Annotated in this window: 40 protein-coding genes (1 of these 40 only partly in view); 25 read left to right on the forward strand and 15 right to left on the reverse strand. The window is 31.8% G+C overall.

What is annotated here, in order from left to right:
• Positions 1-523 carry the 5' end (the start) of a cation:proton antiporter gene (locus HY951_17925; GenBank protein ID MBI5541939.1) on the reverse strand. Its footprint begins 932 nt before the window's first position, so only the first 523 of its 1,455 coding nucleotides appear in the window; its start codon is at positions 521-523; the stop codon falls past the left edge of the window.
• A gap of 371 nt (positions 524-894) precedes the next feature.
• Here HY951_17925 and wtpA point away from each other — a divergent pair, with 371 nt between their 5' ends.
• The 4 genes from wtpA to HY951_17945 are packed head-to-tail and all read left to right on the forward strand — an operon-like array spanning position 895 to position 4,499.
• Positions 895-1,881 (forward strand): tungstate ABC transporter substrate-binding protein WtpA, encoded by a 987-nt coding sequence (wtpA, locus tag HY951_17930; protein MBI5541940.1) that lies wholly within the window; start codon positions 895-897, stop codon positions 1,879-1,881.
• 13 nt (positions 1,882-1,894) lie between these two features.
• Positions 1,895-2,650 (forward strand): hypothetical protein, encoded by a 756-nt coding sequence (locus HY951_17935; protein MBI5541941.1) that lies wholly within the window; start codon positions 1,895-1,897, stop codon positions 2,648-2,650.
• Positions 2,651-2,659: 9 nt separating this feature from the next.
• A complete protein-coding gene (locus HY951_17940) occupies positions 2,660-3,451 on the forward strand; it encodes an ABC transporter permease (protein ID MBI5541942.1) in 792 nt (263 codons plus the stop codon).
• A complete protein-coding gene (locus HY951_17945; protein ID MBI5541943.1) occupies positions 3,438-4,499 on the forward strand; it encodes an ABC transporter ATP-binding protein in 1,062 nt (353 codons plus the stop codon). Before HY951_17940 ends, HY951_17945 begins: the two co-directional genes overlap by 14 nt.
• 145 nt (positions 4,500-4,644) lie before the next feature.
• On the opposite strand, the gene HY951_17950 is transcribed toward HY951_17945, so the two are convergent.
• The 8 genes from HY951_17950 to HY951_17985 all read right to left on the reverse strand — a co-directional run bounded on the left by HY951_17950 (position 4,645) and on the right by HY951_17985 (position 14,690).
• Complete coding sequence (locus HY951_17950; GenBank protein ID MBI5541944.1) at positions 4,645-5,670, reverse strand: hypothetical protein; 1,026 nt, start codon at positions 5,668-5,670, stop codon at positions 4,645-4,647.
• Positions 5,671-5,713: 43 nt separating this feature from the next.
• On the reverse strand, positions 5,714-8,056 hold the full coding sequence (locus tag HY951_17955) for a TonB-dependent receptor (protein ID MBI5541945.1): 2,343 nt from the start codon (positions 8,054-8,056) through the stop codon (positions 5,714-5,716).
• A 62-nt stretch (positions 8,057-8,118) separates the two neighbouring features.
• The gene (locus HY951_17960) at positions 8,119-9,036 is read right to left on the reverse strand and encodes a hypothetical protein (GenBank protein ID MBI5541946.1); all 918 of its coding nucleotides are present in this window, start codon (positions 9,034-9,036) and stop codon (positions 8,119-8,121) included.
• A 79-nt stretch (positions 9,037-9,115) separates the two neighbouring features.
• Complete coding sequence (locus tag HY951_17965; protein ID MBI5541947.1) at positions 9,116-10,003, reverse strand: T9SS type A sorting domain-containing protein; 888 nt, start codon at positions 10,001-10,003, stop codon at positions 9,116-9,118.
• A 152-nt stretch (positions 10,004-10,155) separates the two neighbouring features.
• A complete protein-coding gene (locus HY951_17970; GenBank protein MBI5541948.1) occupies positions 10,156-12,474 on the reverse strand; it encodes a TonB-dependent receptor in 2,319 nt (772 codons plus the stop codon).
• Positions 12,475-13,416 carry a hypothetical protein gene (locus tag HY951_17975; GenBank protein ID MBI5541949.1) on the reverse strand — a complete coding sequence of 314 codons (942 nt, stop codon included), beginning with the start codon at positions 13,414-13,416 and terminating at the stop codon, positions 12,475-12,477. It lies immediately after the preceding gene.
• 22 nt (positions 13,417-13,438) lie between these two features.
• The gene (locus tag HY951_17980; protein ID MBI5541950.1) at positions 13,439-14,002 is read right to left on the reverse strand and encodes a hypothetical protein; all 564 of its coding nucleotides are present in this window, start codon (positions 14,000-14,002) and stop codon (positions 13,439-13,441) included.
• Positions 13,953-14,690, reverse strand: coding sequence for an ABC transporter substrate-binding protein (locus HY951_17985; GenBank protein MBI5541951.1), 738 nt, complete (start codon positions 14,688-14,690; stop codon positions 13,953-13,955). Before HY951_17985 ends, HY951_17980 begins: the two co-directional genes overlap by 50 nt.
• Positions 14,691-14,866: 176 nt before the next feature.
• Here HY951_17985 and HY951_17990 point away from each other — a divergent pair, with 176 nt between their 5' ends.
• The 9 genes from HY951_17990 (at position 14,867) to HY951_18030 (ending at position 29,201) form a co-directional block, all read left to right on the forward strand.
• A complete protein-coding gene (locus HY951_17990; GenBank protein ID MBI5541952.1) occupies positions 14,867-15,604 on the forward strand; it encodes a polyprenol monophosphomannose synthase in 738 nt (245 codons plus the stop codon).
• A 95-nt stretch (positions 15,605-15,699) separates the two neighbouring features.
• Complete coding sequence (locus HY951_17995; GenBank protein ID MBI5541953.1) at positions 15,700-17,043, forward strand: dihydroorotase; 1,344 nt, start codon at positions 15,700-15,702, stop codon at positions 17,041-17,043.
• A gap of 358 nt (positions 17,044-17,401) precedes the next feature.
• Positions 17,402-22,885 carry a gliding motility-associated C-terminal domain-containing protein gene (locus HY951_18000; protein ID MBI5541954.1) on the forward strand — a complete coding sequence of 1,828 codons (5,484 nt, stop codon included), beginning with the start codon at positions 17,402-17,404 and terminating at the stop codon, positions 22,883-22,885.
• A 150-nt stretch (positions 22,886-23,035) separates the two neighbouring features.
• Positions 23,036-24,004, forward strand: coding sequence for a glucosaminidase domain-containing protein (locus tag HY951_18005; protein ID MBI5541955.1), 969 nt, complete (start codon positions 23,036-23,038; stop codon positions 24,002-24,004).
• A 53-nt stretch (positions 24,005-24,057) separates the two neighbouring features.
• Positions 24,058-25,449: a phosphoglucosamine mutase gene (gene glmM / locus HY951_18010; GenBank protein ID MBI5541956.1), complete on the forward strand. Its 1,392-nt coding sequence runs from the start codon at positions 24,058-24,060 to the stop codon at positions 25,447-25,449.
• Positions 25,450-25,493: 44 nt separating this feature from the next.
• On the forward strand, positions 25,494-26,054 hold the full coding sequence (locus HY951_18015) for a hypothetical protein (GenBank protein MBI5541957.1): 561 nt from the start codon (positions 25,494-25,496) through the stop codon (positions 26,052-26,054).
• 7 nt (positions 26,055-26,061) lie between these two features.
• Positions 26,062-27,417, forward strand: a complete 1,356-nt coding sequence (locus HY951_18020) for a hypothetical protein (protein ID MBI5541958.1) — start codon at positions 26,062-26,064, stop codon at positions 27,415-27,417.
• A gap of 3 nt (positions 27,418-27,420) precedes the next feature.
• A complete protein-coding gene (gene amrS, locus HY951_18025) occupies positions 27,421-28,437 on the forward strand; it encodes an AmmeMemoRadiSam system radical SAM enzyme (protein MBI5541959.1) in 1,017 nt (338 codons plus the stop codon).
• A 77-nt stretch (positions 28,438-28,514) separates the two neighbouring features.
• Complete coding sequence (locus HY951_18030) at positions 28,515-29,201, forward strand: ABC transporter ATP-binding protein (protein ID MBI5541960.1); 687 nt, start codon at positions 28,515-28,517, stop codon at positions 29,199-29,201.
• A gap of 62 nt (positions 29,202-29,263) precedes the next feature.
• Here the strand turns inward: HY951_18030 and HY951_18035 are convergent, their stop codons facing one another.
• Both HY951_18035 and HY951_18040 read right to left on the reverse strand, forming a co-directional pair.
• A complete protein-coding gene (locus tag HY951_18035) occupies positions 29,264-29,896 on the reverse strand; it encodes a LysE family transporter (protein MBI5541961.1) in 633 nt (210 codons plus the stop codon).
• 21 nt (positions 29,897-29,917) lie between these two features.
• Positions 29,918-31,747: a lysophospholipid acyltransferase family protein gene (locus HY951_18040; GenBank protein ID MBI5541962.1), complete on the reverse strand. Its 1,830-nt coding sequence runs from the start codon at positions 31,745-31,747 to the stop codon at positions 29,918-29,920.
• A gap of 113 nt (positions 31,748-31,860) precedes the next feature.
• On the opposite strand from HY951_18040, the gene HY951_18045 reads away from it, so the two are divergent.
• From HY951_18045 to HY951_18060, 4 genes are all read left to right on the forward strand, one after another.
• A complete protein-coding gene (locus tag HY951_18045) occupies positions 31,861-32,661 on the forward strand; it encodes a TIGR02757 family protein (protein MBI5541963.1) in 801 nt (266 codons plus the stop codon).
• 120 nt (positions 32,662-32,781) lie between these two features.
• Positions 32,782-35,412 (forward strand): carboxypeptidase regulatory-like domain-containing protein, encoded by a 2,631-nt coding sequence (locus HY951_18050; protein ID MBI5541964.1) that lies wholly within the window; start codon positions 32,782-32,784, stop codon positions 35,410-35,412.
• A gap of 135 nt (positions 35,413-35,547) precedes the next feature.
• Positions 35,548-37,728 carry a tail fiber domain-containing protein gene (locus HY951_18055; protein ID MBI5541965.1) on the forward strand — a complete coding sequence of 727 codons (2,181 nt, stop codon included), beginning with the start codon at positions 35,548-35,550 and terminating at the stop codon, positions 37,726-37,728.
• Between the two features lie 148 nt (positions 37,729-37,876).
• The gene (locus HY951_18060; protein MBI5541966.1) at positions 37,877-40,927 is read left to right on the forward strand and encodes a tail fiber domain-containing protein; all 3,051 of its coding nucleotides are present in this window, start codon (positions 37,877-37,879) and stop codon (positions 40,925-40,927) included.
• Positions 40,928-40,994: 67 nt separating this feature from the next.
• Here the strand turns inward: HY951_18060 and HY951_18065 are convergent, their stop codons facing one another.
• The gene (locus tag HY951_18065; protein ID MBI5541967.1) at positions 40,995-41,162 is read right to left on the reverse strand and encodes a 4Fe-4S binding protein; all 168 of its coding nucleotides are present in this window, start codon (positions 41,160-41,162) and stop codon (positions 40,995-40,997) included.
• 283 nt (positions 41,163-41,445) lie between these two features.
• On the opposite strand from HY951_18065, the gene HY951_18070 reads away from it, so the two are divergent.
• Together HY951_18070 and HY951_18075 are read left to right on the forward strand one after the other, a co-directional pair.
• On the forward strand, positions 41,446-43,836 hold the full coding sequence (locus tag HY951_18070) for a TonB-dependent receptor (protein ID MBI5541968.1): 2,391 nt from the start codon (positions 41,446-41,448) through the stop codon (positions 43,834-43,836).
• Between the two features lie 63 nt (positions 43,837-43,899).
• A complete protein-coding gene (locus tag HY951_18075; GenBank protein ID MBI5541969.1) occupies positions 43,900-45,876 on the forward strand; it encodes a hypothetical protein in 1,977 nt (658 codons plus the stop codon).
• A gap of 2 nt (positions 45,877-45,878) precedes the next feature.
• Here HY951_18075 and HY951_18080 read toward each other — a convergent pair whose 3' ends face one another.
• Positions 45,879-46,685 (reverse strand): SDR family oxidoreductase, encoded by an 807-nt coding sequence (locus HY951_18080; GenBank protein MBI5541970.1) that lies wholly within the window; start codon positions 46,683-46,685, stop codon positions 45,879-45,881.
• Between the two features lie 89 nt (positions 46,686-46,774).
• Here HY951_18080 and HY951_18085 point away from each other — a divergent pair, with 89 nt between their 5' ends.
• The gene (locus HY951_18085) at positions 46,775-49,237 is read left to right on the forward strand and encodes a tetratricopeptide repeat protein (GenBank protein MBI5541971.1); all 2,463 of its coding nucleotides are present in this window, start codon (positions 46,775-46,777) and stop codon (positions 49,235-49,237) included.
• Positions 49,238-49,601: 364 nt separating this feature from the next.
• Here the strand turns inward: HY951_18085 and HY951_18090 are convergent, their stop codons facing one another.
• Entirely contained in the window at positions 49,602-49,994 is a 393-nt protein-coding gene (locus HY951_18090) for a DUF4537 domain-containing protein (protein MBI5541972.1), read from the reverse strand.
• Positions 49,995-50,166: 172 nt separating this feature from the next.
• Between HY951_18090 and HY951_18095 the strand changes: the two genes are divergently transcribed.
• The 5 genes from HY951_18095 to HY951_18115 all read left to right on the forward strand — a co-directional run bounded on the left by HY951_18095 (position 50,167) and on the right by HY951_18115 (position 56,817).
• A complete protein-coding gene (locus tag HY951_18095) occupies positions 50,167-51,201 on the forward strand; it encodes an OmpA family protein (protein ID MBI5541973.1) in 1,035 nt (344 codons plus the stop codon).
• Between the two features lie 494 nt (positions 51,202-51,695).
• Positions 51,696-53,201, forward strand: coding sequence for a DUF2271 domain-containing protein (locus HY951_18100; GenBank protein MBI5541974.1), 1,506 nt, complete (start codon positions 51,696-51,698; stop codon positions 53,199-53,201).
• Between the two features lie 42 nt (positions 53,202-53,243).
• Positions 53,244-53,714: a T9SS type A sorting domain-containing protein gene (locus HY951_18105; GenBank protein ID MBI5541975.1), complete on the forward strand. Its 471-nt coding sequence runs from the start codon at positions 53,244-53,246 to the stop codon at positions 53,712-53,714.
• 6 nt (positions 53,715-53,720) lie between these two features.
• A complete protein-coding gene (locus tag HY951_18110; protein ID MBI5541976.1) occupies positions 53,721-55,685 on the forward strand; it encodes a hypothetical protein in 1,965 nt (654 codons plus the stop codon).
• A 136-nt stretch (positions 55,686-55,821) separates the two neighbouring features.
• A complete protein-coding gene (locus HY951_18115) occupies positions 55,822-56,817 on the forward strand; it encodes a radical SAM protein (protein ID MBI5541977.1) in 996 nt (331 codons plus the stop codon).
• A 378-nt stretch (positions 56,818-57,195) separates the two neighbouring features.
• Here the strand turns inward: HY951_18115 and HY951_18120 are convergent, their stop codons facing one another.
• Positions 57,196-57,510, reverse strand: coding sequence for a GIY-YIG nuclease family protein (locus tag HY951_18120; protein MBI5541978.1), 315 nt, complete (start codon positions 57,508-57,510; stop codon positions 57,196-57,198).
• Positions 57,511-57,671: the final 161 nt, after the last annotated feature.

Consider the following 57,671-nt stretch of genomic DNA (forward strand, 5'->3'; position numbering starts at 1 on the left):
CATGGCTTATAATAACAGCGTCGTGAGCTTTATTTTTAATTTTACTTAAATCTAATTCCATTCCTATTACAAACATAAAAAACGCCAACCCAATTTGACTTAAAAATTGTAAAGAAATAAACGATTCCTTTGGAAATATTACAGCAGATAAATCAGGAAATAACCATCCTAATATTGAAGGACCAAGAAATATACCCGCTATTATTTCTCCAATTACAGTTTGTTGCCCTAATTTTTTAAAAATAACACCAAAAACTCTTGAAAATAACAATATTACAATTACCTGTAATAATAATATACTTAATGGATATTTAATATTACTCATTAATTGATGAAAAATATTTTCCTGAGAATCAATAACTACTGGCTTTGCCTTATCTGCAAAAGTAATTGTATTAGTAATATTTTCTTTAAGTTCAACTTTTTCTGTTCTTACAATTTGATTTCCCTTATCAATAATTACCCAAATAAGCGAAACAAAGACTCCAATAATTGTAAGATATGTTAATAGTTTTTTTATCATATCATCTTAATTAATTATTCAAAATTAACTAGATTTAATGACAGATAAAAATATTTTATAATAAACACCTAATTTTATAGCAATTGTACTTATTGAGAAATATTAATTAGAATCTCTATATATTTAAATTAACAATTTGCAAACATTTTTTAAATTAAGGAAAAAAGCTTCTCACAAAAAAGTTTATTAACTTGAATTAATAAATGGTTTAATTATTAGTTTTTACAAAATTCGTAATTAGAATTAAATTTTTGTTTATCTCCGGTTAAATTCTTCATAAAAAGCATTAGAAATATCTTATTTAATTACAATTAAAAGTTATATTTTTGTCGATATGTAATATATTGCATAACCAAAATAATACTATACAAATGAAAAAAATAACTAATGTTTTATTGGTGCTTTTGTCGCTTTTATTTATAAGCGCAAATATTAAAAACACAAAACAAGTTAAGTTAAACAATACGTCTTTAACTGGTGATTTAATTATTTTTCATGCCGGTAGCTTATCTGTACCCATGAAAGAAATTACAACAGCTTTTAAAAAGGAAAACCCAGATGTTAATATTATGATGGAAGCTGCCGGAAGTGTTGAATGTGCACGAAAAATTACCGAGTTAAAAAAACCATGTGATATAATGGCTTCAGCTGACTATACTGTAATTGATAAAATGTTAATCCCAAATTTTGCCGATTGGAATATAAAATTTGCATCAAACGAAATGGCAATTGTATATACCGATAAATCAAAAAGAGGTAAAGAAATCACTAAGAATAACTGGTATAAAATTATGCTTGATAAAAATGTTCAGATCGGTCGCGCCGACCCAAATGCCGACCCATGTGGATATAGATCAGTACTAGTGTCCAAATTGGCTGAAAAATACTACAAACAAAGCGGAATGGCAGAACAATTGTTAAAAAAAGATGAAAATAATATAAGACCAAAAGAAACAGATTTACTTGCATTACTAGAAACAGGAAATGTTGATTATATCTTTCTTTATCGCTCGGTTGCAGAACAGCATAAATTAAAATACCTGTTACTTCCTGATGAAATTAATTTAAAAAATTCAACATTTTCTGAATTGTATAGCTCCGTTTCTGTTGAAATAAACGGAAAAACTCCAACTGAAAAGATTACTCAAAAAGGAGAACCTATGGTATATGGTATTACTATCCCAAAAAATGCTCCTAACCAAGCTGTAGCAATGGCATTTTTAAAATTTATGCTCACTAAAACTAAAGGTATGGCGATATTACAGAAACTTGGACAACCATCAGTAATACCATCGCCAACAAAAAGTTTCGACAAAATTCCTTCTGAATTGAAAGCATTTGCTTCAAAACAAAAATAAAAAAACAAAGAATATGAATCTTACAAAGTCTATCACAATTTGCTTTTTAATCTGTTTGTTCCCTTCGTTATTATGGGCACAAAAAAATGATTATTTAAAATGGAATCTAAAAGGTAAAGTAAAATCAATAAAAGAAACAACGTACACAATAAAAAACGATAAAACTTCAAAAGACTCAGTTGAATTCTATTATTTAAATGAATTCAATGAATACGGAAATAAAATTGTTGACACAAAATTTTTACCTAACGGAAAAATAGATAAAAATTATAAATATAAATTTGACAATAATAACAGAAGAATTGAAGAAAATCAGTATGGTCCTGACGAAAAACTTATTCGAACAATAATATACAAATACGATGCTAATGGAAATTTAATTGAGGATAGTAGTGTAAACGGAGAAGGCAAATCTGAAAAAACAATTAAATATACTTATGATGACAAAGGAAAAGTTTCTGAAGATAACAGTTATGGTTCTGATGGAAAATTACTAAAAAGATTTACTTACAAATATGATATTAAAGGCAACAAAGTTGAAAACTGTAAATATAGTGCCGACGGACTACTTGAGAGAAAAAACACTTATACTTACGATATAAATAACAACGTGATTGAAGAGTCTTCATTTAAACCAGATAATTCACTAAACAAGAAATTTACCTACACTTACGAATACGATTCACAAAATAACTGGATAAAAAAGACTATTAATATTGATACCGAAACTGTAAATATTATAGAAAAGCAAATTGAATATTTCAAATAACTATAATTAATGCGCAAAAGAGTAGATACAATCAGTTTGGTCTTTATTTTACTTGCAGGATTACTCTTGTTATTCATAATTGCACCATTGGTTGGAATGTTTATCACAACCACTCCCCTATCATTATTTGACGCTGCTAAAGAAACTGATGTGCAAAAAAGTATCTGGCTAACAATATCCACATCTATTGCTGCTACTTTAATTTTTTCTTTTGTCGCAATACCTCTGGCTTATTTGCTCGCAAGAAAAAACTTCATCTTTAAAAAAATAATACTCGGAATAATCAATATACCTGTAATCATTCCACATTCGGCTGCAGGTATTGCACTGCTTGGAATTATTTCAAGAGATACATTTTTAGGAAAAATTGCAGATTCTTTAGGATTTAGTTTTGTGAACAATCCTGCCGGAATTATTGTTGCAATGGCATTTGTAAGTATTCCATATTTAATAAATGCCGCAATTGATGGCTTTATAAATGTACCTGAAAGACTAGAAAAAGTAGCTTTAACATTAGGTGCTTCAAAAACAAAAGTGTTTTTTTCGATAACACTACCATTAGCATGGAGAAGTATTCTTACTGGTTTAGTCATGATGTGGGGAAGAGGTTTAAGTGAATTTGGTGCAGTAATAATAATAGCATATCATCCTATGATTACACCTGTAATGATTTTTGAAAGGTTCAATTCATATGGATTACAATATGCAAAACCTGTAACAGTTCTTTTTATAAGTATTTGTCTACTGATTTTTATTGCAATGAAACTTATTTCAAGAAAGACAAGAAATGCTGAATCTTAAAAACATAAATAAAAAACTGGGTGCTTTCTCGCTTTCAAATATTGATATAAATATTAGTAAGGGCGATTATTTTGTTTTAATTGGCAAGTCAGGTTCAGGAAAATCAATGCTACTTGAAATAATAACAGGAATTATAACACCCGACAGCGGATCAATTTTACTAAATGGTAAAGACATTATAAACACTCCTATTCAAAAAAGAAATATTGGAATTGTTTACCAAAAACCAACTCTCTTCCCACACATGTCTGTATTCGAAAACATAGCATATCCATTAAAGATTAAAAAACTCAAAAAAGAAGAAATAAATAACATAATACAGAATTTAGCCGAGGATACAGAAATAACAAATATCTTAAAAAGAAATATCAGTAATTTATCTGGTGGAGAAATACAACGAGTAACAATTGCCCGCACATTAGCTACAAATCCGGAAATTCTTTTACTTGACGAACCTTTATCTTTCCTTGATGTTCAATTAAGAAAAGGAATGATAACGCTTTTAAGAAAACTAAACCAAAAAGGTCAAACTATTGTGCACGTTACTCACGATTATGAAGAAGCACTTGCTTTATCGAATAAAATTGCAATAATAGAAAATGGCGCTATTATTCAAACAGGTACACCAAAAGAGGTTTTTAATAATCCAAAATCAGAATTTGTTGCAAATTTTATAGGCATAAGTAATTTTTTTAAAGGCATATTGTTAAAGTCAAATGACAATTCTAAACTTAATATTTTTGAAACATCTGGGTTGCAATTTCATACCACCTCTGATAGAAACATAAATTCTGAGGGTTATATTACAATTCCAAATGAGGCAATTATAGTATCGAACGAGGCAATTAACTCAAATTCAGTAAATAATTTTCATGGAACAATAAAAGATATATATCCCACCAAATCAGGAATTGAAATAGTGATAAATATTGGTATCGAACTAACAGCAAATATTACTCAATATTCCTTCGACAATTTAAATATTGAAATTGGGAAAAAAATATGGGTTAGTGTTAAAGCATCTTCTATTAAGTTTATTCGAGGTTAACTTATGTTCTAAATAATTTGTCATTCTGAACGAAGTGAAGAATCTATATTCTGAAGCAATAGATACTTCGCTTTGCTCAGTATGACATCTTGGACTGTTTTATATTAGAATGATAATTTAATAATTTAAACTATATCCAACTCTGTTAATTAAATATTCTAATCTCCTGAATTGCCTTAACAGCTCTGTCTGAGAAATAATCCTGAGCTGGAAATACTGAAAATATTCCAAACTTTTTATCTGCGCTTTTATCTATAAAAAGAACTTCAGCATAATCATTACGATTAAATAACTCCGAGAATGTGTAAACACAACGGAATCCATCTTTTGCAATAACAGCAACCATCATGGTTTGAATATCTTTTTTATTTATTGAAGCATATTTTGATAGTACATCTTTAAACATTACACCTTTAAAATCTTTAATACCATGTATCCCTTTACCTCTGCCATAAAAAACAGTATGATATAATTGTTGAAAAGGATTAGAAGGATATTTTTTTAGTGAATCAATTTTTAAATCATTTTTATAAATACTAGTAACAGTGCAGAAAGCAGAAGGCATATCCTTGTTTACGGGATAAGATTTTGGAAATGATTTTACAGTAATCTTTGTTGGACTTGATATATTGCGCTCTGTTAGCAAATCAGAACCAACAATTAATCTTGATTCTGTAGGAAGTGGCCATAAATCTTTTGTTTTAGAAGGAACAATACGGGCAACTCTTGTAGCAATAATAATATTATGTCGATTTACAGGATAATATATTTCCCCCCAACTAACAACTACTTTCTCACCTTTATTGTTTTCAATTTCAACCCATACATCAATCATAGAACCAAATTCTGTTTCTAGTTTCTTTTTAACAACTACATTGTTAAGAATATCATAAAGTGAATAACCATCGTAACGATAAGCTCCAATAAAAGTGTCTTTTTTTGCAATTAAAACTGTTTCTTTTACTATTACATTTCTAAGTGGAAGTGTAGACAAATCAATTTTTATATTGTTAGCTACTTCGCCGGTAATCTCAATTCCAGAGAAAGGCAAATTAATTGTTGGTGCATTATCATAAAAATCATTTGTTTTATCATCAATATCCTGTGCAAAGATTTGAAATGATAACATAGTCATTGCTAGACATAACAAGAAGAAAATTTTGTTTTTCATAATTTAAAGATTTAGTTATATATTGTTAATTATATTTTATAAATTAAAAAACAAATCTTATTGAACCAATTATCATCCTACCAGGACTGGTTTGGGCATCATTGGTTACATATATTTTATTAAAAATATTTTCAATACTTATACTTACTGTCATTCTTTTAATAAATTTTTTTTCAAATCGTATATTAAAAGCTGTATAATCTGGATACTTATCGGTTTTTAAATATTCTTCATCAATTACATTTAAATCATTAATCCATATTTTACCAACATACTTAAACAAAATAGAAGTATTTACAATTTTATTTTTCCATGTAAAACCTGCACTTATTTTGTGGTTGGGAATATCTGTTAGATACTTTCCAGCAAGGCTTGAATCAACTTTTGAATTAATAATTTTATGTTCTGTTATCTGTGCATGTGTATAAGCATAATTTGCGAATATTGTTATACTATCTTTTATATCATATTTAAATTCAGTCTCTGCACCATAAATTTCGACCTGACCGATGTTTTGCTTTTTTAAAATTGGAGCTAATTTATAACCCATGTTTACTGTATCACCTGTGCTAACATAATACATGAAATCTTTTCCAACACTGTAAAAAACAGAACAACTTGCAATTAGTTTTTTGAAAAATGCTTTATCACCTCCTACTTCATATGTGGTAATTAATTCAGGTTTTAAATCAGGATTTGCAACGCTAAAACCTCCCTTTCGCTTGCCGGTTCTGGTCATCTCGTCAAGTATAGGAGCTCTGAATCCTTTAGCAATTGAAATATAAGTTCGGTTAGTATTCGTAAATAAATATTGAGCTGAAAACCTTGGACAGATTGCATTCCAGTTTTTTGAAGGGACTGCTTTATCTTCAAAATTTTTATAAAATTCTATTGAGTATGATGGATAATCAATTGTAAACAAACCATTGTAAAAATGGGCAAAGTCATATCTTGCACCAACATTAATATTTAATTTCTCATTTAAAAATTTTAATTCGTCCTGCAAGAAAACTGCATAAGTCTGCATATTTCCAGTGTTTCTAATTACATCGGTTGAAGTAAAATATGTATCTGTTCCATCTACATTTCCTAATTTATAATTAAATCCGGCAGTAATTTCATTTTTATTAAATTTCTTAGTAGAAAGATCAAATCCATATCCAACATCTTTCCTTTTTGAATCGGCACCATACAGTTGGTACTCCCCTTCTTTCATGTATTCGTATTGCCTTATATAATTTTCGTAAAGATTAAAGAAATTAGCATTCCAGTTAATAATGCCTGTGGTACCGGAATATTTTGCAATTCCAGAATACGTGCGGTGTGTTGAAAAAGCTCCTAAATCTTCAAATACTTTAACGCCATTTCCGCGAATATCATCAAATAAATTAAACTGAACTTCAACATTGTGATTGTTGTTAATTAAATAACCTGCTTTTGCAGTGGTATTAATTTCCTTTAAATAAGTAGGAACTAAAATAGTGTCTGCAAAAGTTTTGAATTCTTCTAATTCAGTAATGTATCCATCACTTTTTCTACCAAAGCCACTTAATCCCCAGTAAAATGAATTTTTGGAGCTAGAATCCTTTGTTGTACCAGACAAACCAATACTTGCTAACATTGTATTGAAAGTACCATACTCAGTCATTACATCTCCTTGAATAAACTTTTTTGGCTTTTTTGAAGTGATTTCAATAACTCCTCCCATTGCACCACTTCCATATTTAGCAGGACCTGGACCTTTTATAACTTTAATTGATTGTATATTGTTTTTATTAATTGCATTCCAATTTACAGAGCCTTCATCAGATTTATTTAATGGTATTCCATCAAGCAATACAAGCGTTCGCGATTGATCATTTGCAGGCAATCCTCTTAAAGTTACAACAGCTTTACTCGAAAATATTCCAAAAGTATTATTCATATTTACCCCAGGCATATAATCAATTAATTGCGGAATGTTTTGCACTGGAGCAGATTCAATATTTTTTACAGAAATAGAACTTATTCTGTTTGCTTGCTCAAAAACGTTTACTTCTCTGGTTGCCGTTACATTTATTTCCTGAGTTGTAATACTCGTTTTATTTAGCCTAATGTTAATATTTATATTCTGACCATTTTTTACAGTAATGTTTTTCTGAAAATCGAGATATCCCAAATAACTTATTTTAACTATATAATTACCAATGGGAATATTAGAAAGAGAAAATCTACCGTCCTTTCCAGTGGTTGTACCATAACTGTAACCTTTTAATAATATATTTGCATCAGCTAAAGGAATATTCGTTTCATTCTCTATTACAATACCTGTAATAGTTCCTTTTTGATTTACCTGACTAATACAGAATATTGGACAAAATAGAAATATGAAAATAAATTTTAGCATTTTAGCTAATTAGTATAATTTAAAATACAAGGAAAATATATCTGATTATATAAATTCAAAATTTATTGTTGAATTTTTATGGCAACATCAATAAAACCACTATCAACAGCTTCTGCATTATTAATTTTCATTAACCCTTTTTTTCCACCACTTGTAACAAAAGGTATAATTTTTCCAGTTGTTGCGAATTTAAATTTCTTTTTTCCCCATATTTCATGATAAGAAACAATAAGCAAACTGTCATTTTGTGCTGCATCAAAAACAGGAGATGTCAATGGAGTATATGTACCATTATCAATACTTATATCCCATTTAGTATAGTTTCTTGTTGTCCAGCTAGTGATTACAGGATATAGCGTCTGGGCAGTTGTACTAAAATTATCCATTTCACCTGATGAAGAAAGTACAGGACCATCTGCAACATTATAATAACATAATACATCTATTTTATTTTGATTAGCAGTAGCCGAATCCTGAATATAGACCATTCCAGTTGATGGGTTCATGAAATGACCATACATTGTACTATTTTGATAACCAATTTTTACAGAAGGAAAATAATATATTCCACCATAAGCAGAATTTGGGTCTTTGTATACATCCATCGAGATTTGAGCTGTCATTCTGTTTCTGTCCATTACAGTAAATACCCAAGTGGCTTTGTTTTCTACATTTTGGTAAAAAAGCTTATCAATATCAAGGCTTAAAGCATTCAAACCAGTATCCATAACCGTAACAACAGTCCCATTTTCGAGTATTTTTTTAATAGTAAAATTTGTTATATTATCAGATGTACCTCTGGCCTGTACTCCAAAAAAGAGCCTATGTCCTACGGCGACTGTATCATTGTTTTTAGTATACGTTGTTCCGACTTTAAAATTTATTGCAGGAGGTAAACTTTCTTCATCTTTCTTTTTACATCCACAAATAATATAAATTGATATTACTATGGCTCCTATTATGCTTAATGTAGTCTTCATAACCTATATATTAAAAAAAACATGACCTAATAATAAGGTCATGTCTATGAATATTAAAAATTAAAATATATATTTAACATTATTCAACAATTACTTTTGAGGTTTGAATTTCACCATCCAAATTAGTTAGATGAATGATATATAATCCCTTTTCAAAACCAGACAAATTAATTCTATTATCATATGTTGTTTCAGTTTCAAATACTAATTTTCCGATAGTATTAAAAATTCGAATAAACTTAATATCTGTGGTGTTTTCAATTATAAAATTTCCATTATTCGGATTTGGATAAATTTGAACTAAATTTTCATTTACATTTGATTCAATTCCTGTAAGTAAAGTACCTGTTACAATAATATTATCAATTTTTGCTATTCCTGTTGCAGCAACTGTACCTCCATTTATATCGAAATTTGAAGTCATTATCCAGCGAATAGAAATACTACTTGTTTGATTGTTACAAGCTGCTGGAAGGTCTATGCCATTAATGACACCAGAAGTCCAATTGTTTGCGCAAACAACAGTTCCTCCGGTAACATCAATCCATGGAGAAGTAGCACCAGTGAGTTTATACTGGACTTTAAAATCCCTTGGTCCAGGATTTGATCCACCACTACTTTGTTTTGAATATAGTTTCAAACTTCCATAGTTTGTAGTTTTACATTTCACCATCCAATAAGATGAATCAACACCATTGTTCCATCCTGTTGATGTTGCTGCACTATCAGGTGCTCCTAATGAACCATTGGTGTAATAAGTTGTAATGGAGTGATAAGAAGGCAAACCATAGGTGCCATATTGTGCACTAATATAGCGAGTTGTATTTATTGTTCCAGCGCTAAAATCTACAATAGAATCTGCTGAACCACTTGGAAAAGTCCAACCAACAATGGTATCCTGAGCAAATAAGTTTGTTGCCCATAGTGGCAAACATAAAATTAACACTTTTGTAAAAATTCTTTTCATACTCATTTTTATTTAGTTATACATTGAAAACTTTCGTCATGCATAAATATGCATATCGCAAATATAATAGCATTTATTATTAAAAAAAATGATTTATAATTGATTTATTAATTCTTTAATAAAGAATTAATTCCGAGATTTAAAAATAAACTTTACTTGAATTTAAAAATCATTTCAAGCATAATAAATCTTCCTATTCCAAGAACTCCTTTTTCGTCGAGAAAGCTATCATTTAATAAATTATCAACCGATAGCGACAATTTATATTTTTCTTTAAAAGTTCTACTAATTTTAACATCAAACAATGAATATGAGCTTGCCTGCACTGTATTTTCATCATCTGTCCACTGAGGAGCTTTATAATGATATCCCATTGCAAAATTAAAATATTTATTTTTCCACCAAAGCGAAGCATTTGCCTGATATGGAGCTACCTCCATTAATTCTTTACCTGTTAAATCATTTACTACATATCCTGTAACATTAAACTCTTTTATAATTGAATGATAATATGAGCCATTTGCTTCAAATAAAATGTTCTTTGTTATATCCCAGTTAAAAGCAAGTTCAGCTCCATAAATTTCTGCTTCTCCAATATTCTGACGTTTAAGAATCGGTTTCATTTTTGTTCCAGCAAAAATACTATCACCGGTTCCAACAAAGTACTGAAAATCGGTTCCCAGCGAATAAAATACAGTTGGTTCAATATTAAAATTTTTAGAAATTTGCCACGACCCGCCTAATTCATAACTATTAATTTTCTCGGGATTTAAATATGGATTTGCAAGTTTTAACCCTTTGGATATATTTCCATTACGGCATAAATCATCGAGCATTGGTGGTCGGAAACCTTTTCCTGCAGAAACATACACTCTGATTTTTTCAGAAATTCTATATTGAACAGATAATTTTGGACTAACCGAATTCCATGAATCTTCTGGTAAATCGCCTACAGTAGAAGCCAAAACTGATGTTGTTGCAGTTGGCTCTTCCATTAAAAACTGACCATGATAAAATTTTACAAAATCAGTTCTTATTCCTGCAATAATTTTTAAATGTTCATTAAAAAAACTTGCTTCGTCCTGTAAAAACAAAGCGTAAAAATTCATATTTCCAAGATTAGAAACTATATCTGTTGATGTATAATATATGTCAGACGCATCAACACTTCCCGATTTAACCTCAACCCCTCCTGTAAAATATTGATGTTTTGTTATTGGTCTGGAAATATTCAATTGAATTCCGTTATCATTTCTATGGGAAAAAGTACCATATAAAACATATTGTGTTATTGCAAATGGTGGAAGCTTATCAGTTTTTAAGCTTTCTTTCTGCTGATGAAAATTTTCTCTTTGAAGATAACAATATACATTAACTTTATATTTCCCTAATTGACTGTAGTACGCAAGTTTTGCAAAATGAGTGGAGAATTTACTGTAACCGCCATCACTATCATAAATCTTAATCCCATCTCCTCTTTTGTCGTCAAAATAGCCATATTCAGCTACAATTTTTGAATTAGAATTAAACTGATAACCTAACCTTCCCTGAATAACTCCTTCTCTTAAATAAGTTTTAATATCTGTTGAATCTCTTGTACTGTCGGGGTAAAGAATATATCCGTCACCTTGTCGGTAAAAAGCACTTACACCGCCAAAAAAACCTTTATTTTCCTTTATTTTTGAAAAATTGTAACGTGCACGTGTTCCTACTGTATTGTAAGTACCGTAAGAAACAGAAACATCTCCGCCATTTAATTTTGAAGGTTCCTTTGTTATAATATTAACCACACCAGACATTCCGTTACTACCATAAAGAGCTGAAACAGGTCCTTTAATTACTTCTATTTTCTCAACATTTTCAGGATCTATTCTATTCCAGTTTATCGAACCTCCATCTGTTTTATTCATTGGAATTCCATCAATTAAAATTAAAGTACGCTGAGCAGAATTTAAACCACGAAGTGTAATACTTGCACTTTTTGAATAAATTCCAGAAAACCTGTCAACATTAACTCCGGTAAAAGATCGTAAATAATCATCAACTGTATTTCCTGCAAAAACCTCAATTTTTTTCTGATTTATGACTTCAATTCTATTTGGAATATCTTTAATATTTCTTTCGTTTTTTGTTGCTGTAACAACAACAGCTGGCATTTCGGCACTATATTGATTAAGACTTATTTCAATATTTGTTACTTTGTTATTTAAAATCTGTGTTAAAATTATTGTATCTGCATATCCTATAAAAGTAACCTGAATACTATATTTTCCTTCAGAGATATTCTTAAAATTAAACTTGCCTTCGTCATCACTACTTGTTCCTGCTTTTATCTCTTTAATCCATAAATTAGCATTTGTTAGAGGTTGTCGGGTTTTACTATCTGATATACTTCCCGACAAGCTACCCTGAGCTAATCCTGAAATAACAGCTGCCATAACAAATAATATGGTGAAAATAAAATACCTCATTTATTTTTGAATCTTCATTGCAAATTCTATTTGTCCGCTTTCCTGCCCGTTAATTGAAATTATTTTAATCAAACCTCGTTTACCTGCCATTGCACCAATTGAAACCTGAAACGGGATAACATAACCGGGTCTTGCCGATTTAAACTTTCTTTTACCTACAGTTGCACTTGTGTAATTTGAAATAATTAAACTGTCATTATATGCCATATCAAACTCCTGTGGAGAAACAGTAAGTGAATCGAATTTATATCTTATTTCATTTCTTGGCAAAGTCCAGTTACTAATATTCGGATAATATGTAGTAACATCGTTATCACTTGGAGAGCCAAAAGTAAAGTCGGTAGGAGGAACATTTAATGAAGCATAATAAGTTATAATATATATACTGTTTTGAATAGCATCAGTAGAATCAGAAAAATATATTGACCCGTTTTCAGGATTCAAAAAACTGCCGATTGAAATTTTATCCTGACAACCCAATATTATTGATGGGTAATAATTTATTTGCCCGAAAACAGAATTTGGATCCTTAGTTAGAGTTATAGTTAAACTGGCCTTCTTCCTATTTTTATCCATTATTGTAAAAGTCCACTTTTCCCATGCAGATGCTCCATATGAAATATTTTTAACAAAGTGCAGATCATTAGTATATAATCCCGAATCCAATGCTATTTCTGTTCCGTTTTCTGTAGTTAAAGTTATTGACAGATTTGTAATGGGTGCATCTTCACTTAAACCACTAATTCCTATTTTTATTGGTAAACCTACGGCAACTATTCTATCTGCAAAAGTATAACCTGCTTCATTAATAAAAGATATTACAGGAGGATTTTCAGATTTCTTTTTACATGAATAAAATGGTATAACAAATAACAATAATAAACACATTATTCGATATGGAATTAAATGCATATCGCAAAATATATTTATAAGTTTTTTCAAATTTGGTTTTAACATTAAGAAATTAGTTCTGAGTTTTATTAGCAAAATATACTAATCCGGCGCCAATTAATCCACCCAACAAACCAAAAATAAAATGTGTAAATAAAGGATATGCAACACCACCTAAAAGTGATTGGTATGGAAAACCTGTAATTAAAGAGATGCCTGAACGAATTAATGGAATTAACATCCAACAAAAACCTGAAGCAATAGCAACAATAAACACATTTGACTTAAATAATTTTGAAATACCAAAAATCAAATCCATAAATACACCTAATAATATGTAAACTATTGGCATAAAAGGATCATCAAATCCTAAGTTGGCAAACATTAATAAAGAAGCAGAACCAAAGCAGGTTAGACTGGCTCCGAAGCTAAATCTTGAAGCAGCACAAGAGGAAACAACTATCATCATAAACAATAATCCGTTCTTGCCTGGCAGGTGCATTGGTATTCTAAGTTTTGCATGAATAAGCATTGCAAGAACTCCCATTAAAAACAAGAAAAGTATTTCTACAGATGTTGCAGCTATTTTATTGGGAAATACTTTTGATATATTCCTTTGAAGCACATTTCCATTCATATTCACTACTATTTTGTTCTTTCTCAACTATTAGAGTAATCTCATTATTTTTATGAATTGGTCTACACCATTCTGTTACCAATATATTTTCATTTTCGGAAACAAAGATACCATCTTTGTCTGAAATATTTTCTAGTCCAATTAATGCTTTATAATCAGAAATTTTAAAGATACCCGTTGTTTCCCTCATATTTTTCATCCAAAGTAAGCGTCCGTCGCTTCCTTCCTTTCTTAAGCCTACAGCAGCCAACGAACCAATAACTCCAATTTTCTCACCCGTAAATCCTTCCAGATATATCTCATTTCTAATTGCAAGCTCATGAGCTTTCTCTTTTGTAAGAATTTCAATTTTAGCCTTATGTCCCCAATTTATAATTTCCTGATTTACTTTTTCATAAATTGCAATACAAAGACCGGCATCCGAACCATCTGCCGCTTCTTTAATTAAATACTCTTTTGAAAACGCAATTACATCTTGCAAAGACGATTTTAGTTCACATAATAAACTGGCTGAGCTATTATGAGATGTATATGGTATTCTTCTATCAAACAACAATTGATGACGGGTAACAGAAATTAAATCAACCAAACCAGCTTTAGCTAATAAAAGACCCAGTTCACGGGCTCTGAACCCTGTACCACGACTTTCTAAATTATCAGTATCGTCAATTGCAATTATTATTTTCATTATAAGGATATGATAAATATTGCATATCGGTTGCAAAAATAATAGAATAGTTAAACTTACGTTATGATATTTTATATTTAATTTTTTTAATTTATTACTTTTTAACCACATTGAGTTTCAAATACAAAAAAATTAAAATTATATTTGCATAAATAAGTAAATCGAAAAAAGAATAAATGTCAGATTCAATTGTAATTATACCAACTTATAACGAAAAAGAAAACATTGAAAAGATTATTCGTAAGGTTTTCTCTTTAACAAAATCATTTGACATTTTAATTATTGACGATGGCTCACCCGACGGAACTGCTTTAATTGTAAAAGATTTACAAAAAGAATTTCCCAAAAGCCTCCATTTAGTTGAAAGAAAAGGTAAGCTTGGTCTTGGAACTGCATATATTGCAGGTTTTAAATGGTGTCTTGAACGTCAATTCGATTTTATTTTCGAAATGGATGCCGACTTCTCTCATAATCCTGACGACCTTATAAATTTATATAACGCATGCAATATTGAAAAACCATCATTATCAATTGGTTCAAGATATAAATCAGGCGTAAACGTTGTTAACTGGCCAATTGGAAGAGTTATAATGTCTTATTATGCTTCTGCATATGTTCGTTTTATTACAGGAATGGATATTCGTGATACCACTGCCGGATTTGTTTGCTATTATAGAAAAGTATTAGAAGCCATACCATTTGATAAAATAAAAATGAAAGGGTATGGATTTCAGATAGAGATGAAATTCACTACCTGGAAAATGGGTTTTAATATTGTTGAAGTTCCTATTGTTTTTACCGACCGTAAACAAGGCACATCTAAAATGAGTGGAGGTATTTTCAGCGAAGCAGTATGGGGAGTTATAAAAATGAAATGGAAAAGTCTTTTTAGGAACTATAAGCAAGCCATTTAGTGTTTTATTAAAATCAATAATTTAAAGATGAAAATTTCAAGCCCTAAGTCTTTTGGAATTTGAAATTTTGGACTTGATACTTGGAAATTAATATTATGCAAAAATATTACATTAAAGGTGCTACAATTGTAAACGAAAATAAAACTTTCATTGGTAACGTATTAATTTCTGATGGAAAAATTAAAGAGGTTTCCGAAAACATTATTGCAAATATTTCATCTGAAAATTTTACTATTATTAATGCTGAGGGATTACACCTATTTCCTGGCGTTATTGACGATCAGGTACACTTTCGCGAACCAGGCTTAACTTACAAAGCAGATATTTACACCGAAGCCAAAGCAGCTGTAGCAGGTGGCATTACATCTTTTATGGAAATGCCTAATACCCGACCACCTGCACTTACGCATGAGCTTTTGCAGGAAAAATTTGATATTGCCGCAGAAAAATCATTAGCAAATTATTCATTTTACTTAGGTGCTTCAAATGAAAATTTAGACATATTGTTATCTGCTGATAAAAATGCAATATGTGGTATAAAAGTTTTTATGGGATCCTCAACCGGAAACATGCTGGTAGATGACGAAAGCACACTTTCAGAACTCTTTAAAAAATCTAAATTACTTATTGCTGTTCATTGCGAAGAAGAAAGTATAATTCGTGCAAATGCTTCACACTATTTAAAGACATTAGGAGAAAATATTTCAGTAAAATATCACCCCCTTATTAGATCAGAGGAAGCTTGTTACACCTCATCAAAAAAAGCTGTTGATTTAGCATTAAAATATGACACAAGATTACATTTACTTCATTTGTCAACCGCTAAGGAATTGGGATTACTATCAAATAAGCCTATAAAAGAAAAAAATATTACCTCTGAAGTTTGTGTTCACCATCTTTGGTTTACGGATGAAGATTATGAAAAATATGGTAACAAAATAAAATGGAACCCTGCAATTAAAACCAGAAACGACAGAGATAAATTAAGAGAAGCATTAAATAATAATATTCTGGATATTGTTGCAACAGATCATGCACCTCATACTTTTGAAGAAAAATCGGCAAATTATTTTCAGGCCCCATCTGGTGGACCATTAGTTCAACATTCACTTTTAACAATGTTAGAAATGAATAAAAACGGAGTGTTTTCTCTTGAAAAAATAATAGATAAAATGTGCCATGCTCCTGCCGAACTTTTTAATATTAAAAACAGAGGTTATATTCGTCCTGATTATTGGGCAGACTTAGTTTTGGTTGATTTAAATAATTCATGGAAAGTTGAAACTGATAACATATTATACAAATGTAAATGGTCACCTTTTGAGGGAACTACATTTAACTCAAAAATAATTACAACTTTTGTTAACGGGATACCGGTATATAATAGTGGCAACTTTAATGAGCAAATAAAAGGAAAGGCTCTTGAATTTAACAGATAGCTGTTTAATCCCATTTTAAGGATTTAGCTTCCTGAAATATGCTTAAAAACAAATCTTAACAGGTTAACTTAAAAATCTTTTAATTTCTAAACAGTTTAGAAACATTCATACTGTTTCGATTTAGTAAATTTTTTAAACTTTAATTGCCTAGTAAACTGTTATTTTATAAATTTGGTGAGCTAAACAGATTTATCATTTTTTTCTAAAAAATTTAAAAAATAAAAAATAACAGAGGGGCAGCCCTCTAAAAAATAATTATTAAAAAACAGATTTTTGCAAACAATAAAAACATCCTTATTATAAGAAAGTTAACAAAATTATAATCATCAGAAACCTTTTACAAAACAAACAACTAATAATGAGACCCATTTTATTTTTATTAAGTTTAATGTTGTTAATTTCAATATCAACATTTGGCCAGATTGGTTTAGACACCTATAGTGTTACAAGAACTACAGGAATTACTTACACAAGTATTTCTGGAACAGGAACTGCAGTTACTACATGGAAGAATGGTGGTGACATAGATAACAACCTGAGTACCGCAATTACAATTCCATTTAGCTTTCCTTACGATGGAGGATCGCATACTTCGGTATTAATTAGTTTAAATGGTTTTTTAACTTTTAATACTGCAACAAATGCAGATGGAGCAGATATACCAGCTTGCGGAACACCAGAACCATATGCCTGGGATAATTCAAATTTTACTTATACCGGAACATTAGGCTCAAGTCAAGCTGTTGCAGCCTTTTATAACGATCTTGTATGTGCTAATGCAGGTGCATTAAATTCCAGTATATATTATTCTACTACGGGATCTGCGCCTAATAGAATTTTTACGGTTCAATGGACTAATATGTATAATTATATTGCATGCAATGATAATTCATGTACTGAAACTCCCGGAAGTCTAAATTTTCAGATTAAATTATATGAAACAAGTGGGAATATTGAATTTGTTTATGGTCCAACAATGACTCAAACTACTTATTCATGTGGAAGTGGGTCATGTTCAGTAGATGAAACTTACACCTCCGGACTAAATTCAAATTCAATCAGCTCAACCCCTACAATAAATCAATTAATAACACAACAAAGTGCAAATACTTCTACGTTTAATAATAACGCTTCAAATAATTTAACAACCTTACCCGCTGCAAACTCAAGAATTACATTTACAAGAACAGCACCACCAGCTGCTGTAAGTTTACCATCATCAGTTACAAATAACTTTCCTGCAAACGGAGCAACAAACCAATGCTTAAATACTATTCTTTCATGGAAAGAAGGAAATGATAATCCTACAGGGTTCGACATATATTTTGGTACCGCAGCAAATCCGCCATTAGTTGTTAGTAATAGCCCTGAGACATATTACAATCCTGGCCCTCTAACAATAAACACAACTTACTATTGGAAAATTGTTCCAAGAAATGCAATTGGTGTTGGAACTTCATTTACAATTTATTCTTTCTCTACTTCATATGGAGATGTTCAACCTACCGAAATTTTATTATCAGGAATTGGTTTTCTTGAGTCGCATGTGGCAGATGGAACAGATGCTTTAGGTCGTCCATTATATTATAACACTTATGCAGTTTGCAGAGATGAAGTAGGAATAGGGACTTTAACTCCGCAGAACTACTATTTATCATCAGGTTCTTCATTAAACTGGACAAACCCAATAATAATTTGTGGTGTGTTAGATGCACTTACCTGCGAAAACGCTTTGCCAAATTCTGATTTATTTTCGGGCAGTTGCGATGTTACTTCTCAAACTCCTGCAATTACTTTAACCGCATTATTAGCTGCTATAATGAGCAATGCATTATGCCCCGGCGAAGATCCATATATTGAGTATAATGTTTTTACAAGAGGATGTAACAACAATATTGGTTGTACAAAAGTAAGATTTCACATACTACCAGATCCTGAACCAGGAGTAGTACAAAATACCGGACAAACAATATGCAGTGGAGGTGATCCTTCTGTCATTGGTTTTTCAACTTTACCGGATCAGAATTATGGCTCTTTTAATTATCAATGGTATTCATACAATGGCAACACCTCTGCACCAACCGGAAGTTCTGTACCTGTTGGCTGGAATTTAATTCCGGGAGCCAGCGGATCAAATTCAGTTTATTATGAACCTTTCTTAACTGCACCAACAGTTCCAACCGGATGGGCTTATACATCAATAGGTGTAAATTCTTCATGTTACGGATTAAATGCACCTGCAGCAGAATTTAATGCAACAAATGACAGAGTAACTACTGCATTATATGCAAGTCCTGTTACAAATTTATCATTCAGATATGGCGCAACGTCATATGTGATTGGTGCAACCTCAAGCTTAAGGCTTGAAGCATGGAATGGAAGTTCATGGGTACTTGTCAATAACTATACAGGATTAAATGGTGATATCATTTTTGGTTGTAATGCTTTGTCAGGAAATTTTAACTTCACTTTAGCTCAAAATTATTTACAATTTCGCTGGACAAGTACAAGACCCACTTTTCCACTAACCGGTCCTATTCTAATTCTGGATGATGTAAATATTACAGTAGGTGTACTACCAACTTATGATCCACCTGCCGGATTAGGTTCCACAACAACATACGCATGTTTAATCAATCCTATTTCAGGCTCGTCTGGATTCTGTGCAAACACATTATGGGCTGATCAGCAATGGGTAGTTACAGTTAGCCCTGGACCAGCTGCACCAGCAGTTACTTCACCAGTAAATTATTGTCAGAATGCTGTTGCTGGTCAATTATCAGCTACAGGATCAGGCTTACTATGGTATACAACAGCAACCGGGGGAACAGGAAGTGGAACTGCCCCAACACCATCAACAACAACAGTAGGAACAACAAGTTATTGGGTTTCACAAACTACAACCTGTGAAGGACCGCGAGCACAAATCACAGTAAATATAAATTCTAATGTTACTCCAACATTTAACTCATATGGACCATATTGTGTTGGAGCTACTCCAGCATCATTACCGGCATCTTCTATAAATGGAATAACCGGAACATGGTCTCCAGCAGCTATTAATACCGGTTCAGCCGGAACTTCATCATATACATTTACTCCAACTGCCGGATTATGTGCTACAACTGCAACAATTTCTGTGACTATTAATTCAAGTGTAACACCAACATTCACCCAATTAGGTCCATATTGTTTGGGACAAAGTCCAGATGCATTTCAATTAACTTCAACAAATGGGATTACAGGAACATGGAGCCCCACCACAATTAACACTAGTGTTAATGGCACTGCAACATATACGTTCACCCCAGATGGAAGCACATGTGCTGTTTCAACAACAATGGATATAACAACCAACTCAGCAACTGCAAATGCTGGTGCAGATCAGGCAATTTGTTCTGGCAATAGCATAACTTTAAATGCTTCAGGAGGCACATCATACAGCTGGTCAGGTGGTATTTCACAAGGAGTACCTTTTACACCTGCAGGAACAGGAAATTTAACATATACAGTAACAGTTACAGATGCTAACTTATGTACTGCTTCTGACCAAGTAACAGTTACAGTTTATACCCTTCCTCCTGCTGATGCAGGAACAGACTTATTGATATGTCCCGGGGGTCAGGCAACTTTGAATGCTTCTGGAGGAACATCATATATCTGGGATAATGGAGTACAACAAGGAATCCCTTTTACACCTGCAACAACTGGCACAACAACTTACACTGTAACAGTAACTGATGCAAACTCATGCACCGCTATAGATTCAGTGCACGTTACTATGGATAACATTGTAGCTAATGCAGGAACAGATCAAATAATATGTTCAGGTCAAACAGTTACTCTTACAGCAACCGGTGGAGATTCATACCAATGGGACAATGGGGTAGCTCAGGGAGTGCCATTTACTCCTTCAGGCACATTAACATATACAGTAACTGTAACAGTTGCAAGTGCATGTTCAGCTACAGATCAGGTTCAGATAACAGTAAATCCAAGCCCAACAGCAGATGCCGGAATAGATCAGGCAATATGCCTTGGGAATAATGTTACATTAACAGCAACAGGAGGGGTTTTATACTCATGGTCAAATGGAGTTTTGCAAGGTGTTGCATTTACTCCATCTTTATCTGGAAACACTACTTATACAGTAACTGTTACTGGAGCAAACTCATGTACCTCAACAGATCAGGTTGTAGTAACCGCGAATGCACTACCAAACGCAGATGCCGGTTTGCCTCAGACAGCCTGTATTGGGCAACAAATAAGCCTTACAGCAACCGGAGGTAATTCATACGTTTGGGATAACGGAGTTGTGCAATCTGTTTTATTTGTACCTGCAAATATTGGAATAACAACTTACCATGTAACAGTTACTGACGGTAATTCATGTTCTGCAATTGATTCGGTTAATGTTACAGTAAATAATATTATCGCAAATGCTGGTAATGATCAAACAGTTTGTTTCGGACAATCAGTTACACTTACAGCAACCGGTGGAACAACATACAATTGGGACAATAGTATAACTCAAGGAATTCCTTTCAGTCCTGGTGTTATTGGAATAACAACATACACAGTTACCGTTACAGATGCAAATTCCTGCACAGCAACCGATCAGGTAGATGTAACAGTAAATATTTCACCATCTGCAAATGCCGGAACTGATCAGAATATTTGTATAGGTCAAACGGTAACATTAACAGCAACAGGTGGAATTACTTATACATGGGATAATGGAATTCTGCAAGGTGTTTTATTTACTCCTTCCGCAATTGGCACAACTACATATACTGTAACTGTAACAGGTGCAAACGGATGTACAGCAACTGATCAGGTTCTTGTAAACTTAAACGCTTCACCTACCCCACAAATTACCGGAACACTCACAGTTTGTCAGGGATATACAATGAACTATTCAACTACAAATATTAATGGCCATATTTACACCTGGTCGATAACAAACGGTACTCCTGCAACAGCAACATCTGCAACCGTAGCTGTAACTTGGGGAAATAGCACAACAGGTACTCTTCATTTAACAGAAACTATTGCTTCAGCATCATGCTCGGCAAGTGACAGTGAAGTAGTAGTTATACATGAAACCCCTGTTGCAATAGCATCAAATGATGCGACTGTTTGTCATGGAACAGGAATTACTATTAACGCAAGTTCAAGTACAGGAACACCTCCTTTATACTATACCTGGAACCAAAGTTTAGGTACAGGTGCAGTGCAGAATATTAATCCTACTGTAAGTACCGTTTATACTGTTACAGTTTCAAACACGGACAATTGTGCAACTGTTGACAGTGTTGTTGTGACAGTTTATTCCATACCTCAGTTTTCACTTGCCTCAACAAATGCAACATGCGACGATTATAAAGACGGAACTGCGACTGCAACAATCACAACTGCAACACAACCAATTGCATTATTGTGGTCAAACGGTGCAACTGTTGCTAACCTTACTCAAATCGGTGTTGGTGTTTACTATCTAACTTTAACAGACGGTACCGGTTGTGCAACCATTGACTCTGTAGTAGTAGGAAGCTTAGATCAATTTAATTGTTTAGAAATTCCGACTTTATTCTCACCTAACGCAGATGGCAAAAACGATAAATTTGAAATAAAACATATAAATCTTTATCCTTTAGCTAAAGTTGAAATATATAACAGATGGGGTAATTTGCTTTACAAATCTGACAACTATGCTAATCCTAGTAACTGGTGGGATGGAACCTGGAAAGGGAAAGAATTACCAATGGGATCATATGTTTTTATCCTGACATTATCTCCTGATATGGATCCGATACAAGGGGTTGTGAGTATTGTTAAATAATTAATTCTGAATATTTTTAATTAACACTTATAGAAATCTATAAGTGTTAATTTTTTATTACCATAGTTAAACTCTGATATCAACAATCTGTTCTTTATAAATTATTTTATTATTTCTCATTTTTAATAATTCAGTTCGTATTTTTATTACATGAACTATAGTGTAATAAAGTACATACTTTTTCTTCTTTGCCTTAACACACAGTTATTTGTTATAGCACAACAAAAAAGAATAACCCGTGCAGAATATATTTCAACATATAGTGATTGGGCAATAAGAGAAATGAAAAGAACAGGTATTCCTGCAAGTATTACTTTAGCACAGGGCTGCCTTGAATCAGATGACGGTAACAGCTGGCTTGCACGCGAAGCGAATAATCATTTTGGTATTAAATGTCACACCTGGGATGGTGAAAAAGTATATAAAGATGATGATGCAAAAAATGAATGCTTTAGAAAATATTCGAGTGCAAAAGAGTCATTTGATGATCACGGTGATTTTTTGGTAAAAACTAAAAGATACGCTGCATTGTTTCAATTAAGTTCAACTGATTATAAAGGTTGGGCAAAAGGATTAAAAGAAGCAGGTTATGCCACAAATCCCAAATATCCCGAGCATTTAATTAAAATAATTGAAGACAACAAACTTTACGAAATAGATAAAGGAATAAAATTCAATGCTTCCAAAAAGGACAGCACTCAAACCAAACAGAAAAGAAAAACAGGCGACATAGATAACTTTGCAATAACATCATTAGGTCGTGAAATAAAATTACATAACAGAATAAAATATATTACTGCAAAATCAGGTGATAGCTTTGATGCGATTGCAAAAGAACTTGATATGTTTACATGGGAATTATTAAAATATAATGATCTTACCCGCGATTCTGTTTTACGAATAAATCAGATTTTATACATTCAGCCAAAACGAAATAAAGCAGAATTTGGAAAAGATACACATATAGTAAAACCTGGCGAAACAATAAACAGCATTTCACAATTTTATGGAATAAAAATCAAGAAGCTTTTGATTAAAAATAATCTTAATCCATCAGATAGTGTAAAAACTGGAGATGTTCTTAATTTAAGAAAACGGAAAATGCCCGATAAAAAATAATATACATTTTGTGAGTTGCCCTTTTTTATGCAAATTTGAAAAAAATAAACCTTATGCCATTAATTAAATCAATTTCAGGAATACGCGGAACCATTGGTGGAGCCACAGGCGACAACCTTACTCCTTTTGATATACTACGATTTACAACAGCTTACGGACAATGGGTAAAAGAACAGTCAAAATCAAAAACAATTACTGTTGTTGTTGGTCGCGATGCAAGAATTTCGGGACCTATGGTTTCAAACATTGTAATAGGTACACTTACAGGCTGTGGAATAAATGTAATTGATTTAGGTTTAGCATCAACTCCTACTGTTGAAATGGCAGTTATATATGAAAAAGCATCGGGTGGAATTATTATTACTGCAAGCCATAACCCAAAACAATGGAATGCATTAAAACTTTTAAATAACAAAGGAGAATTTCTTCCTGATGATGACGGAAAAAAAGTTTTAAAATATGCAGATAACAATTCACCTAAATATAGCGAAGTTGAAAAATTAGGTTCCGTAACAATAATTAATAATTACAACAAAAAACACATAGATAAAATTCTTGCATTGCCTCTGGTAAATAAAAAAGCAATTGCCGGAGCAAAGTTTACTATACTTGTTGACGGAATAAATTCGGTAGGCTCTGTTGCTGTTAAAGAATTACTAACTGCTTTAAAAGTAAAAAAGATTATTGAAATTAACAATATACCCAATGGTATTTTTGCACATAACCCTGAGCCACTTCCCGAGAATTTAATTGAAACAATAAATAAAACAGTTAAGTCAAAAGCAGATTTAGGAATTGTTGTTGACCCTGATGTTGACCGCCTTGCATTTATTTGCGAAGACGGGACTTTCTTTGGTGAAGAATATACCTTAGTTTCTATTTCTGATTATGTACTTTCAAAAACTCCGGGGAATACTGTATCTAACTTAAGTTCTTCAAGAGCATTAAAAGTAATAACAGAAAAACACAAGGGGAAATATACCGCTTCTGCAGTTGGAGAAGTGAACGTTGTTAAAAAAATGAAAGATACCAAAGCAATAATTGGTGGCGAAGGTAACGGAGGCGTAATTTACCCAGAACTACATTATGGTCGTGATGCTTTGGTGGGAATTGCTCTTTTTCTAAGCCAACTTGCAATCAGTAAATTAAAATGTTCGGAATTAAGAAAAACATTTCCCGATTATTTTATCTCTAAAAACAAAATAGAACTAAAAAAAGGCATTGATACTGATAAGATCATCAAAGATATGCATAAGAAATATTCAAAATTACCTTGTTTAACAGTAGATGGATTAAGAATAGATTTTGAAAACGAATGGGTGCATCTTAGAAAATCTAATACCGAACCAATTATCAGAATTTATGCTGAATCCGCTTCAATAAAAAATGCCGATAAACTTGCAAAAAAAATAATAAAGGAAATAGAAGAAATTTCAAAATCATAAAAAAAATAATCCGTTTTTTTAATTTTACCCTTAACTTTGCTTTAATGAAAACATTTTACCTGCTACTAATTGTTTTATCTTCTTTCTTCATTATTTCTTGTGATGATTTAAGTTCTCCATATCCAGCTGGAAAAACATGTCAATCTTACATTGACACAACATTAATTGGTTTCTGGGAACCTGTAAAAATCGAAAACTTTGCAGACAGTAATTTACCAGTAGACTCGCCAATGATAGCAATTGCTCCTTTTAATAAAAAAGAATATCTCGTTCAGTTTTTAAATATTGACGATTCCGGCAAAGCCCATGTAAAAGATATGGGAACATACAGAGGATTTATTTCGTCAATTGGAAAACATAAAGTTGCAAATATGGTTATGATCTCTCCCGAAATAAACAATAAAACAGAATACATAATTTACCCTTTTGAGCTTTCGGGAGACACTTTAACTTTTTACAGTTTTTATTCAAAAAAAGTAAATCAGGAATTTCATTCTACCTGCCAACTTAGAAAGTTTTTGAAAAAAAATATCGGAAACAAATCTTTGTATTCTTCTATCAGAAAATACAAAAAGAAATATTTCAAATCCTTAAACTTAAAATAGACATTACATGAGAATTTCATTAATTTTTATAGCATTATTTATTTCACTAATTGTAAACGCTCAGTCAAAAAGTGAATGCACAGTAGGAAATTGCGATAACGGCTACGGTACTTATGTTTGGGGATCTGACAGTGAATATGCAGGAGATAAATATACAGGTTACTGGAAAAACGGACTACGTGACGGAGATGGAACATATTACTGGGCATCAGGTTCTAAGTACGTTGGAATGACACGTGAAAACAAATTTGATGGATACGGAATTCTATACTATAGTGGTGGCGACAAATTTGAAGGCAACTGGGAAAACAATAAAAGAAACGGAACAGGAACCTATACATATGCTGACGGATCAACTAAAACCGGAACCTGGAAAGATGATGAATACGTTGATGCAAAAATGTCTGGTTGTATTACCGGAAATTGCTCAGATGGCTATGGAGTTTATATCTGGCCAAATGGTGAAAAATATGAAGGAGTTTGGAAAAACGATAAAAGAAACGGACAAGGAACCAACTATTTTATTTCAGGAGAAAAATATGTTGGAGAGTGGAAAGATGATTTGCGTTCAGGTTTTGGAACAAATAATTATAAAGACGGTTCTACAAAAACCGGTTATTGGTTAAACGATAAATATCAGGGTACAACAAAGAGCACAGTGGCTACAGGCTGCCTTTCCGGCGATTGTGATAATGGTTATGGAGTTTTCGTTTTTGATTCGGGAGAAAAATATGATGGAAACTGGGTAAATAAATATCGTACAGGGAAAGGTGTTAACTATTTTGTTTCAGGTGCAAAATATACAGGCGATTGGCTTAATGACAAAAAGAACGGTCAGGGCACATATGAATATTCTAATGGTGATGTTTATACCGGACAATTTGTAAATGATGTTTTTGAGGGACAGGGAATTTACACATATTCAAATGGAGATAAATATATAGGCGAATTTAAAAGTGGTAAGTTTCATGGTGAAGGATCAATGTTGTATAAAGACGGTGTAAAACAAATTGGTAAATGGGATAACGATAAATTTTTAGGTGATTCCAAATCTGGTTGCATCTCCGGTAATTGTAGTAGTGGTTTTGGCGTTTGGGTTTCGTCGGCCGGAGATAAATACGAAGGAACATTTAAAGAGGGAACCTTTGAAGGTCAGGGAACATACACTTTAGTTAGCGGTGATGTTTATAACGGTGGATTTAAAAGCGGCACTTACGAAGGAATAGGAACTTATAAATTTACCGATGGAAGAAAATATATTGGCGAATGGTCTAATGGTAAATATAACGGACAAGGCACATTGTTTAAAACCGACGGAACTAAACAAACCGGCACATGGAAAGACAATAAATTTGTAAACTAAATTTTGAAACCAGGTTACAAAGAGGCTTTATACTGGCACAGTGTTACAAATGGAATAAAGTGTAAACTTTGTCCTCACGAATGCCTTATTAAAACGGGAAATCATGGTATTTGCAAAACCCGAATTAATATTAACAACGTATTATTTACTAAAGCATTTGGAAATATCTGTTCTGCAAGTATTGATCCTATAGAGAAAAAACCGTTATTTCATTTTTTACCATCATCAAAAACATTTTCATTTGCAATAGAGGGTTGTACTTTTCATTGTCTTAATTGTCAGAATTTTTCTATTTCACAAAAAGAGCCGGAAGAAATTTCAAAATATAATTTTACTCCTTCAGAAATAGTAAAGTTTGCAATAAAAAATAATTGTACATCTATTTCATTTACATATTCCGAGCCAGTTGTTTTTTATGAATTCATGCTGGAGACCGCAAAACAAGCCAAACAAAGTGGAATAAGAACAGTAATGGTTTCAAACGGATATATTAACAAATTACCATTAGAAGAACTTTCACAATTTATTGACGCAGCAAACATTGATTTAAAATGTTTTGATGAAAATATTTACAAAAAACTTACAGGCGGAAAATTAAGTGCAGTTTTAGAAACAATAAAAACATTAAAAGAAAAGGGAGTCTGGTTAGAAATAACAAATTTAATAATACCTGAATGGACTGACAATATTGGCTCTATAAAAGAAATGTGCAAATGGCTTTTTAAAAATAATTTATCAGAAGTACCATTACATTTTAGTAGATTTTATCCTACATTTAAATTAATTAACCTCCCTCCTACTAATACTGATATACTTTTAAAAGCAGTTGATATTGCAAAACAAGAAGGGTTAAAATATGTATATCTAGGAAATATCATGAATAACGATAATGAAGATACACATTGTTACAGTTGCAATAAATCTTTAGTTAAAAGAAATTATTTTACAATTACAGAAAATTTAATCGAAAACGGGAAGTGCATTTATTGTGACAATTTAATTTCCGGGATATGGGAGTAAGTCGCTATTACTTTGAGAATTATTATTAGAAGATTAAATTCTTTTTAAAATTAAATTCTTTTATACCTTTGTAATCTATGATTGAAGCAATAGATATAAAAAAGTCATTTGGCGATTTTCAGGTTTTAAAAGGCATTAACCTTAAAATTGAGAAAGGCGAAATTGTTTCTATAGTTGGTGCCAGTGGTGCCGGAAAAACAACTTTGCTTCAAATTCTGGGCACATTAAGCCGTCCTGATAGTGGCAAAGTAATCATGAACAACACAGAAATCTCAAAATTAAACGAACGTCAACTTGCTAAATTCAGAAATCAGAACATTGGATTTGTATTTCAGTTTCATCACCTTCTTCCGGAATTTACAGCATTAGAAAATATTTGCATTCCCGGTTTTATAGCACACAAACCACGACATGAAGTTGAACACAGAGCACATGAAATACTGGGGTTTTTAAATTTAAACGACAGAGCAAAACATAAACCTAAAGAACTTTCGGGTGGAGAAAACCAAAGAGTTGCTATTGCAAGAGCATTGGTAAATAACCCAGAAATTGTATTAGCCGATGAACCTACGGGCAATTTAGACACTGCCAATACTCAGGAATTTTTTAGTTTACTTTTATCGCTTCGCGAAAGATTTAATCAGACATTTGTTATTGTAACACATAACACAGAATTAGCAAATGTATCCGACAGAATCTTTGTAATGCGCGATGGACAAATTATTGACGAAGTAACAAGTATTCAAAGTACTTTACATTTGTAGTACCATAGTCACACTTCTAACCACCACTTCAGACTCAAACAGTGACTTTAGGATGTATTTCACTAAATTTTAAAGAAGATTGTTGCAACGAGCACAAATAATCCAAAAAGTACAATTACAGCACCGGTAATTTTATTAATCCACCACAATCGTTTTAACCGGAATTTTGATCGAAATAAGTTAACAAAGTTTACAAGTATTAACCACCAAAACATTGCACCCACAAAAACTCCAACAACTAAAAGAACTAAATCAAAAAAACTATTTTGAACTTTAATTAAACCCGAACTCGCAAACACTGCTCCAAAAACAAATACAGTTACAGGATTTGACAGTGTTAAGAAGAATATTGAAATAAAGTCGGCTAAAAGATTATTCTTTTTAAATTTTTGTTTTCTGATTTGTATTGCAGGATTTGTTAAAAATATTCTTAGTCCTAATAAAATAAGAATTGCACTTCCAACTATTCTTAAAACAAATTGTTGCTGTTCTATAAAATCAGAAATAAAGCTTATTCCAAAAGCAGCAATAATTGCAAAAAAAGTATCAGATGTAGCTGCCCCTGCACCAGAAACCATACCTGCCCAACGACCTTTATTTAGTGTTTTTTGAATGCAAATAAGACCAATAGGGCCAAGAGGTAACGAGGCCGAAAAACCTAAAATAATCCCCTTTATAAAAATCATTATTCCCATTTACATTCTTTTATTCTAAAATTATTTTGGTTGGTAAAAGTCGGGAATTTTTTTCAATAATTCAGGGTCGTTATTATTAAATCGTTCCAATATATCTGTATCCTCAAGTTCCTTTGAAAGTGAGCGTATAGTTTCCAGTGGAACATTAAATAAATCTAACATAATCAAGCCATCTAGCGCGTCATTAAATTTTGGGTCAATATTAAAACCAATAATTCTTGCATTTAGCTTAATATATTTCTTAAGAAGAACTGGTAATTTAAAATTTGCAGGCTCAATCTCTTCAATTAATTTATCGAACTTATTTAGGTCATTTTGAGTTGTTTCAAGAATAATATCTGTATCAACTTCGGGGAAATTTGCAGTAAACTGAGTTCTTGGTTTAATTAGTTTTGCTAATTCATCATTAAAATAATTAGATTTTATAAATTCAGTTATAAGTGCCTTTGACATTTTACTGAACTGATTACTGATGCTTACCGGTCCGATTAAATATCTATAGTCCTTATGTTTTAACAAAAAGTACAATATCCCTTTCCATAAAAGAAAAAGTGGCACTGGTTTCTGCTGATAATCTTTACAAATAAATGAACGCCCCAATTCAAGCGATTCGCTTAAAAGAGGTATCATTTTATCATCAATTTTAAAAAGGCTATGTAAATAAAACCCTTTTTTCCCATACTGATTTACAATATCATGCCCCTTGCCTACCCTGTATGCACCAACAATTTTTTCTTCAGTATCATCCCATATAAATAAGTGATAATAATATAAATCAAACTCATCAATATCGATACTTTTATTTGTTCCTTCACCAACCTCTCTAAAAGTAATTTCACGCAATCTTCCTAGTTCATTTAAAATATTGGGAATTTCAAAAGAAGGAACACAAAACACTCTATAATTATTTACTTTAAACAGAAAATGTTCTTTAGGAATTTTTGAAATATCCTCAATTAACTTTTCTTTTGGAATTGCATCCACAATTTTTTCTGCTTCTGACTGCTGTTTATGCTGATATCTGTAAAATTTTTTAACATCAATAGAACTTCCCAGAGCATAAGTTTTTACTCTTAGAAATCTACCAAATTGAGAAATATTACTAAAATGATCAAGTTCGTTAACAGGAATGGGTTTTCCAATTCTAATATTTATAAGCCTGTTTTTTCTGTTGAATAGTTCCTGAGGCAATCTGTTTGATTTAAGTAATGGATGTATAACGCTCATTACATTAACATTTGAGCGATTTCTACCTAAAAAATTAATTGGAATTACTGGAACATTTGTTTTCTTTATAAATTTTGAGATTTCATACTGCCATTCAGCATCAGCAATTTGCTTGGTTTCAGGATTATAAATTGATGTTCGTCCGGCAGGAAAAATCCCCAAAGGATGACCTTCACGCAAATGAATTAATGCATTTTTAATATCAGCTAGATTTCTACTTTTTGAATCCGGTAAATCAAAAGTATTTATTGGCAATAAAAATCCTTCTACAGGTTTCAGTCTTTTTAAAAGATAACTAGCCATTATCTTATAATCGGGACGAATATTACAAAGAATCTTAATAAGTAATATTCCATCAATTCCGCCAAAAGGGTGATTAGAAACTGTTATAAATGGTCCGGTTAATGGGATTCTTTTCAAATCATCTTCCCTAATTTCGTACTTCAGATTTAATCTTTTAATAACAGCATCAATAAACTCATCTGCACTATCCTCGTTATGAAGATCATAAAATCGATTAATTTTTTTAACCTGAGTTGCCTGAACAAGTAATTTTGCTAAACCAGCTCTCCCAAAGCTTTTTAGAATTGCAGATTTTAGTTCTTTGGGAGTAATTAAGTTCATTAGTTTATTATTTTATGCAAATATCACATTTCCCTTTAATTTTTAAAAATGAAGTTTCAAAAACTGGTTATCAAACTATACATTTGTAGCATAAATAAAGTTAAAATATTTCTGTGAAAAAAATATCATCAAAAATTGTTTCGGAGTTAACCGAAAAAGCTGAGTTCTATAATTGTCCCGATTTCATTAAAAATGATCCAATACAGATTCCTCATAGCTTTTCAAAAAAAGAAGATATTGAGATTTCTGCTTTTCTTTCTTCAACAATAGCCTGGGGAAACAGAACTTCGATAATTAAAAATGCAAAAAGGTTAATGGTTTTAATGGATAATTCGCCTTATGATTTTGTAAAAAATGCAAAGGGGAAAGAGTTATTACCTCTTACAAAATTTGTTCACAGAACTTATAACGGAGATGACTGCCTTGGATTTATCCATTCATTACAAAATATTTACACAGAGCATGGAGGTTTAGAAAATGTTTTTTCAAAAGGATTTAAAAAATCAAATTCTATAGAAAGTTCATTATTATATTTCAGAGAAATATTTATGAAATATCTGGAGCTTCCCAGAACTGCAAAACACGTTTCAGATATTTCAAAAGGATCTGCTGCAAAAAGATTAAACATGTTTCTGCGTTGGATGGTAAGAAAGGATAATAAAGGCGTTGACTTTGGTTTATGGAAAAATATTCCGGCTTCAGCATTAATGATTCCACTCGACGTTCATGTGGGTAATGTAGCAAGAGAAATGGGAATACTTGAAAGAAAACAAAACGACTGGAAAGCAGTAGTAGAATTAACAGAACTTTTAAGAACAATAAATCCTAAAGATCCAATAATTTTTGATTTTGCACTTTTTGGTATCGGGGTAAATAAAAAGTCAACAAATCTGCCTAAATCGATAAAGAACTAATCATTTTCTAAACTTTCTAAATTAATGTATTCAAAATATCGTTTTTTGAAGCATCTTTTTTTGTATTTAGACAACCATTTGCTTAATTTTGAAGTCATAAAGAAAATAATAAACCATTATATGAAAAGATTTTTACTTTTTTTAAGTATAAGCATGTTCTATACATTTACTGTAAAAGGACAATGTACAGTAGCTATTGAACAAAGCGGTCCTAATTGCTATATGATGTGTGCTGGTTGGGCAAATGCCATTCCTGACAATGGTGTGCCACCGTATAGCTATCACTGGTCTAATCAGGTTAACATGCAATCATTAACTGAATTGTGTTCAGGAACCTATAGTGTAACAGTTACTGATTCACTCGGTTGTATTGCAATTAATTCAATCACAATACTAGATGCACCAATGCTTTATTTAACGGTGGATTCTGTACATAATGCTTCATGTTTCGGATTGGCTGACGGTGAAGCATGGATACATGCTGTTGGGGGCATACCACCATATACATATGACTGGAACAATGGTAATGATTCTACATATATTTCAGGCTTAATGGCAGTAGAATATTATCCTATTGTAACAGATTCAATAGGTTGTACTTATGGCGGATTTGTTAACATAACCAGTCCCCCTCAAATAGTTTTTAATGAAATGTTAACGCCTCCCTATTGTTTTAACAATACTGGTTTTATTCAACCTTATGTTAGTGGTGGCACACCTTTTTCCTTATTCCCTTATCAATATCAATGGAGTACTTTTACGAATCCAAATTTTGCAACTACCGAAAACATTTATAGTCTGGGTCCAGATTTATACACACTTTCTGTTACCGATTCATTGGGATGTACAAATGTTGAAGTATTTAAATTAAATACTTCTGATGGTCCTAATCCAACAGTATCCTGGTTAAATGTTTCTTGTAATGGTTTAAATAATGGTATGGTAACAAATGTTACTCATACAGTACCAACCAATGCTTATTATTGGTCAACAGGCGCAACAACTTTACTTCCATATCCTCAGAATCTCGCACCGGGAAATTACTGGTATAAAGAAACAACTCCTGCAGGATGTAATGGCTTTGATTATTTTACTGTTACCGAACCAAATCCAATTACAAATATACCTTTCCAGTTAGATCTTAATTGCTTTGGAGACTCCACAGGTTATATTTCTCTTGATATTCAAGGTGGCAGCCCAAGTCAGACATACCCGTATTATGACTTTTTATGGAGTACCGGTGATACTACTAATTTTGTAGATCAAGTACCGTCTGGAACATATTCTGTAACCGTTACAGATATCCAGGGTTGTACTTATACAAATAGTTATAACATTATATCTCCATCTATATTTTTAATAGATAGTATTCATCTTACAAATATTACTTGCAATGGCTTTAACGATGGTTCTGTTGGTATTTTTGCAAGTGGTGGTGTACCTCCTTATTATTTTTCTATAGATAGCATTTACTGGAATCATTATGATACCATAACATCACTGCTTCCTAACGTAACATATCACATTGTTGCCAAAGACAGTAATTATTGTTATACTTATTCATCTTATTTTTCATTTATCGAACCACCTTTGATTGATATTACTTATAATCAAATTGATCCAACTTGTATTGGAAATAATGGAAGCATTGATATTACTCCAACAGGAGGTGTTATTCCTTTTTCAATTACCTGGGATACTCCTGGTATGACAAGCTTTACAGAAACCGGACTTTCGCAAGGCCTTTATGATGCTACAGTAACAGATGCAAATGGATGCGTAAATCAATTGTTCTTTGTTATGAACCAAACATCATCACCTGCAGTACTCAGCGGATCTATTTCTTATTCAGGCGGTGCCTTACCTCCAAATGAAGCTAAAATATTTTTATTTACACCATCAACCACAGGTGCTGTAGAAATGGATACTATTGCAGCAACCACTAACTCTACTTCTATTTGGCAGTTTAGCGGATTATTACCCGGCAACTATTATGTGAAAGCAAATTTATTAAATCCATTATCATTCCCTAATGTTTTAAATAGTTATTACGATAATACTTTTGAATGGCTTAATGCAACACCTATTGTTCTTTCGTGTGATGATACAACCAATATTACATTAAATATGGCTAGCATTACTCCTCAAACAACAGGAAATGGAACTATAAGCGGAACAGTAATAATGATAGGTGGAACAAAAGCTGCAGGTGAACCTGTTCCTGGTGCAGAAATATTAATTGAACAGGAACCTAATGATGTGCCTGTACAATGTGTATTTACCGATTCAACAGGATTATATGTTTTTCACAATCTAGTTCCAGATACAGGGTATCATATTATAGTTCAGATTCCGGGATTTCCACAAATTAACACTTATCAAAATATTACAGTAATTGCTAATGACACTTTACCAAATCTGAATTTTCTGGTTGATACTATAGTTGGAATTTACAAGGATACAGCAAGTTTTGTTTCACAAATTTCAATCAACGGAGTTGGTTTAGAAGTTTACCCTAATCCATTTGTAACAAATATTAATGTAAAATTAAGTTTAACAAAGTCAGCTAATGTGAGCTACGAATTATATGATGAATTAGGACATACAATAATTAAATCAAAACCTGTATTTATGCTTGAAGGTAAAAACGAATTTAACATTGTGCCAAATAATAATACTGGAATTTGTTATTTAATGATAAAGGCTGGGGAAACAATATTAGTGAAGAAACTTATTTCAAACAAAAAATAAAAAAAAGCCGGTTAACACCGGCTTTTTTTTATAATTGTTGCTAATAAACATATTTTATTTTACTTTTTATTTTGCCTCTGCTTAAAAAAAGCTGATTTTAAATTTTACTTTTGAATTATAAATAAAATAATAAGTATGAAACAATTTATTTTTTCAATTATCAGTATTTTTATAAGTATTGTTGTATTTGCACAATCACCACAGTCTTTTAAATACCAAGCTGTAGTACGCGATGCAGGAGGTAGTGTTATACAATCGCAAAATGTAAATTTTCAAATCAGTATTATTTCAGGATCAGTTAACGGAACTGTTGAATATGTGGAGTCACATTCTGCAATAACAAATACTTTTGGAATTGTAAATCTTAATATAGGATTAGGAACTCCTGTAACAAATACATTTTCTGCAATAAACTGGAGCAACAACTTACATTTTATTAAAGTTGAAGCAGACCCAACCGGAGGAACAAACTATATTGATATGGGAACAACACAATTATTGAGTGTTCCCTATGCTTTATATGCCGAAACAGCCGGTAATGTTCAAACATATACATCAGGTAATGGTATAAATATCACCGGAAATGTAGTTACAAATAGCTCACCTGATCAAACAATAACATTAACTCAAAACGGTGCAACAACAGTCACAGGAACTTATCCAAATTTTACAATTAGTAGTACTGACTTAAATACTGGAACTCCTGGTGGTTTAAATAAAACCATTCAGTTTAATAACTCCGGAGTGTTTGATGGAAACTCAAATTTTACATGGGATAACTCAAATGAAAGATTAGGTGTTGGTTTAAATAATCCAACTGGAAGAATGGTAGTACAGGGAAGTACAACAGCTCCGGCAACAGAACCTCTATTTGAAGTAAAAAACAAAGCAGGACAATCGGTTTTTGTTGTTTATGAAGATAGCGTTAATGTTTTTGTTAATGACGATGCCATACAATCTAATCGTGGTGGGTTTGCAGTAAGTGGAAGAAATAACGCAAAAGCTTTTACAAATAAATATTTAAATGTAACTCCTGATAACTCAAAAATATGGACAAAAGATACATTAAAAGGATTTGGAGTTGAAAATATTAATGGAACCAATAAAACCGGTTATATGCAAATGACTCCGAACAATTATTTAATAGGACATTTGGCTGGAAACTCATTAACAACAGGTAAATATAATTCATTTATTGGTTATCAAAGTGGGTTTAATGATACTTCGGGTTATAAAAATTATTTTATCGGGTATCGAACTGGTTATAACAATTCAAATGGTTATAGTAATGTTTTTATGGGTGACAGTGCCGGTTTTTCAAACACAACAGGTTATCATAATGTATTTATTGGAAACCAAAGTGGTTTATCCAATATCGGTGGAGCCAAAAATATTGGAATTGGAAATGGTTCCTTATTTTCAAATATTTCAGGTTGGTCAGATATTGCCATTGGAGATGAGGCACTTTCTCATAATACTTTTGGATACTTTAATATTGCTATTGGAAGATATTCTTTATGGCAAAATACAATAGGAAGTATTAATACCTCAATAGGAAACGGAGCGCTGATGAATAATACAGATGCTCATTATAATACGGCTATTGGTGGAGGATGCCTTCAATATCTTGACAATGGCAACGGCAACACAGCTCTTGGTGCACTAGCACTTGAGTATATAACATTTGGCATTAATAATACTGCTTTAGGTTACCAAGCATTTCAAACTTCAGATCCTATAGGTAACTCTACAGCTTTGGGTGCAGATGCTCAGATTAATTTAAGTAATAAGGTCCGCATTGGTGATGTTACAGTTCAAATTATTGAAGGGCAGGTTGCATATTCTTTCCCTTCAGACGGAAGATTTAAGAATAATGTTACAGAAGATGTAAAAGGACTTGATTTTATAACAAAGCTACGACCAATTGTTTACAATTTTGATACACGAAAATTCGACTCCTTTTTAATGCAGGATATGACTGATAGCTTAAGAGAATCTATTATGAGCAAAAAAGATTATAGTGAATCAACAAATATCAGACAAACAGGTTTTATTGCTCAGGAGATAGAACAAGCTGCAAAAGAATCAGGGTATAATTTTAACGGAGTTCACAAACCTGCAAATGAAAAGGATAACTATAGTGTATCCTATTCCTTATTTACTGTGCCATTAGTTAAGGCAGTGCAAGAATTAAATTCAAAAAATCAGGAATTAAATAATGAAATAAATTTATTAAAAACAAAAATTTCAGAAATAGATAATCTTAAAGCAGAAATAGAAAAATTAAAATCTTATATTAAAGATACAGAAAAATAAAAAAAATTGCCAATTAATCTTAAGACTGTTTTGTTACCAAATCAGTCTTTTTTTTCATAAAGAGCAAAAATCTGCTTTCTGTTTTATTTTCAATAATTTGTGCAATTATTATAACAAATTATTGTAATATTGCATTAAACAAATTTTTATGAAAAAAATATTTCTCACTATAATTGCTATTATAATAGCCAATTATACATTTTCACAAACACCACAATCATTCCAATATCAGGCAGTAGTTAGAGATGCATCTGGAACGGCAATGGTAAGTCAACCTGTAAATTTTCAAATTAGTATAATTTCAGGATCGATAAGCGGAACCGTTGTTTACGTTGAAACTCATGCAGCAATTACCAATAGTTTAGGAATTGTAATTTTAAACATTGGCGAAGGAACCGCATCATCAGGAATATTTGCAAATATAAACTGGGGCAGTTTATATCATTTTATTAAAGTTGAAGCCGACCCGACAGGTAATACAAGTTATTTAGATATGGGAACAACACAGTTATTGAGTGTTCCTTATGCTCTTTATGCTGAAACTGCTGGTAATGCCGGATCAACATATACCCAAGGAAATGGTATTGATATTACAGGAAATGTTATTTCAAATACTTCTCCTGATCAAACTGTAGTTTTAAACTCTGGCACAGGGGCAAGCGTTACCGGAACTTATCCAAATTTTACAATTAATAATACTCAACCCGATCAAACTGTAAATTTATCTGGAGCTGGTTCAACTTCAGTTAGCGGAGCATACCCGAATTTTACAATTTCAAGTACTGACAATAATACTACATATAATGCAGGCTCTGGAATAAATGTTACTGGGACTACTATAACTAACACTGCACCTGATCAAAATGTATCTTTAACTCAAGCTGGTGCAACAACTATCACAGGTACATACCCAAACTTTACAATATCTAGTACCGATAACAATACAACTTATACTGCCGGATCAGGATTAAGCTTAACAGGAACAACATTTGCTAACACATCTCCCGATCAGACTGTAACAATGGTAAATGGAACAGGGATTACTATTACCGGATCTTATCCGACATTCACGGTTACTAACTCTAGTCCAAATGCCACTCATACCGGCGAAGTAACAGGTGCAGGCGCTTTAACAATTGCTAACAATGCTGTAACAACATCTAAAATTGCTGATGGAAGTGTTACTGCAGTAAAGCTTAATTCAATGTCTGCAACAAACGGGCAGGCTTTAAAATTTAACGGAACAAACTGGGCACCTGCAACTGATGCGAATACTGTATATACAGCTGGTGCAGGAATAAACATTACTGGAACAACAATTACAAATACAGCTCCTAATCAAACTGTAACACTAACACAAGCTGGTGCAACAACTATTACAGGAACATCTCCTAATTTTACAATTAGCAGTACAGATTTAAACACCGGTACACCTGGCGGACTAAATAAAACAATTCAATTTAATAATTCTGGCGTTTTTGCTGGAAATTCAAATTTTATGTGGGATAACTCTAACGAAAGACTTGGTGTTGGTTTAAATAATCCTTCGGGAAGAATGGTAGTTCAAGGAAGTGTTACTGCATTAGCAACCGAACCACTTTTTGAAGTAAAAAACAACGCAGGACAAACAGTTTTTGTAGTTTATCAGGATAGTGTAAATGTTTTTGTAAACGACGATGCTATACAATCTAATCGTGGAGGTTTTGCTGTAAGTGGAAGAAATAGCGCAAAAGCTTTTACAAATAATTATTTGAGAGTAACACCTGATAATACTAGAATTCATACAGGCGATACCCTTACAGGTTTTGGAGTATCAGATATTACTGGAGGCCCAACAGCAAGTTATATGCAAATGACCCCAACCAATTATTTTATTGGACATCAGGCAGGACACTCAATTACTTCAGGAAAATTTAATTCATTTATCGGATATCAAGCTGGTTATTCAGACACATCAGGGTATAAAAATTATTTTATTGGTTACCGTTCGGGATATAGAAATTTAAGCGGATATAGCAATATTTTTATAGGTGATAGTGCTGGTTATAATAATACTACAGGAATTAAAAATGTTATTATTGGAAATCAAAGTGGCTTAAATAACTTAATTGGCAAATACAATGTATTTCTTGGCTTTAAATCAGGATATACAAACAATGCAGATTATAATGTATTTCTTGGGTATCAGGCCGGTTATTCAAATACTACCGGATGGGGAAACACTGCTAATGGTTATTCTGCACTTTATTCAAATACAGTAGGAAGAAACAATGTTGCTAACGGATATGAAGCACTTTATACAAATGTAAACGGAGATTACAATGTTGCTAATGGGTATCAGGCACTTTATTTTAATAATATGGGTGCATATAATTCTGCTAATGGGTATCAGGCACTTTATAAAAACACAAATGGTAATTATAACGTTGCTAGCGGGTATCAGGCAATGTACTCAAATACTTTAGGACAAGACAATACTGCTCAAGGATATCAGGCAATGTACTTTAATACAACAGCACAGCAAAATGTAGCTATCGGAAAGTCAGCTCTATTTAATGCTAATACAAATTATAATGTTGCTATTGGAAACTCTTCTTTATATAGTAATACTACCGGAAGTTATAATACAGCTCTTGGATTTTCGTCATTCTGGGGTGGAACAGCATATGTTAATTCAACTGCATTAGGATATGGCACCAGTATTAATGCAAGTAATCAAGTAAGAGTTGGAAATTCATCTATAACTTCTTCTTGGGTTCAGGTAGACTGGACAATTGGATCTGATTTAAGAATTAAGAAAAACATTAATGAAAACATTCCTGGGCTTGATTTTATAAAATTATTAAGACCTGTTTCCTATAATTATGATATTTCAAAAGAAAACGAAATTTTGGGAATCATAGATTCTTCTAATTATAAAGGGAAATATGATATTGAAAAAATTCAGTTTTCCGGTTTTATTGCTCAGGAAGTTGATGAAGCGGCTAATAAAATTGGATATGATTTCAGTGGTGTAGATAAAACCGGACCACTCTGGGGCCTTAGGTATTCACAGTTTACAGTGCCAATTGTTAAGGCGGTACAAGAACAACAAGCAATGATTAATGATTTGAAAACCCAAAATGATATGCTTAGAACTCAGAATATTGATATGCAAAAACAAATTAATGAGCTAAGAGAATTAGTCATTAAAAAATAAAAAAGGAATTTGAATAAAAAAAAGGCTGTCTCATTTGAGACAGCCTTTTCTTTTTTACTTAAAAAGCTTAAGCTGGATGAATTGCCTCTACTGGACAAACATCTGCACAAGCACCACAATCGGTACATGTTTCAGCGTCAATTTTGTAAATATCGCCTTCAGAAATAGCGCCAACTGGACATTCGTCAATGCAAGTTCCACAAGCGGTACAATCGGAATTAATAATGTATGCCATTACTTTATTTTTTTATAGGTTTATTGTGCAAAGATATTTGTCAATTTTTAATATAAAAACTATTCTACATAAAAATTATATTCAATAAAAACCATACATTGTGTAACATGCTCACATTGTACGATTTTGCCTTTTTAAAAATATTTACTTATAAAATTCAAAAGAAAGCATTTTATCCCTAAATTATTATCCCGAGTAAAACAAAATCAGATTTTTATCAAATTTTTTTAAAATTATTTAGATTAATTCTATATTACATATTACATTTGTAAAAAATATTTAAGTGAAAATTTTTTATTTTATCCTGCTTACTTTATTTAGTACTCATTTGCTTGCCCAGCATGGAAAAATTGTGGGCAAAGTGCTTAATTCAAAAAATAACGAAGTCATTCCTTTTGCAAATATTTCAATTGAAGGAACAAAAATCGGAACTTCAAGTGATTTTGATGGGAAATTTGAATTTTCGGAAGTAGATCCGGGATTTGTTCATCTTATAGTAACTGTAATAGGATTTGAATCATTAACAACAAATGACATTCAGATTATAAATGGAAAAACTGCTAATATTGAAATACAATTAAATGAGCATAAATATGAACTAAATGAGGTAAATGTTTCAGCTCAGAAATTTGAAAAAAGAGAAGAAAGTCCTGTTTCGTTAAGAAGTATAAACATTTCTGAAATTGAAAACAGTGCCGGAGTAAATCGCGATATTTCTAAAATAGTTCAATCTTTTCCGGGAGTTGCTGCTATACCAGCGCCCGGAAGAAACGATGTTATTGTTCGTGGTGGTGCTTCAAATGAAAGTAAATTTTTTCTCGACGACGTAGAGTTTCCTAACATTAATCACTTTGCAACTCAAGGTGCATCAGGCGGGTCAAATGGAATATTAAATGCTGATTTTATTCGCGAAATAAATTTTTATTCCGGTGCATTCCCTGCAAATCGTGGAAACGCACTTAGCGGAATTTTTAATTTTAAACAAATTGACGGAAACTTAGAAAAATTAAGGTTCAGAGGCTGCCTTGGTGCTTCTGAAGTAGCACTTACTACTGATGGTCCATTAACAAAGAAAACTAATTTCATTTTTTCAGTAAGAAGATCTTACCTGAGTCTGCTTTTTAAAGCTATTGGCTTACCATTTTTACCTACATATAACGATTACCAATGGAAAAGTAAGTATAAAATTAATGACAAAAATGAAATTACAATTGTTAGCGTAGGTGGACTCGATCAGTCAAAGCTTGATCTAAAAATTAAAAACCCAACCGAGAATCAACGATATATTTTAAACTATTTGCCCATATACGAGCAATGGAGTTATACTATTGGCGGTGTTTATAAGCACTATAGGGCAAATGGTTATTCGCTTTTAGTTTTAAGCAGAAACATGCTTAACAATCGTCAGTATAAATATTTGAACAATGACAATTCACTAGCCACTAATAAAATACTTGATTATGTTAGTCAGGAAATTGAAAATAAATTCAGGCTCGAAAACAATATGCAGTTTACTAACAACTTAAAACTAAATTACGGAATTAATCTGGAATATGCCAAATATAACAATAACACATTTCAAAAGATTTTTGTAAATAATATGGTCGATACTGCTTCTTATAATGCAGTTCTTGATTTATTTAAATACGGACTATTTGCTCAAATCAGCAAAAGGTATTTTTCAGATTTATTAACTCTCTCACTTGGAATACGCACTGACGCTGCAGAATATAACAACAATATGCATAATCCACTAAACCAATTCTCACCAAGATTCTCAGCTGCATTAAGATTATCAGAGAAAATCAGTTTTAATGCAAATATTGGAAAATACTATCAGCTTCCAGCATATACAACATTAGGCTATAAGAATAATTCAGGTGAATATTCAAATAAACAAAATAACATTAAATACATTTCAAGTGACCATATAATAGGTGGATTAGAATACCAACCCTACAGAGGTACACTTGTTACACTTGAAGGTTTTATGAAGTTTTACTCAAACTATCCATTTTCTATTAACGATTCAATTAGTATTGCATTTCGTCCAACAGATTTTGGTGTGGTTGGCAACGAAGCCGTAAATTCTATTAATAAAGGCAAAGCATATGGTGCCGAACTACTATTCAGATCGGATTTTAATAGGAAAATTGATGTCGTAATTTCTTACACTTTTGCAAAAGCTGAATTTCAGGATAAATATGGAAAATATTCAGCCGCATCATGGGACAACCGACACATATTTATTATTTCTGCAAATAAAAAATTAAAAAGGAACTGGAGTACTGCTTTAAAATGGCGTTTTGCAGGAGGCTTACCTTATACTCCATACGACATACAAAAATCATCCTCAATTGCTGCCTGGGATATTACAAGTTTACCATATTACGACTATAACAACGTGAACAGTAAAAGATTTAAACCTTTTCATCAGCTTGATGTAAGAGTTGATAAAACAGTTTATTTTAAGAATAGCAGTTTAAAGTTTTATCTCGACATTCAAAACGCATACAATTTTAAATCAGAGGAACAAGGGCGAATTACAAATATGGATGTTGATGGGAATAAAGTAATCGATCCAAATGATCCTACAAGATACGTTTTAAGAACTATTTCATCACCCGGAGTAGGTACAGTATTACCTTCAATTGGGATAATTTTCGATTTTTAGTCTATTTTATTTTCACTTGCTTTTTTTCAAAATTTCTTGTAGGTTTGAACTATAGTTATTGCCATGAACAAGAACAAATCAAAAAAGCAACAAAATTTATTTTTATCAAAGATAACAGCCGCTCACTGGCTTTTTATAATATCGTTTCTTCTATATTTTAATACATTGTGGAACGGTTACAATTTTGATGATAACTTTGTTGTGTATAATAATCCAACTATTGAAAAAGGAATAAGTGCAATTCCCGAAATATTTACAACACATTACTGGACAGAAAAGGATAATACATTTGGTTACCGTCCAATTGTACGATCTACTTTTGCAATTGAGCAAAGTATTTGGGGAAACACACCTGCTTTAAGTCATTTAATAAACATTTTGTTATATTGTTTTTGTGTATTTTTTGCGTTCAAGCTAGTAAGAAATATTTTTCCACAAATTCCTCTTTGGATATTATTTTCTGCACTAGTTTTATACACTACACACCCAACACATACCGAAGTAATTAACAGTTTAAAAAACAGAGAAGATTTATTAGTTTTATTACTTGGAATTGCTACAATTAATATTTTTATCAGCTTACATAATTCTCAAAAATGGTATTGGTTACCTTTGGGATTAATTGTATTTTTTGCAACATGTTTAACTAAAGAAAATGGAATAACTTTCGCAGCAATAGCACCATTAGTATGCTATTTTGCACCAAATTCAAAAAATATTTCCGGAACTTTTTTAAATAAATATTTTAAAATAATTTTAAGCACAATACTATTATTTATAGTTGGGTATATAGCCATTAAATTACCAGATTGGATTTTACCAAACGAACAAAAACTTTTATTTTATTTTGAGAATCCATTACACGAAACACACGGTTTTGTAGTAAAACTTGCCACCGGATTTTATACTTTGCTTTACTATTTAAAAATGATGTTATTCCCCTATCCTCTTCTATTTTACTATGGATATAACGTTGTAAACATTGCATCATTTTCGTCGCCACTTGTATATTTATCATTAGCTATTTTTATTGCTTTGGCATTTTTTACTCTAAAAAATATTCGCAAGAATCCTTTATTTTCTTTTGGAATACTTTTGTTTTTAGTTAGTATTTCTGTATATGCCAACTTTGCTTTTCCGGTTAATGGCATCGTTGCAGAGCGTTTCCTGTTTATTGCATCTTTGGGATTTTTTCTTGCTATTTCAGGTATTATTCAACAATATACACAAAAACACCCGGAAGTTTCGCCAGTATATAAAAAGAATAAAACAAGAATCATATGGATTGTTACTATTATTTGTATTATTTTCTCAATCCAAACAATTAACAGAAACACGCAATGGAAAAGCTATAAAACTTTATTAACAGCTGACATTGAAAATCTTGAAAATTCTGCAAAGGCACATACTTCATTCGCCACATTTACACTTAATGAAATAAAAGTAAATGCTGTTGACGGAAATAAAATAAATTCTGCTGACCTTGAAAAGGTAATATATCATTATAACAAATCACTTGAAATTTATCCTGATTATTACACATCAATTAATAACATTGGATTAGTTTATCTTACGTTTTACAATAATCCCCAAACGGCAAAAGTATGGTTCGATAAAGCATTAAAAATAAAACCCGATTATTTAGAAGCAAAGTATAATCTTGCAAATTGTTTGATAAGAACAGGAGACACTTTAAATTCTATAAATTTATATAAACAAGTTTTAGCAATAGACTCTAATCATATCCAAACACTCTCAGAAATGGCTAACATTTATTATTTAATGAATGACTCCATTAAAGCTGCCGAACTTAATTTTAAAATAATAACAATTGACAGCGTAACTGATTTACCTTATATAAATCTTGGAAATTATGCATTGTTAAGACATGACACACTCGCTGCAACAGTATGGTGGGAAAAAGCCTTACAAAAAAATCCAGATAACCCTAAACTTTGTTACGGAATGGCAAAATATTTTACCCAACATGGTAACAGTGAAAAAGGGACCTACTTTATGAATCTTAGTAAAAAGAACTAATTTTATTTCATTATCATCCTTACCGCTGACCTGAAAATACAACCAGGCATTAAATGTCTTAAACTTATCATTGCAGCAGCCTGTATTGATACAGGATACCTTAACTTATAAGAAGTTGACATTGCAGCTTTATATATTCTTTTTGAAACAGCTTTTGGAGGTAATCCTTTCATCCCCATTTCGTTCATTTTTTTCATAGCTGGATTTATAAAATTATCATAATCCTTAATATTGGGATTTTCAATTTTATCCATAGAACGATCATAAAAATCTGTTTTTATCGGACCGGGTTCAACAATTTTTACTTTAATATTAAATTGCCTTAATTCATATTGAAGCGCCTCGCTAAAACCCTCAACAGCAAATTTGGTTGAATTATATAATGTAAATGTTGGAAATCCGGCATGTCCGGCAACAGATGCTAAATTAATAATAGTACCTTTTTTATTTTGTCTGAAATGTGGAAGAATTGCCCTAGTTACATTCATCAACCCAAAAACATTTACGTCAAACTGTTTCTTAATCTGATCCTGAGAAGCACATTCAAAAGCTCCTGCTGCTGCATAACCGGCATTATTTACCACTGCGTTAATAGCACCAAATTTCTCAATAGTAGAATTTATTGCATCCAAAATACTTTTCTCATTATTTACATCAAGTTTGAATTTTGCAATATTTGGATACCTACTAAAATCTGTTGAATCTAAATTTCTCATTGTAGCTGCAACATTCCATCCACGTTCTGCAAAATAAATAGCAGACTCTTTTCCAATACCTGTTGATGCTCCGGTAATTAATACTGTTTTCATTGTTTATAATTTTATTTACAAAGTTGCAATCAATTTTGGGTAAAAGAAATAGAAAAAGTATTTTTAAAAAAAATTAATAACCCGCTTTTATGAAAAACACGATACTCTTTATCATCATTTCGTTAATATTATGCACTATAGCAAAGGGACAGGAAAAAAATATTGACAATTTACTTAAGCTTATTAAATCTGCTACTAACGACACTGTTAAAGCAAGATTGTTTGTTGAACTTGGGAATGAATTTCTTGCATATAATCCGGATTCATCAATCATATTTTACAATAAAGCAATAAGTATAACAAATAATAATGATGAGATATCGCAATTATATAATGCCTATTCTTTGCAATCCAAAGCATGGGCATACTGTATTTTCAAGTCAGAAGCTGATACTGCAATAAACATTACTAATAAAGCAATTAAAAAATATAGCAAATTATTAAGTTCAAAAAACGAAAATATAGTTTTAAAAGCCAAAAAGGGTCTTGCAGGCTGTAACAATAATCTAGGTAACTCAAATTTACTTTTTAGTAATTACGATGCGGCTATTGAGTTTTTCACAAAAACAGGTGAGATTGCAAAAGAAATAAATGATAAAAAATACTTATCAATTTCAACAAATAACCTGGGGTTAGTATATCAAAATAAAGGCAATTTTGATTTGGCTATAAATTACTTTCAACAATCACTTAAAATTGATCAGGAGTTAGGTGATGAATTTGGAGTAATGGGCGGATATTATAATATTGGTGCTCTTCACTCACATTTATCTAATCACTTAAAAGCATTAGATTATTTTAAAAAAGCATTAGTACTTGCAAAAAAAGCTGAAGACAATAAAAGTATCTGCCTTTGCTATAACGGCATAGGTGTTTCTTACTGTAAACTAAATTATTATAGTCTGGCTATTGATAACCATAACAAAGCACTAGAACATGCAAATAAAATTGATGACAAAAGTGGATTATCCGACAGTTATAGTAACCTTGGATCAACATATGGTTTAATAGGCGATTACAATAAGTCTATTGAATATTTTTTAAAATCACTAAAAATCGTAAAAGAAATAGGCGATAAAAATGGAGAGTCATTAGATTTGGGTAATATTTCATTGCAATATATAATTCTTGCTGACTCTGTTTCTAAAACAAAACAAGAAAAAATAAGCAATTATAAAAAAGCTATCGAGTATGGATTAGAATCATATAAAATCGCAAACGAAATTAAATCGCTTACCAGAATTAATGACGTTGCAGGTTATCTGAAAAAAGCCTACAAAGAAACAGGAAATCCAACAGAAGCATTAAAATTTTCAGACATATATATATCAACAAAAGACTCTATTTTTAATGAAGAAAAAAATAAAACCATTGAAGAAATGGAGTCAAAATATCAATCTGAAACTAAACAGTTAACAATAGATAAACTAGAGAAAGAAAAAAACATTCAAACTCTTGAAGTGAAAAAACAGAGATGGATTAATATGTTTATCATAAGTGTACTTGTTTTTCTGATCGTTGTTTCAACAATAGTTTTCAGAATGTTTTTATTAAAAAAGAAAGCTAACAAAATAATCTCCGAAAATAACATAGCACTTAAAAATGCGAATGTTGAAATAAATACTCAAAAAGAAGAAATTACAGCACAGCGCGACGAAATTGAGGCTCAAAGAGATTTAGTAATTACACAACGCGACCATATTGAAGAAATTCATTTACAGGTCTCACAAAGTATTGACTATGCAAAAAGAATTCAAACATCGATTTTGGCAGATCAGGCAATTTTAAGCCAGCATTTACCGGAACACTTTATTATGTTTAAACCAAAAGATAAAGTAAGTGGAGATTTTTACTGGTGGGCTGTTATAGAAAATCAATTAATAATTACAGTTGCTGACTGCACAGGGCATGGAGTACCAGGAGCCTTCATGAGCATGCTTGGAACTTCACTTCTTAGGGATATTGTTATAAAAGAATATATAGTTCAACCTGCATTAATACTAAAGAAGTTAAGAAAAGAAATTATAAACGCATTAAAACAAAAGGGCGAAAGTGGCGAGCAAAAAGATGGAATGGACATGGCTTTGTGTACCATAAATCTTGAAACTCTTGAAATGCAGTTTGCAGGTGCAAATAATCCGGTATATATTATCCCTCCTGTCATTCTGAACGAATGTGAAGAACAATTTTCTTGCGCAACAAAATCTACTTTAGATTCTTCGGCTGCGCCTCTGAATGACAAAATAAATTTAGTTGAATTTAAGGGTGACAAAATGCCTGTTGCAATTCACGAAAGAATGGATCCGTTTACAAATCAGACTTTTCAATTAAATAAGGGCGATAGCATATATTTAATGAGTGACGGTTTTGAAGACCAGTTTGGTGGATTAAACAACAAAAAGTTTAAATCAAAACAACTTAAAGAAATTTTGATAACAAATAACAGATTATCTATGAATGACCAACAAATAAAAATTGAACAAATTTTTACTGACTGGTTAGGTACAAATGAACAAATAGATGATGTAACTTTAATTGGCTTTAAGGTATAATTATATATAAACTGCTAAATAACATCTCAATAAAGCATTACTTATTATTTATCATCATATCTTTACATATTATTATTGTTTATGGAAATTAATGAAGAAATTATTAATTCGACAAAGAATTGTAACAAAGATTTCTCATGCTTAACAAACAATGAACATCTTTATTGCAAAGTACAAAAGTGCATTGCCAACTCTGTTCATTTTATAGAATGTACCGACAAATTAAATTGTAATTATAATATTATATTTGGAGATAGTAATATTTGCAATTGTCCAGTAAGAAAAGAAATTTTTAATAAATATAATTTATAAAAAAAGGGGCTTACAATTTATTGCAGCCCCTTTTTAAAAACTATTTTGTCTGTTACATTTTCATTATTTTACCAAACACCACTTCACTTTCAGTTGTTCCGTCATCCCAAATTATTATAGCTCCTTTTTCTTTTAGTTCTTTAATTTTACCAGGATAGAACTTTGCGCCTGCCCATACAGCCTGTACTTTATCACCTGCTTTTAAATCTGATTTCTCGGTAATCAATTTTAAATCGGTAACTTTTACTTCGCCATTCGAGCCATCGGCATAATCAACAGCATAAGTTTCGCCTGTAATAGTTTTAATTGTAGCCAGATAATAATTCCCATCAGTCCATTTTGCAGCAACAGACATTCCGGTTTTAAACTGTGACTCAGTTTTGCAAGATTGTGTGAATATTCCTGTAACTGCAAGTAATAAAGTAAATACAATAAATTTTTTCATTTTATTTGATTTTTAAGTTTAGAATTGCACAAATGTAAGATTACAATAATCTACTTTATTAAATATACTAATAGTTTTTCAACATAAAGATGTTAAAAGAATTACAATTATACAGATTTAATCTACCTTAAAATCAGTTAGGTTTGACTATTATTTATTAATCAATCAGATTATGAAGTTATTTGCAAACCCAATTACAACAGGAGCTATGCTATTCCTGTTAATTTCAGTTTCATGTGTTCCTGTTCGTCAATATCAGGATATGAAAACAAGAAATACTAAATGCGAAGAAGAACGTGATTATTTAAAAAACCTGAATAAAGAATTGACTGAAAAATCTGCTGAAACAGATCTTAATACCAGTAAATATCAAAAACGACTTGACGCTTTACAACTGGATACTTTAACACTTGGAACATCACTAAGAAAAATGATAGTTCAGTACGATAAAATAAATCAGTTGAATGATGAATTAATGTCAAAACTGAAACTAAAAAATATAGAAAGTTCAGATGAGGCAAAAAAGCTACTTGTTCAATTACAACAATTACAGGAAATTTTGCAAAAAAAGGAAGACGACCTAAAAAAGATGGAGAAAGACCTAAACGAGAAAAAAGCTAATCTTGATGAACTTACCACTCAAATCGACGAAAAAAATTCAGCTCTTGAAAAGAAAAATGCACGTTTAATTGAACTTGAAGGTATTTTAAGCAGAAAAGATTCTATGGTTAAAGTATTAAAAGATAAAGTATCAAATGCATTACAGGGATATGAAGGCAAGGGACTTACTGTAGTTCAGAAAAATGGAAAGGTATATGTTTCACTTGATGAAAAACTTTTATTCCAGTCAGGAAAATGGGATGTTGATCCAAAAGGACAAAAAGCATTAAAAGACCTTGCAGTTGTATTAGAAAAAAACAACGACATCAATATAGTAATAGAAGGTCATACTGACGATGTTACTTTTAAAGGCACAAATGGCATTGAAGACAACTGGGACTTAAGTGCAAAACGTGCAACAGCTATTGTAAAAATATTACTTTCAAATTCTAAGATTGATGCAAAACGATTAATGGCAGCAGGAAGAAGTCAGTACCTACCTGTTGACCCTTCAAAAACACCTGAAGCAAGAACAAAAAACCGTAGAACTGAAATTATATTAACCCCTAAACTCGATGAGCTTTTTAAAGTTCTTGAATCAAATTAGTTTGTCTGTTTAATAATCCCTAAAGAGTCAATATTTTATTATTGGCTCTTTTTTTTATTTCGTACTTATATACTTAAATACATTAATTGAAATTCAGATCAGATTAATAAAAATATATTTCATTATATTTTTTACTTTTCTGTACATTGTCTGTTGCGTATAACTGACAAACATAACATTATACTTAAATCAACAGTTATCTAACTTCAATACTTTGTATTTTATAGCTAATCAACATATTATTTTATGTTTTCAAACATCTATTACTAGTGCCGAATAACACATATCTGCAAATCACCATACTTAGATTTCTGTTTTTTAGCATATTATATATTCTATCTACATATATTGTTTATTTTTTATACATGCTTTTTGCTCTCTATTTATCTGATTTTTAGCTTTTTTATATTTTTTAATTCATTTATATAGTGTTAGACATCATTATTATTGTTTCTTTTAAATTTACACATCAAAATTATTAAACATTATTTTTTATGAAAAAAGCTTTACTAAAAAACTTAAGCGCATTATTAGTGCTTATTTCTTGCATGTTTTTAACTTCTGGTATATATGCTCAAACACCAGGAACATTAACTTTTACAGTTAATTTAACTTCACATTCCGGTAGCTATGGTACTGACCATTATGTAGTATTATGGATTGAAAATGGTTCAAATACCTTTGTTAAAACCAAGCTAAAAAGAGCTGATACTCATGCAACAGGCACTCACAACCACTTACCATTGTGGAAAGCAAGTTCTGCTTTAAACGTAGTTGATGCAACAACTGGAGCTTCATTATCAAGTTATGGAACACCATTAAGTTTTACCTGGAATGCAACAGATGTTGCGGGTGCATTAGTTGCAGATGGAACTTACAAAGTAAGAGTAGAATTTACATGGAGTACAACTACAAATACTGCAAATACAACTGTTGCATTTACAAAAGGCGCATCGGCAGTACATTTAACTCCTGCTGATGAAGCTAATTTTACAGGTATGGTATTAGATTGGCAACCTTCTGCAGCTGCTCCAGTTGCTAGCTTTGCTGCTAATACAACAAATATTTGTGAGAATGGAAATATTTCTTTTACCGACCAGAGTACAAATACCCCAACTTCATGGGCATGGAATTTTGGTGACGGTCAAACATCTACAAGCCAAAACCCAACTCATACCTATGCAACAGCAGGAACTTATACAGTTGCCTTAACAGCAACAAATGCAGGCGGAAATAACACTTCTACACAAACAAATTTAATTACTGTTAATCCAACAGTTGTTCCTTCTGTAGTAGTTAATCCTAGTGCAGCAACTGTTTGTCCTGGTACTACAGTAGTTTTAACTGCTGTACCAACAAATGGTGGTACTCCAACTTACTCATGGACAGTAGATGGAAACGTTGTTGGAACAAATAATACATATTCTGCAGTTTTTTCAAATGGTCAGGCAGTTGTTTGTACAATGACTTCAAATGCAGCATGTGCAAACCCAACAACTGCAACTTCAGCTACCTTTAATACCGGTGTTTACACAGTAGCTCCTGTAACAATAACAGAAACAACCGGAACATTAAACTCAACTGCAACAACCGGTAATCAATGGTATGAGCAAACAAACGGAATAATTGCTGGTCAGACAGGAGTAACATACTCACCAACTTCTAACGGAAGTTATTATACCATAGTAACAGATGCTAATGGATGCACATCGACTTCAAATACTTTAGCCTATATATATAATGGTATAAATGAAAATTCTTTAAACTCTTCATTTAGTATTTTCCCAAATCCTTCTAATGGAATTATTAATATTTCTTTCAATAAAGCATTTTCAAATGAACAAATCTCAATTGAAGATTATACAGGAAGAATTATTTATAATGAAACTATTAATCAGAATAATGGTTCAGTAAAAACAATTGACTTATCGAAATATTCTAACGGAATTTACTTTTTAAAAGTGAATAACGAAAAACATACTTTGGTAATTGACAAATAATTAATTCCAACTTCTAACAATAATTAATCTAAAATCAAATCTATGACAAAAGCAATTTTCGTGATTTGTTGCCTTCTGGGATGGGGGACAACAATCTTCGCTCAGCAGGGCACTGTTACTGCCGGCGGAGAAGCCAGTGGATCGGGTGGCTCAATAACCTATACCATTGGAGAAACTAATAACATTTCCGCTACAGGCACAACTGGTAACATTAATCAGGGAATGCAACAACCTTATGAAATCTTTACAGTTTCAATTTCTGCAAAGTTTAATGCTAACGTATCGCTTTTTCCAAATCCAACAAGTGACTATGTTGTAATAAGCGTTGAAGGCACAAATGCAGATAACTTAAGATATGAGCTTTTTGATATGAACGGCAAATTATTACAATCTGCAAAAATGTCATCAAACGAAACAAATATTTTAATGAGAGATTATGCAAGTGCATCATACTTTGTTAAAGTATATAACAACGAAAACGAATCTAAAAATTTTAAAATCAACAAAAACTAATAAACAATGAAAAAAACAGTACGTAATTTTAGTTTAGCATTAATGTTATTATTGTCATTCAATGGCATTTTCACTAATGCTTTTGCACAAGCTCCAAATCTTATCAGTTATCAGGTTGTAGTACGTAATGCAGGTAATGCATTATTAGCAAACCTTCCGGTTGGAATGCAGGTAAGCATTTTACAAGGTTCAGCTAGTGGTACTGCAGTTTATGTAGAAACACAAATGCCAACAACTAACATTAATGGTTTAGCAACTATTCAAATTGGTGGTGGTACACTTGTATCTGGCGACTTTACAACAATTAACTGGTCAGCAGGTCCTTATTTTATTAAAACAGAAACTGATCCAGCTGGTGGAACAAGTTATTCTATTGTTGCAACTCAACAATTATTATCAGTTCCTTACGCAATATATGCAGCAACATCCGGTAGTTCAACTCCTGGTCCTGCAGGTAATGGTATAGTTTCAACTGTTGATAATGGAAACGGTACTTTTACTATTACTTATTCTGATGCTTCTACATTTACAACAGCAAATCTTACCGGTCCACAAGGTGTTGCAGGTAACGACGGAGCTATTGGTCCAGTTGGTCCTCAAGGTCCTGCCGGTGTATTATCAGTAAATTGCTTACAATGCCATGATCATAATTCAACAACTTCATCTCCATTAGCTGAAGCTTTAGAAAATGCTGCTTATGAAATCGAATTCTCTGGCCACGATCAGGGTGCTGAACTTGCAATTGGCGAAGGTTTTTCAACAACCTGTGCTGCTTGTCACTCAAACGAAGGTTTCCACTCAGTAGTTGATGCTGCTGTTGTTCCAACTTATAATTATAATGCAACTTCAGGAACATTTTCATATTCATATGCTGCAAGTGCTGCTGCTTCTTCAGCAATGCAATCAATGCCAGGAAAAATTTCATGTTTTACATGTCATAAAGGTGCCGCAGTTGACTCTATGAAATTATATACAACTGCTCCAATTCCAATGGCATTGTTCCCAACAGTATCAAGTGGAACTGCTCCAACTTTATGGGCTCCAAAAACAATTAACATGACTCAGGCAAATTCACAATCCAATCTTTGTATTAAATGTCACCAACCACGTAATTTAAACATTAATACATTAGGTACATTACCAAACAAAAACAATGGTTTCTCTGTTGATTATTATGACTTAGCTGCAAATCCAACACAAGTATGGTATGATTCAGCAGTTGGTAATGCTTATCCAAACAAATATATCCCTTCTTCTTCATCACCTTTCCATTATGGTCCAAATGGTGCTATTTATTCAGGTCAGGGTGGTGTTCAGTTCGGATATTCAGGAACTATGTCTGCAACTTCTATACATGCTACAGATGCTTCATGTCAGAGTTGTCATATGGCTGCACCAACCGAATTTACAGGTGGTCACTCATTTAACGTAGCTCATTATGATACATCAGCTGGTGGTACTTCATATTCAAAAATTATGAACTACAAAGGATGTAACGTTGCAGGTTGCCACAGTACTCCAATGAGTAATTCAAATGCAACATTAACAGCTTTCAAAGCTGAGATCAATGCAAAATTAGATTCATTATATCGTATATTACAATCAGGTAACGTTTCATTACTTAAAAAAGATCCTGATTATACAACTAACAAAAGATATTTCGCAACTACAACATCAGGTTACAATGGTAGTTTTAATATCTACAATACAAGTGGAGCTAATTTAACAGGACAATTCAGAAATCCAGCTCCAGGAGGAACATGGACAGCTGCACAGATTGCTGCAAATAATGCATTACCAAAATTCCCTGCTTTAACAAAAGGTCAGATGGGTGCATATATTAACTTCTGTTTAGTTGTTAAAGATTATAGTTGTGGTTTACATAATCCTGAGTATGTAAGAGCTCTTTTAAGATGTTCAATTCAGGAATTATTAAATGAAGGATTCACATATAATTCTTTAGTACCTTAATGGTAAATGCGACTTATTTGAAGTAATTATCAAATAGTATATTTTTAATGGTAAGAAGCTGTCTCGCAAGGACAGCTTCTTTTTTTATTTGCTTTTTTGAACTTGTGTATTTTATAAAATTCATGTAGGTTTGTATATGTGGCAAAAGCGAAAAGAATTATATCAAATTATTAAACTTATAGATTTTACTCGTTTTTGGAATCTGCACAAATTAATTTTTAGCTATTGGATTTCTTTAATTACAAGAAAAACTAAAATATGGGCTAACCCATTTGCAGTTTCTATAGAACCCACAACAAATTGCAATTTAAATTGCGCCGAATGCCCTACAGGCAATAATTTACTAACCCGCCCTTTAGGTAAGATAAATACTGAAATCTTTCATTTAATAATTGATCAGATCTACAAAAAGACTTTTTACCTTAATTTGTACTTACAGGGCGAACCATTTATTCATACTCAACTTACAGAAATGATAAGTTATGCCATAAAAAAGAAAATGTTTGTTTGCGTTTCTACAAATGGGCATTTCTTAGATGAAGCCACATGCGACAAACTTGTAAAAACAGGTATTCAAAAAATAATTATTTCTGTTGATGGTGCAACAAATGAAACATACAACAAATATCGCAAAGGCGGCAATTTAACAATGGTCACAACAGGTATTAAAACTCTGTCGGAATCGAAGATAAAACAAAAAACAAATCTCCCTTTAATTGTAATTCAGATGCTTGTTAACAAATATAACGAGCATGAAATTAATGCAGTAAAACATTTAACAGAATATTATGGCGCAAACAGGCTTGAATTAAAATCAATGCAGATTTATAACAACAGTAACTTTTTATCAAGCATAAGCAAATACAATAGATATATTAAGAATAATTTTGGCGATTTAATTCTAAAATCAGAAATACAAAATCGCTGCCTAAGACTTTGGACTAATGCTGTGTTCACATGGGATGGCAACCTTATTCCATGTTGTTATGACAAGAATGCAAATTATATAATTGGGAGCATTAAAGATTTTGATTTTGAAACACATTGGAAAAACCAGAAGCTAAATTCTTTTCGGAACAATGTTCTTAACAACAGGAAGAATATTGATATCTGTTGTAATTGCACCGAGTAATATTTATTATGATTACCTTCGGTGAGAAAGTTCCTCGCGGAGTTTATCCTGACAAAGGAAGGGCTCTGAATGACAGTATTCTTTTTGTCATCCAGAGTGAAGCATAGCGGAACGAAGGATCTACTTTGTATTTTACACTAGATTTAGCTTCGCTAGAAACTGTTCTTCACTTCGTTCTGAATGACAAGGGTGTATTGTTCAGTTTTGTGATTATTCTTCACGGAGTTTATCGTGACAAAGGAAGGGCTCTGAATGACAGTATTCTTTTTGTCATCCAGAGTGGAGTATAACGTAACGAAGGATCTGGTCCGAAATACTGTATATTACACTAGATTTAGCTTCGCTAGAAACTGTTCTTCGCTTCGCTATGAATGACAATCAATCTTTTATTTTATCATTTAAAAACTCCCATTTGGAATTAAAATTATTAATCAGAATTTCTTTCTTTTTTCTACTCCAACCTTTAATTTCTTTTTCTCTTTCAATAGCATGTTCAATACTTGAATGGTGTTCGTAAAACAAAAGATAAAAACAATTGTATTTTCCAGCAAAGGTTAATTTTCTAGTGTCTGAATCTAATTTATGTTCAAATAATCTTCTTTCAATATCATTTGTTACACCTGTATACAAAACAGTTTTATCGTAGTTTGTTATGATATATGTAAAATAATTATGACAACCGATTGGTTTCATTACTATTAATTTTTTGTCAAATATAAAAAATTTATTTACACTAGATTTACCTTCGCTATAAGCTGTTCTTCACTCTGCTGCGGCGGAGAAGTGTAACGGAACGAAGGATCTAGTCCGAAATACTTTGTATATTACACTAGATTCTTCGCTATGCTCTGAAT

This window comes from Bacteroidia bacterium (assembly GCA_016218155.1).
GTDB lineage: Bacteria > Bacteroidota > Bacteroidia > Bacteroidales > GWA2-32-17 > GWA2-32-17.

Coding starts and splice junctions, on each gene's coding strand:
- wtpA (MBI5541940.1), top strand. CDS start 895: ATGAAAAAAATAACTAATGTTTTATTGGTGCTTTTGTCGCTTTTATTT.
- HY951_17935 (MBI5541941.1), top strand. CDS start 1,895: ATGAATCTTACAAAGTCTATCACAATTTGCTTTTTAATCTGTTTGTTC.
- HY951_17940 (MBI5541942.1), top strand. CDS start 2,660: ATGCGCAAAAGAGTAGATACAATCAGTTTGGTCTTTATTTTACTTGCA.
- HY951_17945 (MBI5541943.1), top strand. CDS start 3,438: ATGCTGAATCTTAAAAACATAAATAAAAAACTGGGTGCTTTCTCGCTT.
- HY951_17950 (MBI5541944.1), bottom strand. CDS start 5,670: ATGAAAAACAAAATTTTCTTCTTGTTATGTCTAGCAATGACTATGTTA.
- HY951_17955 (MBI5541945.1), bottom strand. CDS start 8,056: ATGCTAAAATTTATTTTCATATTTCTATTTTGTCCAATATTCTGTATT.
- HY951_17960 (MBI5541946.1), bottom strand. CDS start 9,036: ATGAAGACTACATTAAGCATAATAGGAGCCATAGTAATATCAATTTAT.
- HY951_17965 (MBI5541947.1), bottom strand. CDS start 10,003: ATGAAAAGAATTTTTACAAAAGTGTTAATTTTATGTTTGCCACTATGG.
- HY951_17970 (MBI5541948.1), bottom strand. CDS start 12,474: ATGAGGTATTTTATTTTCACCATATTATTTGTTATGGCAGCTGTTATT.
- HY951_17980 (MBI5541950.1), bottom strand. CDS start 14,002: ATGAATGGAAATGTGCTTCAAAGGAATATATCAAAAGTATTTCCCAAT.
- HY951_17985 (MBI5541951.1), bottom strand. CDS start 14,690: ATGAAAATAATAATTGCAATTGACGATACTGATAATTTAGAAAGTCGT.
- HY951_17990 (MBI5541952.1), top strand. CDS start 14,867: ATGTCAGATTCAATTGTAATTATACCAACTTATAACGAAAAAGAAAAC.
- HY951_17995 (MBI5541953.1), top strand. CDS start 15,700: ATGCAAAAATATTACATTAAAGGTGCTACAATTGTAAACGAAAATAAA.
- HY951_18000 (MBI5541954.1), top strand. CDS start 17,402: ATGAGACCCATTTTATTTTTATTAAGTTTAATGTTGTTAATTTCAATA.
- HY951_18005 (MBI5541955.1), top strand. CDS start 23,036: ATGAACTATAGTGTAATAAAGTACATACTTTTTCTTCTTTGCCTTAAC.
- glmM (MBI5541956.1), top strand. CDS start 24,058: ATGCCATTAATTAAATCAATTTCAGGAATACGCGGAACCATTGGTGGA.
- HY951_18015 (MBI5541957.1), top strand. CDS start 25,494: ATGAAAACATTTTACCTGCTACTAATTGTTTTATCTTCTTTCTTCATT.
- HY951_18020 (MBI5541958.1), top strand. CDS start 26,062: ATGAGAATTTCATTAATTTTTATAGCATTATTTATTTCACTAATTGTA.
- HY951_18030 (MBI5541960.1), top strand. CDS start 28,515: ATGATTGAAGCAATAGATATAAAAAAGTCATTTGGCGATTTTCAGGTT.
- HY951_18035 (MBI5541961.1), bottom strand. CDS start 29,896: ATGGGAATAATGATTTTTATAAAGGGGATTATTTTAGGTTTTTCGGCC.
- HY951_18040 (MBI5541962.1), bottom strand. CDS start 31,747: ATGAACTTAATTACTCCCAAAGAACTAAAATCTGCAATTCTAAAAAGC.
- HY951_18050 (MBI5541964.1), top strand. CDS start 32,782: ATGAAAAGATTTTTACTTTTTTTAAGTATAAGCATGTTCTATACATTT.
- HY951_18055 (MBI5541965.1), top strand. CDS start 35,548: ATGAAACAATTTATTTTTTCAATTATCAGTATTTTTATAAGTATTGTT.
- HY951_18060 (MBI5541966.1), top strand. CDS start 37,877: ATGAAAAAAATATTTCTCACTATAATTGCTATTATAATAGCCAATTAT.
- HY951_18065 (MBI5541967.1), bottom strand. CDS start 41,162: ATGGCATACATTATTAATTCCGATTGTACCGCTTGTGGAACTTGCATT.
- HY951_18075 (MBI5541969.1), top strand. CDS start 43,900: ATGAACAAGAACAAATCAAAAAAGCAACAAAATTTATTTTTATCAAAG.
- HY951_18080 (MBI5541970.1), bottom strand. CDS start 46,685: ATGAAAACAGTATTAATTACCGGAGCATCAACAGGTATTGGAAAAGAG.
- HY951_18085 (MBI5541971.1), top strand. CDS start 46,775: ATGAAAAACACGATACTCTTTATCATCATTTCGTTAATATTATGCACT.
- HY951_18090 (MBI5541972.1), bottom strand. CDS start 49,994: ATGAAAAAATTTATTGTATTTACTTTATTACTTGCAGTTACAGGAATA.
- HY951_18095 (MBI5541973.1), top strand. CDS start 50,167: ATGAAGTTATTTGCAAACCCAATTACAACAGGAGCTATGCTATTCCTG.
- HY951_18100 (MBI5541974.1), top strand. CDS start 51,696: ATGAAAAAAGCTTTACTAAAAAACTTAAGCGCATTATTAGTGCTTATT.
- HY951_18105 (MBI5541975.1), top strand. CDS start 53,244: ATGACAAAAGCAATTTTCGTGATTTGTTGCCTTCTGGGATGGGGGACA.
- HY951_18110 (MBI5541976.1), top strand. CDS start 53,721: ATGAAAAAAACAGTACGTAATTTTAGTTTAGCATTAATGTTATTATTG.
- HY951_18115 (MBI5541977.1), top strand. CDS start 55,822: ATGTGGCAAAAGCGAAAAGAATTATATCAAATTATTAAACTTATAGAT.
- HY951_18120 (MBI5541978.1), bottom strand. CDS start 57,510: ATGAAACCAATCGGTTGTCATAATTATTTTACATATATCATAACAAAC.